Consider the following 54,000-nt stretch of genomic DNA (forward strand, 5'->3'; position numbering starts at 1 on the left):
CCGGGCGAAGGACATCATGATCACGGCCGGAGGCAAGAACATCGGTCCGGCCGGCATCGAGAACGAGCTCAAGGCCTCCCCGTACGTCAAGGAGGCGGTGCTGGTCGGCGACCGCCGCCCCCACCTGGGCGCGCTGATCGGCATCGAGATGGACACGGTGGGCCAGTGGGCGCGCCAGCGGCGCCTGGCGTACACCACCTACCGCGACCTGTGCGCGAAGCCCGAGGTGGTCGCCCTGATCCGGTCGGTGGTGGACGAGGTGAACGGCCGGCACCCGCCGGTCGAGCAGGTCCGGCGCTTCCGGCTGCTGCCCCGGGAGCTGGACGAGGACGACGGGGAGCTGACCGCCACGCAGAAGGTCCGCCGGGAGGCGGTCACCCGACGCTTCGCCGACCTCGTCGACGAGCTGTACGCCCCGGGCGGTGACCGGTGAGCGAACTGATCGAGAGCCTGCTGCGCGGGCTCGGCACCGGCAGCGTCTACGCCCTGCTCGCGCTCGGTTTCGTCATCATCTACAAGGCCACCCGCGTGATCAGCTTCGCCCAACCGGCCTTCATGCTGGCCGGCGTCGTCGGGGTCACCTACCTCAGCCCGGCGATCGGCTTCTGGGCGGCGGTGCCGGCCGCCGCGCTCGGCACCGGCCTCCTCGCGCTCGGCGTGGAACGCGTGGCGGTGCGGCCGATGGTCGGCCGCCCGGCGTTCGTCGTCGCCATCATCACCCTCGGCGTGGACGTCGCCGTCCGGGTGGTGGTCAACGCGTTCATCGGGCTGGACGTGCGGCACGTCGGCGACCCGTGGGGGCTGCGGACGCTCGCCGTCGGTCCGGTCGAGGTGCAGCAGCGCCACCTGGCCGCGCTGCTCGCCACCGCGCTGCTCGTGGCCGGGCTCTTCGCCTTCTTCCGGTTCAGCCGCACCGGTCTGGCCATGCGTGCCGCCGCGCTGGACCAGGAGGCGGCGCTGGCCAACGGAGTCTCCGTCGGCGCGGTCTTCGCGATCAGCTGGGCCCTCGCGGGCGGGCTCGCCTCGGTCGCCGGCACGTTCGCCGCCGCGGGCGGCAGCGTCGACGGCGCACTGTGGTTGATCGCGCTCACCGCGCTGCCGGTGATCATCCTCGGCGGGCTGGACTCGCTGCCCGGCGCGGTGGTCGGCGGGCTCGCCGTGGGTGTGCTCCAGGAACTCACCGCCACCTACGCCAACGACATCGGCTGGCTGGGCGGCAACGTCTCGGTGATCACCCCGTACCTGCTGATGCTGGTCGTGCTGCTGGTCCGCCCGTACGGGCTGTTCGGCACCCGGGAGGTGGAACGGGTGTGAGGAACCGGCCGCTGTTGCGTACCTCGTACGCCCAGGACCTGGCGCTGCTGGACACCCCGGCCAAGCGGGCATGGACGTCGGCGCTGCTGGTGCTGGCCCTCGCGCTGCCCTTCCTGCTCGCCGACGACCTGCTGCAACTGCTCGCGGTCGGCTGCGTGGCGGCGATCGGCGCGATCGGGTTGGGCCTGGTCACCGGGTACGCCGGCCAGGTCTCGCTGGGGCACGCGTTCTTCCTGGGCGTCGGCGCGTACACCGCGGCGGTGCTCAGCGGCGACCCGGACGGGCGGGTGCTCGGCTTCGGTGTCACGGACATCGCCCTGTGGCTGCCGGCCGCCGGCGCGGTCGCCGCGCTCGCCGGCGTGCTGGTCGCGCCGCTGGCCACTCGGCTGCGCGGGCTGTACCTGGCCATCGTCACCCTCGGCCTGGTCTTCATCGGTCAGCACATCTTCAACGAGTGGTCGGCGGTCACCGGCGGCGCGGGCGTCGGCCGCCCGGCGGCCACCCTGGAGTTCCTCGGTCACCCCCTCGCCGTCACCGACGCGCTGGCCACCCGGGACCAGAAGCTGTACTGGCTGATGCTGGCCCTGCTGGTGGTGTTCGCGCTGGCCGCCCGGAACCTGGCCCGGTCCCGGGTCGGGCGGGCGTTCACCGCGATCCGGGACCGGGACATCGCGGCCGGCGTGATCGGGGTGAACCTGGTCCGCTACAAGACCGTCGCGTTCGCGGTCTCGTCCGCGTACGCCGGCTGTGCCGGCGCGCTGCTCTACACCATCACCGGCTTCTTCGACCCGGGCACGTTCAGCCTGCTGCTGTCGGTGCAGTACATCGCCATGGTGCTGATCGGCGGCGCGGGCACCATCTCCGGCGCCATCGCCGGGGCGTTCTTCATCACCCTGCTGCCCCGGCTGACCCGGGAGGTGCAGGTGTGGGTGCCGTTCATCAGCACCCAGCCGAACGAGGTGCCGAACGTCTTCCAGGTGGAGACGGTCCTCTACGGCGTACTCATCATCGTCTTCCTCATCTTCGAGCCGCGCGGGCTCTTCGGCATCTGGGTCCGCGCCCGCAGCTACTGGAAGGCGTGGCCGTTCTCCTACTGACCGATGCGAGGAAGCCATGAGAAGACCGAGGCCGTCCGCCGCCGTCGCGCTCACCGCCGTCCTGCTGGCCGGCGCCCTGACCGGGTGCCGCGGCGGCGACACCACCACCGACGCCTCCGGGCTCAAGACCGACGTGGGGGTCACCTCCGAGCCGTGCCCGGAGGCGGTGGACCGGAACAAGGGCTGCATCTACCTGGGCATCATCTCCGACCTCACCGAGGGCCCGTTCCGGGCACTGGCGGTGCCGATCACCGACGCGCAGAAGGCGTTCTGGAAGCGGGTGAACGCCGCCGGCGGGATCGGCGACCACGAGGTGGACGTGACCCGGTACGTGCGGGACAACAAGTACAACCCGCAGACCCACAACCAGGTGTACCAGGAGATCAAGCCGAACGTGCTGGCGCTGGCGCAGAGCCTCGGCTCACCGACCACCGGCGCGATCCTCGCCGACATGAAGGCCAACAATGTCATCGCCGCGCCGGCGGCCTGGACCTCCGGCTACGCGTTCGAGGACGTCATCGTCGAGTCCGGCGCCAACTACTGCATCGAGTCGATGAACGCGCTGGACTACGCCAAGGAGGCGTACGCCGCGAAGTCGGTCATGGCCGTGCACCTGGCCGGTGACTACGGCGACGACGCCGCGGCCGGCGCGAAACTCGGCGCGCAGACCCTCGGGCTCCGCTTCAACGCCGTGAAGACCGACTCGGGTGCCGACAAGCAGGCTGGCGCGATCCAGGCCATCCTGGCCGGCAAGCCGGACGTGGTGGTGCTGACCATGGGCCCCGCCGACGCGGCCACCATCGTCGGGCAGGCCGTGGCGCGCGGCTTCACCGGCCGCTTCATCGGCACCAGCCCCACCTGGAATCCGGCGCTGTTGCAGAGCCCGGCCGCCCCGGCGCTGCTGGCCCGATACGAGCAGACCGCGCCGTGGAACACCTGGAGCAGTGACACCCCGGGGCACCGGGCGTTGCGGGAGGCGCTGCCCGGGGTCACGCCGAACGACGGCTACACCTCCGGCTGGGTCTGGTCGTACCCGATGAAGGCGGCGCTCACGAAGGCCGCCGCCAACGGTGACCTGACCCGCTCGGGGCTGCTCAAGGCCGTCAAGTCGCTCGGCTCGGTGGACTACGAGGGGATGCTGCCGACCACCGCCGGCAACTACGCGGCCGGTGCGAACGACGGCGCGCTGCGGGTGACCGCGGTGTACAAGCCGGACAAGGCGTCACCGACCGGCGTCAGCCAGGTCCGGGACCTGTTCACCGGCCCGACCGCGAAGGCGTACAACCTGGACCGCCCCTGCTACGAGAAGCTCTGAGGTGGGAAAGGGCCCCTGCCAACGCTCGGCGTTGACGGGGGCCCTTCTCCAACGTCAATGCCGGCACGGCATTGCGAATAGCGCGGGCAATTGTCGGAAGTCATTGCCGGAACGACGGTGAAACGCACAGTGGATCCTTCCGCCGTGGCGCCCCCGACCGTTTGTGATCATGCTGGATGTGCTCGTCGTCGGGGCGGTCGCTCCCGCGCGGAAGGTGGGCGGCCCGTCGCCCCGGCGAGCATTGTGGACGGTCGGCGAACGTCGCCAAAGTCAATAGCGACCGGGGCGTAACAGGCATATCGGTCAGCAGGCTAACGGAAAGTAATCGTCGCTGGTCATTATGGCTAGCTCGTGATCATGGGGCATCCGGCCTTGACAGCGGTGTCCGCGCGCTGCGATCGTACGGCGGCACATTGATGAGTAGCAGCACACGGGGGTGTGAAGCTGTGACCGCTGACCTGTTGGCATTCTGCCCTGGCCGAGCGTTACCGGGTTCCGTGGACGGCCCATTCAGATGGGGGCCGCGTCCACCCGAACTGACTCTTCGCAGTTCCTGAAATCCCGCGTCGACCCTGTGGGTCAGCTCCCTTCCTGCCGCCGCCCGAACGGCCCGACGGCATCCTCAACGGCTTCTCGCGACCGCGCGCCGGCGCGCGCCGACGTCGCGTGTCCTCTCTGCTCTCCAGCCCGTCCTCGATCCGGGGGTTGACCATGTCCTTCAGCATTCGGCGTCTGCCCGACCCACGCGGTCGGCTGACCGATCTGCGTGGTCGGCTACCCAGGCGACGCTCACTGGTGCGGTCCGCCACCGCGCGCTCCGTCCTGGCGGCGGCGATGGCCGGCGTGCTGATGCTCAACCTGGGCGGCAGCGGTGTGACGGCGCTGCCGGCAGGTGGCGCCCGGGACCGGGACGGCGCCACCTCCGCCGGTCAGCGTGGCGGTGGCCCGAAGCCGAGTCAGGCCTGGGGCTCGGCGGCGGGTGGACCGCACGTCACGCCCGGGCGGACCAACCGGGACGTGCCCACGTCCCTGCGCGGGCAGTACCCGCTGCACAAGCTCGCCGACAAGCCGGCCGCCGGCCGAAACAAGGCGTCGGTCGCCACTCCGCCCGCCGACGACGCCCGTGGCTTCGACAAGCGGACGAGTCGCGAACGGCCAGCCGACCGAGGCCCCAACCAGCGGGTGTTCGACAACGCGGACGGCACCCAGACCACCGAGTTCTCCTCCGCGCCGGTCAACTACCGCAAGCCCGACGGCAGTTGGGCGCCCATCGACCACACCCTGACGCCCGCCGCCGACGGGTGGGGGACCACTGCCGACTCGGTCGGTCTGCGCCTCGCCGGGCGCGGCGCCGCAGGCGAGTTGGCCCGCCTGAGCTTCGACGGTGGCGCCGAGTTCGGCTTCGGGCTGTCCGGGGCCACCGACGCACCGGGTCGGCTCGACGGGAAGGCGGTCACCTACCCCGGCGTACGCCCCGGGGTCGACCTGCGACTGGAGCCCCGACCCGGCGGCGTCAAGGAGACGCTGGTCCTGCACTCGGCCCAGGCGCCCACCTCGTACGTGTTCCCGCTGAGCCTGCGCAACCTCACCGCGAAGCTCGTCGACGGGCAGGTCGTCCTGACCGACCGGGACGGGCATCAACGCGGGATCATCCCGCCGGGCTACATGATGGACGCCGGCTCCGGTGCCACCGGCCCGGCCACCTCCACGAAGGTGGTCTACGAGCTGCTCACCACGGGTGGCCAGCAGGCGCTGAAGGTCACCCTCGACCGGGCCTGGCTGACCGATCCGGCCCGGACGTACCCGGTCGAGGTCGACCCGACCGTCGGCCCACCGGTCGACGCGGTGAAGGCCGACAGCAGCATGTACGTGCACGGCAGCAGCTCCACCTCCGGCAGCAGCGAGCTGCTGGTAGGCCGCTCCGGTGGGTCCAACGCGGCGGCCTACCTCAAGTTCGGCGACCTGGTCAGCCGGCTCCAGAACCACACGATCCACGGCGCGGCGCTCTCCGCGGTCAACTTCGACGCCGCCTCCTGCAAGGCCCGGGCGGTCACCGTCCACCCGGTCACCGAGTCGTGGTCGGCCGGCACCGGCCACTCGTACCCGGGGCCGTCGGTGGGCGGCTCGCTGGTCAGCCGCTCGTTCGCCCACGGGTACGTCGCTCTCGGTCAGTCCCAGTCCGCGTGCCCGGCGGCGGGGGAGATGTTCGACCTCGGCGCGGCCGGGCGCAACCTGGTGCAGCGCTGGGTCAACGGCCAGCAGGCCAACAACGGCCTCTCCCTGCGCGCGTCGACCACCGACACCTCCGCGTGGAAGAAGTTCGCCGGCACCGGCACCGCCAACCCGCCGGCGCTCTACATCACCCACAGCCCGTACAACGCCGGGTACGCGATCCCGAAGCCCACCCCGGAGCCGCCCGTCCTGCGCAACCAGGACGGCAAGGTGAAGGTGACCGTCACCAACCTCGGCGCCGAGGCCTGGACGCCGGCCAACTACTACCTGGCGTACCGGGTCTACAACGCGCAGACCGGCGCCGCGGTGACCCAGCAGCGGGCGGCCAACCTCAGCAGCACCCTGGCCCGTGGCGCGAAGGTCACCCTCGACGCGACGATCAAGCGGCTGGAGCCGGGCTCCTACTTCCTCGACTTCACCATGGTGCGCACCGGCGGCGCGGTCTTCACCGACCACCAGGTGCCGCCCGGCCGGATCGTGCTCCAGGTCTTCGACGTGCCGCCGGTCGTGCAGGAGCTCTACCCGGAGAACGGCTACCAGGCCCCGACGCTCACCCCGTTGCTCTGGGCCCGGGCCGTGGACACCGACGCGGCGCCCGGCGCCACGCTGTCGTTCAAGTTCGAGATCTGCGACCGGACCGACGCCGGCGCGGCGACCAACTGCGTCAACTCCGGCTACCAGGCCAAGCAGTCCTGGGTGGTGCCCGCCGGCCGGATGTCCTGGGGCAAGAGCTACCTGTGGCGTTCCTACGTGAAGGACAGCGCCAACGAGGTCATCTCGCCGTACTCGACGATGCTCAGCGCGGTGCCGCAGCCCGACCTGCTGTCCCGGATCGCCACCTCACCGGACGCGGAGCAGGGCCGCGAGTTCGACGCCCAGGTCGGCAACTTCGCCACCTCCGCGGTAGACGCCACGGTGGTGACCGTCGGGCCCGAGCTGAACCTGGTCCGCACCTACAACAGCCTCGACCCCCGGACGTCCGGGGTCTTCGGCGCCGGCTGGTCCAGCCGGTACGACATGACGCTGGTCCCGGACAACGACGGCTCCGGCAACGTCGTGGTCCGTTACCCGGACGGGCAGGAGGTCCGGTTCGGCAAGAACCCGGACGGCACGTACGCCGCGCCGCCGGGACGGGTCGCGAAGCTCACCGTCGACAGCAGCTCCTGGAAGCTGCTCGACCGCTCCGGGAAGACGTACACGTTCTCCCTGCTCAACAAGCTGACGAAGATCACCGACAACTCGTCGCACCACGTGAACCTGACCTACGACATGAGCGGCAAGCTGGCCCGCGCCCAGGTCGCCAACAGCCAGACGAACACCGCCGGCCGCTCGTTGCGCTTCACCTGGACCGGCAACCACATCACCACGGTCACGACCGACCCGGTCGACGGCGCGGCCCTGACCTGGAACTACACCTACAACGGTGACCTGCTCACCAAGGTCTGCGGCCCGGACTCCGCGTGCACCAGCTACGACTACGCGGCCGGCTCGCACTACCGCACCGCCGTTCTCGACGCGAAGCCCGACTCGTACTACCACCTGGGCGAGGCCGAGGGCACCGGCGCGGCCAGCGACGTGGCGATCAACCTCGGCAAGGACGCCGGCACGTACCGGAACAACGTCACCCTGGGTCAGCCCGGCGTGGTGGAGGGGACCAGCGGCACCGCCGCCGGATTCAACGGCACCTCGGCGTACCTCGAACTGCCCAAGGGGCTGGTCAAGAAGAGCCGGGACGCCTCCGTCGAGCTCTGGTTCAAGATCGGTCTGACCCAGACCGGCGGCCCGCTCCTCGGTTACCAGGACAAGGCCGTCGGCACCGCCGCCACCAGTGGGGTCCCGCTGCTCTACACCGGCACCGACGGCAAGCTCCGCGGCCAGTTCGCCACCGGCACCATCGCGCCGATCACCTCGGCCCTCACGGTCAACGACAACAAGTGGCACCACGTGGTGCTCTCCGCGATGGCCAACACCCAGACGATGTACCTCGACGGGGTCAAGGTCGGCGACCTGACCGGGCAGACCATCGAGCACTCGCTGCTGACCTTCAACCAGGTCGGTGCCGCCTCGGCGACCACGCCGGCGTCCTGGCCCGGCTGGGGCGCCACCGCCCAGCGCTACTTCGCCGGCACCATCGACGAGGTCGCCGTCTACTCCCACCCGATCGGCCCGGCCACCGCGACGGCGCACTTCCGGTACGCCAAGCCGGCCGCCCAACAGCTGACCCGGGTCACCCTGCCCAGCGGCCGGGTGGCCACCGAGGTCGAGTACGACACCGCCACCGACCGGGTCAAGGAGTACACCGACGACGACGGTGGCACCTGGAAGGTCGGCCAGCCCACCATCTACGGCGGCGACACGGACCTGCGGCGCAGCGTCCAGGTCCTCGACCCGGCCAACCGCCCGTACCTGTACGAGTACGACGCGCTCGCCGGCCGTCTGCTGCGCTCGGGCACCCCGCTGGGTCTGGAGATCCGCGAGGAGGACCGGCCCGGGCAGCCCACTCCGACACCGAGCCCGAGCCCGACCCCGATCTGCACCCAGCCCGACCCGAACGACCCCGCCTTCTGCACCATCATCCCGGGCGACGCCGGTGGGCCGATCTTCGTTCGGCACCCGCTGGACGGCATGGCCATCCGCTCGTTCTCCTACAACGCGGACGGCTTCCAGAACAAGGTCACCAACGAGAACGGTGACTCGGTGGAGATGACCTACGACAGCAAGGGTCGCCTCGCCAGCCGCAAGAGCTGCCGGACCTCCACGCAGTGCTTCACGAACTACTACACCTACTCGACCACGTTCACCGATCCGTTCGACCCCAGGACGGACCTGGCTGTCGAGCAGCGTGACGGGCGTTCCAGCGGCCCGACCGACAACACCTACCGGACCACGTTCTCGTACCACTACACCGGTCAGCTCTCCAGCCAGACGAACCCCGACGGCAGCACGGTCGGCCACACGTACACCACCGGCGCGGAGGCCGGCATCAACGGCATCCCCCCGTCCGGGCTGCTGGCCAGCAGCACCGACGCGCGCTCCAAGGTGACCCGGTACGCGTACTACACCAACGGTGACCTGTACAAGGTGACCGAACCGTCCGGGCTGGTGACCGAGTACACCTACGACGCGCTGGGCCGCCGGATCACCGAGAAGGTCATCTCCGACGCGTACCCCGCGGGCGTCACCACGACGATCACCTACGACGTGCACTCGCGGGTCGCGACGATCACCGGACCGGTCACCACCGACGCGGTCTCCGGCAAGCAGCACCAGAGCAAGACGGTCAACGAGTACGACGCCGACGGCAACCCGACCAAGGTCACCGTGTCCGACCTGCTCGGTGGTGACCCCGAGCGGGTCACCAGCACCGAGTACGACGACCAGGGCCGCCCGGTGCTGGTCGTCGACGCCGAGGGCAACGAGACCAGCTACGGCTACGACCGGTTCGGCAACAAGACGACCATGACCGACGCCAACGGCAACCGCTACGACTGGGCGTACACGGCGCAGAACAAGGTGGCCGAGGTGCGTCTGCGGGACTGGCGCAGCGACCCGGCCGGTTCCCCCGGCACCGGCACCGGCGACTACCTGGTGCTGCACTCCTACTCGTACGACTTCGCCGGCCGGCTGGCCAGTGACACCGACGCGATGGGTCGGCGGCTGGAGTACCAGTACTACCGCGACGACCTGCTCCAGAAGATCACCCTGAAGGGCTTCCGCAACCCCGACGGCACCAAGCGCGACTACGTCGTCGAGGAGAACACCTACGACGGCGCCGGAAACGTGACCCGCAAGGTCGCGGCCAACGGCACCCAGATCACCGACCACGTCCCGGACAAGACCGGCAAGGTGAAGAGCACGGTGGTGGACCCGACCGGGGTACGCCGGAGCAACAGCTTCACCTACGACCTGAACGGCAACGTCACCCAGACCGTCCGTTCCGGCAACCCGTCGAACCTGAACTGGTCGGTGCTGGCGGCCTCCGAGGTCGTCGGCTACACCTACGACGACTCCGGCAACGTCCTCACCGAGAAGGTCACCGCCGGCGCCGAGACCCGGGTGACCAGCTACACGTACGACAAGCGGGGCCTGCGTACCTCGGTCACCGACCCGCGCGGCAACGTCGCGGGTGCCGACAAGGCCACGTTCACCAGCACGTTCCGGTACGACGAGCTCGGCCGCCAGGTCGGGGAGACCGGCCCGGCCGTCCTCGCGGAGAGCGACGGCAACCCTGCCGTCCCCACCAACCCGACCAGCACCGTCGGCTACAACACCTTCGGGGAGCAGGTCGCGGTCAAGGACCCCCTCGGACGGGTCTCCACCTCCGAGTACGACAAGCTCGGCCGCCCGGTCCGCAGCCTCGCGCCGACCTATCAGGCGCCGGGAGTGAGCCAGCCGGTCACCCCGGAGACCCGGCGCGGCTACGACCCGCTGGGCAACGTCGTCGAGGAAATCGACCCGGCGGGCACCACCCGGTACACGTACGACCAGCTCAATCGGCTGACCGTCCGGGACGAGCCGGCGAAGACCAACGACGACCGGGCGCTCACCCGCTACACCTACACCCGTACCGGGGAGGTCCTTTCCGTCACCGGGCCGACCGGCGCCCGGGTCGAGTCGACCTACGACGACCTCGACCGGCAGATCACCCAGACCGTGGTTGAGCGCCGCCCGACCACCCGCAACCTGGTCAGCAACCTCAGCTACGACGACGCGGGCAACCTGACCTCGACGGTGTCCCCGACGGGCGCCACCACCGTCAACACCTTCAACTCGGTCGGCGACATCATCCGCAGCACCGCGCCGACCGGCGAGGCCATGATCTTCGGGTACGACTTCGCGGGCCGCCAGGTCCGCACCTCCGACGGTCTCGGCCGCACCACCCGCATCGGCTACGACCTGTTCGGCAACCGGATCAGCACCCTGAATCTCACGGCCGACGAATCCGTCCTGCGCACCCAGACGTACGGCTACGACGTGGCCGGCAACATGACCTCGTCGAAGGACCCCTACAACACCGTCACCAGCTACGAGTACGACGCGGCGAACCAGCTCGTCAAGCAGGTCGAGCCGACCACCGACACGGAGTCGATCACCACCACGTTCGGCTACGACGCCGCCGGCAACCGCACCCGCTACACCGACGGCCGGGGCAACTCCACCATCTACACGTACAACACGATGGGCCTGCCGGAGTCGGCGATCGAGCCGTCGACGGCGAGCCACCCGGCCGCCGCGGACCGCACCTGGACCGTCGCATACGACGCCGACGGCAACGCCGTGCGGCTCAGCGCCCCGGGCGGGGTCAGCCGCCAGCGCACCTTCGACGCGGCCGGGCGACTCACCACGGAGACCGGCTCCGGGGGCGAGACCGCCACCGCCACCCGGACGCTGGACTACGACCAGGCCGGCCAGCTGACCAGCGTCAGCGCCCCCGGCGGCAACAACACCTACAGCTGGAACGACCGGGGTGGGCTGCTCTCCACGGCCGGCCCGTCCGGCACGGCCAGCTTCGGGTACGACGACGACGGCCGACTGACCACCCGCACCGACCTCACCGGGACGGCCACCTTCGGCTACGTCAAGGGTCGCCTCGACACGCTCACCGACAGCATCACCGGCCAGCAGCAGAAGCTGGGCTACGACGCCGCCGGTGACGTGAAGACCGTCGACTACGGCGCCGGCCGGGTCCGCACCTTCGGCTACGACGACTACGGCCGGGTCAACAGCGACGTGCTGCGCAACTCGGCCGGCCAGACGGTGGCGTCGGTCAGCTACGGCTTCGACCTGAACGGCCACGTCACCAGCAAGAACACCACCGGCACCGCCGGTGGCGGCAACAACACCTACGACTACGACAAGGCCGGCCGGCTGATCTCCTGGACCAGCCCGGCCGGGACCGTCACCTACGCCTGGGACGCCAGCGGCAACCGGGTTCGGGCGGGGTCCAAGACCGCGACCTTCGACGAGCGCAACCGGCTGCTGTCCGACGGCGACTACACCTACGCATACACCCCGCGTGGCACGTTGCGTACCCGCACCAGCTCCGGCCTGGCCGAGGAGTTCTCGTTCGACGCCTTCGACCGGCTCACCGGGGCGAAGGATCAGACCTACGGCTACGACGGCCTGGACCGGCTGGTGTCCCGCACCGGAAACACCTTCGTCTACGCCGGCCTCGGCGACGAGGTGGTGCACGACGGGGTCGAGTACTTCGGCCGGGGCCCGAACGACGAGTTGCTCGCCACCGCCCACGGTGCCGACAAGCGGCTGTCGCTGACCGACGCACACGGCGACGTGGTGGCGGCGATCAACCCGGCCGACACCCAACTGTCCACGCTGAACGACTCCACCACGTACGACCCCTTCGGCGAGAAGGTGAGCAGCACCGGGAACACCGGACGCCTCGGCTTCCAGGGGGACTGGACCGACCCGGACACCGGGCAGGTCGACATGGGGGCCCGCTGGTACCAGCCGGGCACCGGCACGTTCACCTCGCGGGACAGCGTCAACTACACCTCCGGCGACTCGATCCTGGCCAACCGGTACACCTACGGCGCCGGCGCCCCGCTGGACTTCGACGACCCGGACGGCCACTGGCCGCGCTGGATGAAGCGGGCCGCGAGCGCGGTGAGCAACACCGTCTCCAACGTCACCAGCACGGTCAGCAGCTACGCGTCGACGGCATGGAACTACACCAAGAGCTACGCCTCCACCGCCTGGAATTACGCCGTGTCCGGCATCAAGGCCGTCGGTCGGGCCATCTCCAACGGGGCGAAGTGGCTCGCCGACAAGGCGGTCAGCGCGGTCAGGTACGTCGGCAACGTGGTCCGCTCCGGCATCAATCAACTGGCACGCGCCGCCGACTGGGCGAAACAACAGGCGAAGGTCGTCGCCCAACGGATCTATCAGGCCAAGGTCGCGGTGACCGCCGCTGCCAAGGGAGCGATCAAGAAGGCGGTCCAGTTCACCAAGCTGCCGGTGATCCAGGCCCTGACAAAGCCGCTGATCGCACTCGGCAAGGTGGTCTCCACCGGGTTCAAGATGGCGGCGAGCGTCGTCGCGGTCACCACGATGGCCATTCAGGACCCGCAGAAGTTCAAACAGAAGCTCTGGGCGGAGGCGGCGCAGAAGCTGGCGCCGCTCGTCGAGGGCGCCGAGAAGATGTGGGACAAGGCGACCCAGTTCGTCGAGGACCACGCCGCGCAGATCGCCGGCATCGTCGTCGGTGCCGTCGTCGGCCTCGGCTGCGGCGCGGCGATCGGCTGGACCGGCGTCGGAGCGGTGGCCTGCGGGGCGCTGGCAGGGGCGGTCGGCTCGGCGGTCACCGGCTACATGGAGGGCAAGCGCGGCTGGGACCTGGCCGGCGCCACTGCCATGGGCGGTCTGCTCGGCGCGGCGGGCGGAGCACTCGGTGCGGTTGCCGGCCAAGCCGTCGGAGCTGCCGTACGCGGTCTGTCCGGTGTAGCGACGAGAGGTGCCAGCGCTGCGGCTTCAGCTGCGGCCAGCACGGGCCGCGCCGCAGTTGGTTCCGCAGGTGCTTCTGGGCGGATGGTCCTGATGGATTCAGCCGACGTCTTCGCTCAGAACGTGACGCGTACGGCGCAGAAGCCGGGTTGGTTCGACGTAGTTGCGCATGGCTCGAGGAAAACGGTCCAATTGGCGGACAAGACCAAGATTGACCACCGCACACTTGCGCGGCTCATTCAGAATCATCCCGACTATGAAGGCCAGGGGGTCCGCCTGCTCAGTTGCAGTACCGGGGCCGGCCCGAGTTGCTTTGCCCAGAACCTCGCCAATCGGATGGGGGTTGACGTAATGGCCCCCGACGACACGCTCTGGGCCGGAGCGGCGGGCACCCTCCGTGTCGGTAAAACATGGAAAACTGGTAGGATCTCGAATTTGTTCAGCGTGTTTTCGCCGGGGCGAGGGTGACTGTTATGAGAGATGTCGGCTACTTCAAAGAACTGCCCCACGGGTACGAGGACGGGCCGAGCCTGCATCGAGTTCGGGGCGAACTGGCGGAGAATCTCGTGAGTTCGACGGCTCGTTACTTGAAGGATGGACCGGTGGTCGCGGCGGCGGCGGGATATGCGTTCGACGAGCTGGATCCGAACCGACCTGCAATCGCGCCGCTCTCGATTCAGACCGACGGCGAATGGTCTTGGCCGAGCGATCTTTCATATTATGTCGAGAAGTACAGAGTGGGGCTGCCGGAGGAGTTCCTTCAGCATGCGGCGGCCCGCGGTTGGCGACCGCCAAATTTGACCCTGGAGCGGCTTGAGGAAATTTCCGAGGACATCTAAGGGTAGTGATGCACGGCCCGTTCCGGATTTCCGGGCGAACGAGACCTGACGGATGACTTATGTCTAGGAGTGGCGTTGTTGAATCCTTTGCTTCGAGCTTTTCTGGGAAGGCGTGGCGTTGCCCTCCTGGCATCACTGGCGCTTGTCGTCGCGATACCGTTCCCGTCGGCGCCGGGTGCCAGCGCCGACGCCGCCGGCAAGGGCGGTGACTACGTACCGATCGACAGCGTGACCCTGCTCGACACCCGCTCGGGTACGGGCGGAACCACCGGGCTCCGCGGTGCCAAGTCGGTCACGACGTTCACCGCCGTCGGCATCGGCGCCATCCCGGCCACCGGTGTCAGCGCGGTGATGGTGGACGTGACGGCGATCAGCCCGACCGCCAACACGTTCCTGTCCGTCTACCCGGACCAGACGACGCGGGGCGCCTCGGCCATGAACGCGTCGATCGGTGAGGTCATCACCAACTCGGCGACGATCAAGCCCGGCGCGAACGGCAAGATCGCCGTGTACAACGCGGCCGGCAACGTGCACATCAAGGTGGACGTGGCGGGCTACTTCACGACCGCCACCGGCAGCACCGGCTCCGGTTTCGTGCCGGTGAACCACACCCGGGTGGTCGACAGCCGCTCCGGGTTGGGGATCACCTCGGGCACCCTGCCGGGTGGGGTGCTGCGCACCGCCAACATCGGGGGTGGCGGCCTGGTGCCCAGCACCGCGACGGCGGTCATGCTCGACGTGTTGGTGATCGACGCGACCAGCAACGGCTGGGTGACCGTCGGGTCGAGCACGCTCGCGAAGACCGCCGTCGACTACGTCAAGGGCGTCACCTCGATGGGGATGACCGTCAAGCTGAACGCCGACGGCAGCCGCAACGTGACGCTGGAGAATCGCGGCCCGGCCGTGCACGTCGCCATCACGGTCCAGGGTTACTGGACCGGCAGCCCGACCACCGGCGCCGGCCTCCGGCCGGTTCCGGCGACCACGCTGTACGACAGTCGGGTCCCCACCGGTGCCCCGCCGATCCCGGCGAACGGCAGCATCGACGTCGCCGTCGGTGGCACCAACGGCCTGCCGACCCGCGGCATCGCTGCCGCCGTCCTCAACGTCACCGCCGTCAGCCCCACGGTCGCCGGATTTTTCACCGTCACGCCGCTGGACGGCACCCCGGTCACCGCCTCGGTGACCAACTTCCCCGCCGCGCACATCGCCCGGTCCAGCCTCGTGGTGACCAAGGTGGGTACCGAGGGAAAGGTGCGGATCAAGAACAACAGCAGCGGTACGGTGCACCTGCTGGTCGACCTGCAGGGCTGGTTCGCCGACCCGCAGTCGTTCCTGCCCATCCAGTCCTTCTCGCGGTCGACGGCGTTGCAGGGCGAGCCGGCCGACGGTAGCTCGCTCGGAGTCATCGTCTACGCCCACACCGACAACACCGGCCAGGTGCGGGTCGTCCACCAGCAGAGCCCCGACGACTTCAACAGCTTCCAGCACGTGCCGTTGTTCGGCCTGGAGGCGTTCGCCGGGGAACCCACCCTCAACGTGCTGAGCGGCAGCAAGCAGATGCAGATCAGTGCGCTGCACACCACCGGCGGCGTGTCGACTGCCGCCCAGACGGCGGCCAACCTGCCCACCTGGAGCACCACCGGCAACCTTGGTGGCTCCATGACCGGCTCGCCGGTCGCGGTCACCCTCGCCAGCGGCATCAGCGTGATCTTCGCGGTGGATGCCGACGGCCGTCTCTGGCACTACCGCCAGTCCGGAGCTGGCGCGTCGTGGAAGAGCCTGGGCCTCGCCGGCATCGCCGGTGGACTGACGGCGGTCAAGCTCGACGACCTCACCGGCGTCCGGCTTGTGGCCACCAGCACCACCGGCACGGTCAAGACCGCCGTCTACTCCACCGACGGCGCCCTGACCGCGTGGACCGACCTGGGCGGGAACGTGACCGGGGCGCCGGCGACCTTCGTCGGCCAAGGCTGGCGTACCGGGGTGGTGGCCCGCGCGGCCGACGGCTCCCTGGTCATGAAGCGGCAGAACCTGGACTCGTCCTGGCCGTCGGTGTGGGCGACGGTGGGCACGTTCACCGCTGTCGGTTCGCCGGCCGCGATCCTCGACCCGGCGCTGGGCCGGATCGTCGTTGTCGCCCGTGCCGCCGACAACGAGATGTACCGGGTGTACGAGACCGAGCAGGGCTCGGGCACCTGGGGTGAGTGGCTGCGCCTGTACGTCAACCCGAGCGACCCGACCGCCGCCACAGCCGCCACCGACCCGACGATCGCGCCGATCCAGAACACCGGCGGGCCCGGCTTCGTGGTGGTCTACCGCAACCGGAACAACTCCACCATCGCCCTCGACCGACAGTTCGCCACTCCCGCAGGAGCGGCAGCGGCGAAGGTTGCCCCGTCAGCGGTCAGTTTCAAAGCCCACATCCTGCCGGCCCCGCCGGCCTGATCCTCGGCCCCACCGGCCCGGGGGCCTCCGTCCACACGACGGAGGCCCCCGGTCTCTGTTTCCCGACTACATCAGCGGTAGAAGCGCAGGTAGTCGAACTCGGCGGTGACCGGCGGCTCGGCGCCGCCGTGTGCGACCAGTCCGATCCGCGGGGTGGTGCCGGCCGGCGGTCGGGTCCGTCTGGTGGGTCAGGGGCCTCAGTTGCTGCCCCCACCACCATCGCCGCCCCCGCCATCGCCGCCGCCGTACAACTCGCCGCCGCCCGCACCGCCGCCGCCCGCACCGCCGGCGTAGCCGTGGCGGCCGTCGTTGAAGGGCAGATCGCCGCGAATGCCGGGTGGCTTGGGCCGCTTGCCCGGCCCTCCGAGGTGTTGCAGGCAGACCCGGTTGGAAACCGGGAAGCATTCGCCACGCCCTCCGCAGTCGGCCAGGTAGCGGTTGCCGTCCTGGACGCGGAGCTCCTGGTCCACCCGGAACAGCAGGGGAAGACCGGTTGGGCCACAACCCTCGTCCCGGCGGCCGTAGCTCAAGGTGGCCAGCAGCAGAGGGGTGCGACTGGTGGTGACCGAGTCAGCGCTCGTCGCGGACCTCGCCTGGTGGTGCAGAAGACTCCCGAACGCGGCGTCGCAGAAGGCGGCGTAATCCCGCGCCTGCAAGGTCATTTCCTGCCACAGATTGTCCACGATCACCGACGGCATCGTGAGCTTCGCACTGGAATGGCGGACGACGAGCCGGAACCACTGTCGGGTCGCGGTTTCGACCAGGCGGATGTCGTCGTCGCTGAGATGGGGATACTGATCGCGTAGACGCTGACGCCCGCTGGCAGGAAACTGCAGGTCGTCAACGGCGCGAAGCCGGGGAGGGGTGCGGTCGTTTCTGAGCCTCGTCCAGATCATGCGGCTACTTCTATCCGCCCGCAGTGCGAGCGCTAGGGCCCCGACTCGCCACAATGGCGTCGCGGCCCCTTCAGAGTACGTCCGCAGGCAAGCACGGCACTCAACCGAAGAGGTGCATCGGCCCTGATGTGAGAAGCTTCGCCGGAACGGAGTGCCCCCTGGACAATCCTGGGGGCACTCCGTCAGCTCAGCGATAGAAGCGCAGGTAGTCGAACGCGGCGGTGACCGGCGGCTCGGCGCCGCCGTGTGCGACCAACCCGATCCGCGGGGTGGTGTCGGCCGGGAAGGTCCACACCGCACCCCACGTCCAGCTCCGCCCGTCCCGGCTGGAGCCGGCCCGGAACTCGTGCTCCCCGGTGGCCGGGTCGACGTGGTGCGCCAGCCGCAGCCAGGTTGTGGTGGCCGGGGTGCCGACGATGCTGCCGCCGTACACCGGCTGGCCGGCGAAGGGCAGCTCGTAGCCGTACTCCACCTGCCGGGTGTTCCAGATCGCCACCTGAGCCAGCCGGGCGAACCGGTCGTCGTCCACGTAGGCGACCAGTCCGGCCTGCTGGTAGTTGCGGACCGTCTCCTCGCCCAGGTCCAGCGTCACCTTCGTCTCCACCACGTAGTCGCCGCCCGGTGCGTCGCGCAGCAGCACGCCCGCCGTGTTGCCCGTGCCGGTCAGGTCGGCGGCCTGCACCGGCCAGCGCAGCGCGCCGCCGGCGACCGTCGCCGCCAGGTCCTCGCGGACCCACCGCCAGTCGCCGTCCAGCCCGTCGCCGAACTCGTCGGAGTACGCCCGCAGCGGGGCACCGACCCGGGGCTCGGGCGCCGCCCGCTTCGCCGGCTGGTACAGCGGGGCCACGCTCACGTTGTCGAACACGGCCGGACCGCCGGTGGCGACCAGGCCCGGCCGGCCGGCGACCGGGCGTTCCAGCCGCAGCGACACCACGGCGAGCTGGTCACCGAGGCGGGCGGGGCTCAGCTCGGCGACGAGCTGCCGGCCGCGTACCTCGATGGCCAGGTTGTGCCGGTCGGCCAGGTTGAGCCCGGCGGGCAGCGGGGCGGTGGCGCGGCGGTCGCCGTCGCGGGCCACCAGCCGGCCGCCGGCCGCGTCCACCCGGACCTCGACCCGGTCGGCGAGGGTGATCCCGGCGGTGGTCGCGCCGGCCAGCCGCAGGTCGGCCTCCGCCCGCACGTCCCCGCCGACGGTGGTACGGCTGGTCAGCGCGCCGCTGCCGGTGAGCTGGCCGTCGGCGACCCGCCACTCGCCGGCGGTACGTCGCCAGCCGGCCAGGCCGGCGGTGTCGAACCGGTCGTCGACCCGTCCGGTGGTCACCGGAGCGGGCCGGGTGCCGTCGGACGGGCCGGCGCCGGCGTTAACGGTCGGCCAGCCGTCGATCCAGTCGAGCCGGTCCAGCAGCATCGGGCGCTCGTTGATGCCGAACGGCTCGTCCAGGTACGGGTCGGCGCGGTCGATGGCGTGGTAGACGATCCAGTCCTGCCCGGACAGGTCGGTGAGGAAACCGTTGTGCCCGGTGCCGATCCACCGGTTGCCGTTCTGGGTGAGCACCGGCGTGCCGCCGGCCCGGGACGCGGTCAGCGCGATGCCGTCGCGGTCGGTGAACGGGCCGCGCGGGCTGCGTGCGCGTCCGACCTGGACGGAGTAGCCGGTGGCCGGGCCGGCGCAGCAGTTCGCGGTGGAGGCGAACAGGTAGTACCAGCCGTCGTGGCGCAGCACGTAGCTGCCCTCGAACTTGTTGTCGACGGCCACCAGGGTCGGCGTGCCGACCGCGGTCAGCCCGTCCGGGCTGAGCTCGGTGACCGAGATGCCGCCGTAGTAGCTGCCGTAGTAGAGGTAGCTGCGGCCGTCGACGTCGGTGAACTGGCTGGGGTCGATGGTCCACAGGTAGCCGCCGCCACCGCCGGGACGCGGGGCGACAACCGGCTGTGCGGCGAAGGTCCACGGCCCGGCCGGGGTGGGGGCGGTGGCCGCGCCGATGGCGTAGTCGCTGCCCTCGGCGGAGACCGTGGTGTCGGTGACCGTCACGTACATGACCCACCGGTCGCCGACGCGGCGCACGTCCGGCGCCCAGAACCCCGCCCCGGCCGCCGCGTACGGCGGGCGCTGGTCGGGGCCGAACGCGTCGCCCACGTACGTCCAGTCGACCAGGTCGGTCGAGCGGGCGGTGGGCACCCGGTGGAACTCGTGCTCGCCCTCCTGCAGCGGGTCGGTGGTGCCGTAGGCGTACCAGAATCCGTCGTCGCCGCGGACGATGACCGGGTCGGCGAAGGTGTCGCCGACGGCGGTGGAGATTGGATTGCGGTATCGGGACGGGCCGTCGGAGCCGGCGGCGGGAGCGGGCGCGGTCGCGGTCAGGATCAGACCGAGCGCGGCGGCGAGCGCGCCGCCGCGGCGGAGATGTCGCATGTGGACCTGCCTCGGGGAGTTGGCGGTGCATCGACAGGGGCGGTGTGTGCATCCGTTTCTACAACGATGGATACAACGTTGTAAAGAGTCGGGCCATCGGCAACGGGCCCGGTTGGCGGATACTCCGCCGATTGGTGCTGCGCTGGCTGGGGCGATGATGGGGCCATGAGCGTTGGCACCGAAGGCCGGGGGATGGCCGAGCTTGCCGCCCTGCTGGCCGACGGCACCCGGGCCGGCATCTGCCTCGCGCTGCTCGACGGCCGCGCCTGGACGGCAGGGGAGCTGGCCCGGCGGGCCGGAGTGGCGCCGTCGACCGCGAGCGACCACCTCAGCCGGCTGGTCCGGGGTGGGCTGCTGGTCGAGGAGCGGCAGGGCCGGCACCGCTACGTGCGCCTGGCCGGGCCGTCGGTGGCCCAGCTGATCGAGAGCCTGGCCGGGTACGCCCCGGCCCCACCCGCGCCGACCGGTTCGCTGCGGGCGTCCACCGCGGGAGCCGCGATGGCGTACGCCCGGACCTGCTACGACCACCTCGCCGGGCGGCTGGGTGTGCTGGTGTACGACGCGCTGCTGGCCGACGGGCGGCTGGACCGGGCCAGCGGGCTGACCCTGACGCCCGACGGGTGGGCGTGGGCGGCCGGGCTCGGCGTACCCGTTGACGCGCTGCGCGCCGCGCGGCGCCCGGTGGTGCGCGACTGCCTGGACTGGACCGAGCGCCGACCGCACCTGGCCGGGGCACTCGGCGCGGCGCTCCGCCGGCGCTTCCTCGAGTTGGGCTGGACGACCCAGGGCGCCGGTCGCGCGGTCCGCCTCACCCCGGGCGGCCGAGCCGCCCTGGCCGCGACCCTGGCCATCCCCGAGGACACCCTCAGCCCCACGCCCCCTCCGCGCCCCGCCAGCGGTCGCGCCTGACCCTCGGCGCTCGCGCGTCAGACGGCCGGGCGGCGTGGTGCGGTGGAACGGTTCGGTGCGGGGCGAACGGTCCGGGCCCTACGGTCAGGCGGTGACCGACGACGGTCGAGACCGGCTGCGCGGTCCGACGATCCTGGAGGTGACCGTCCGATGACCGACCGCCGTGCGGCGTTCCGCGCCCTGCACCACGCCGGCCGCCCCCTGCTGCTGCCGAACGCCTGGGACCACGCCTCGGCGGCGGCGCTCGCCCGGCGCGGCCATCCGGCGATCGGCACCACCAGTCTCGGGGTCGCCGCGGCCGCCGGCCGCCCCGACGGCCTGGCGGCCACCGGCGCGGAGACCCTGGCCCTGACCCGCCGGCTGGCCCGGCTGCCGGTGCTGCTCACGGTCGACGTGGAGGCCGGGTTCTCCGACGATCCGGGGGCGGTCGCCGGGTACGTGGCCGAGCTGGCCGGGCTCGGCGCGGTCGGGATCAACCTGGAGGACGGGCGCTCAGACGGCACCCTGGCCGATCCCGGGTGCACCGCCGACAAGATCGCGGCGGTGAAGGCGGCGGTGCCGGACCTGTTCGTCAACGCCCGCACCGACGCGTGGTGGCTCGGGGTGGCCGACCCGCTGCCGCAGGCCCTCGCCCGTGCCCGTGCCTACCGGGCCGCCGGCGCCGACGGGATCTTCGTGCCCGGCACCGTCGACCCGGCGACGCTGCGGGTGCTCACCGAGCGTCTCGACGCGCCGCTGAACGTGCTGTACCAGCCGGGCGGGCCGGGGCTGGACGAGCTCGGGCGGGCCGGGGTCGCCCGGGTCAGCACCGGCTCCCTGCTGTTCCGGGCCGCGCTGGGCGCCGCGGTCGCCGCCGCCGACGCCGTGCGCGCCGGCGGGCTCACCGTGCCGGCGGGACTGCCGTCGTACGCCGAGGTGCAGCACCTGGTGCCGGCGGGCCGCGACTGACGGTGCCGGCCGGCGCTCGACGGTGGATGGGTCGTCGCGCTCCCTTCGGGGGCAGATAGGAGGATTGTTCGGTCCGCTCCGGTCCCGATGATTACGGTGTGTTTAGGGCGAACCACCCACGGTCGTGACCGGAGAAAGGGACCCGTCATGCGAGTGCCCAGCCGTAGTCCGGGGCAGCAACCCGGTCCGCCCGCGTCGCCCACCGCCCCGGCTCGCCGCCGGCCCTCCGGCACCACCCCTCGCCGTCTTCCCTCCACCGCGCCGGACCTCGCCGCCTACCGGGCGGCCGTCGCCGACCTGCTGGTCGAGGTGGGCGCCCTCGCCGACGCGACCAGCACCCGGGCCCGTCAGGTGCTCATCGACGAGCGGCTGCGCGAACCGGCGCTCGCCGCGGTGCTCGACGCCACCCCGCAGGGGCTGATCGGCGCGCGCGAGACGTTGTTGCTGGAGATGGCGCGCTACCAGCCCAACGAGCGCACCTCGGCGCGTGACCTCACCGCGCTGGTGCGGATCTACCTGCTCTCCCGGATCGACGTGCTCTGGTGGCAGGACGCCCCCACCTTCGTCACCGACGACCAGGTCAACGGCAGTGCCGAGCTGGTCGACCTGGAGTGGCTGCGTCGCCGCGACCTGCTGCGTTTCCGCTACCAGGAGCAACCCGCCACCATGCTCGGCCGGGCCGCGCGGGGGCTGCGTCGCCGGCTGCGGCCGGACGCCACCCCGCGCACCGCCGGGCTGCTGTTCCGGCGCGCCCGGCGGGAGGTGGTGGCTCTGCTGAACGACGTCGGACGCGAGTTCGCCGCGGCCGCGCCGCCGGTCACCCCGCCACTCTGGGTGACCAGTCTGGTCCGCAGTACGGAGCACCAGTACCGGCTGCGACGCCTGGGCTACGCGGCCATGCTGCCCAGCGGGCACTGCCTCGGCTACTCGATGGACGTCGAGCTGGCCTGGTACGAGCGCTTCGGCGCGCGGGACACGCTGGCGCAGCTGCTGCTGGCCCGACAGGAGGCCGGCGAGCTCAACGTCATCGACGAGGGACAGGCCTGGCATCTCTGTCTCGCGCCCAGCGCGCGTCGCCGGCTGCGCCGCGCGTACGAAGCCGAGATGGGGGTCTGAGCCGGTGTGCGGCATCGCGTTGAGCATCGGCCCCGAGGCCGACCCGGCGACCTTCCGGCGGATGCTCAGCGTCCTCGCCCCCCGTGGCGAGGTCACCGAGACCCGCTTGGAGAGCGGGTTGCTGGCCGGCACCCGCCGACTGCGGGTGGTGGACCGGGACCGGGCCGTGCAGCCGTGGACCTCGGTCGACGAGCACTGGCTGCTCTGCTTCAACGGTGAGATCTTCAACCACCGGGAGCTGCGCGCGCAGCTGACCCGGCTCGGGCACCTGTTCCGCACCGAGAGCGACACCGAGGTGCTGCTCGCCGCGTTCGAGCAGTGGGGCGAGGCGGCGGTGACCCGGCTGCGCGGCGAGTACGCCTTCGCGGTCGTCGAACGCGGCACCGGGCGGGCGTACCTGGCCCGTGACCCGCTCGGGGTGAAGCCGCTGTACTGGTCCCGGCAGCCCGGCTGCCTGCACCTCGCCTCGGAGGTCAAGGCGCTGGTCGGGCACGGCGCCCCGATCGCCGAGGTGCCGCCCGGGCACCACGGCTGGGTGGCACCGGACGGCCACGTGCGGCTGCGACCGTACGTCGACCTGCTCACCCTCGGCGACGGACTGCCGGTCATCAACGACCCGGACGAGGCCGCCCTGCTCGTCCGCGCCGCGCTGACCGACGCGATCCGGATGCGGGTGGACACCGACCTCACCGTCGGGGTGGTGCTCTCCGGCGGGCTGGACAGCTCGTTGACGCTGCGGCAGGTGCGGGACATCCACCCGGACTGTGTGGCGGTGACGATCGGCGTGCCGGACAGCCCGGACGTGGCGTGCGCGCGGCGGCTCGCCGCCGACCTCGGCGTGCCGCACGAGGTGATCGAGCTGCGCCCGCGTGACATCCGGCTGGCCGACGTGCGCGAGGCGATCCGGATTTCCGAGCTCACCGAGTACGGCGACATCATCAACGCGGTGGTCTCGGTGCCGATCTTCCGGCGGCTGCGTGCCCTGGGCGTCAAGGTGGTGCTCACCGGCGACGGGTCCGACGAGCTGTTCGGTGGGTACCCGATGTACCACCGGGTCGACCCCGTCACGTCCCGTCGGCTGTTCCTGCACAAGATCCGCAACCTCTGCCGGACCGAGTTGCAGCGGGTCGACCGGGCCGCCATGGGGCACGGCGTCGAGGCGCGGGTGCCGTTCCTCGACCTGAGCGTGGTGGAGCTGGCGATGCGCCTGCCGCTGGGGCTGAAGCTGCGCGATGGGCAGGAGAAGTGGATCGTCCGGCGTGCGTTCGACGACGTGCTGCCCGACTACATCCAGCGCCGGCCGAAGAACCCGATGTCCTACTCCACCGGGCTGCACGAGCGGGTCCGGTTGTACAAGCCGCTCTTCGCCCGGATGCACCGCTCGTTCGGCTACGACCTGCTGGAGCCGGTCCGGCGGGACTTCGACACCGTGCTGAGCCGGTGCGGCAACGACCTGGACCGGGCCATCGCCGACGGGCTGACCCGGCCCGACTACACGGTGCTGGAGCACGCACGCGACCTCGTCGGTGCGGCGAAGTGGAACGCCGCGCCGATGGTCCGCCGGCTGGTCGGCCCCCGGCCGTCGCGCCGGTCGACGGTCGGCTGACCGGTTGCCGCCGCGCCGGTCGCGGTGGCGCCGTCGGCCGAGCGGCAACGCGTGACCGGCGCTCAGCTCACCAGCAGCAGCGCGCCGACGGTGGCGAGCGTGCCGGTGACCGCGAGCACGGTGCTGGTCACCACGAACCGGGTCACCCGCACCGCCACCCCGGCCGCCCGGCACCGCTCGAACCACAGCAGCGTGGCCAGCGACGCCCAGGGGGCTGCCAACGGCCCGATGTTGGTGCCGATCAGCAGCGCCAGCAGGCGCGTCCCGTCGCCGTCGGGTAGCGCCGACTCGCCGGCCAGGTAGGCCGGCAGGTTGTTCACGGCGTTGGCCAGCAGCGCGCCGGTGCCGCCGGCGCGGACCGCGCCGAGCGCTCCGCCGTCGGTGCCGAGCAGGCCGGCGACCAGGTCGTCCAGCCCGTACCGCCCGAGCGTCTGCACCACCAGGAACAACCCGGTGACGAAGAGCAGGAGCCGCAGAGGCACCAGCCCCGGGCGCAGCGTGGCGGGGGAGCGGACGACGAACCCGAGCAGCACCAGCGCGGTCGCCACGGTGGAGGCGAGGCCGATCTCCACGCCGGCGAGGATGCCGGCGACGAAGAGCAGGCAGCCGGCGAGCGCGGTACGGTGCAGCACCGGGTCGGCCGGTACGTGGCGGGGCGGTGCTGCGAAGCGTCCGCCGGCTGGTCGCTCCCGCCGCCACCAGGCGTACCAGAGCAGCGCCATGGTGACCACCAGCGCGGCGACCTGCGGCAGCGCCATCCGGGCGTGGTGGACAACCGTCGATCGGTCCCATAGCGTCCAACGGATATGCGCAGGACCCTGCCGGCCGTCTCGACGGCCCTGCTGCTCGCCCTCACCGCCTGCTCCACGCCGAAGTCAGGAGGGCCCCTGCTCACCGGGCCACCGCCAGCGGCCGCGGGTACGCCGACCGCCTCCCGGCAGGACGCCGCACAGGCCGAGCAGACCATGGCCAGCCTGCGTCGGTTGGACGACCTGCCGCTGTACGAGATGACCTACGTCGGGGCGTACGACGCGACGGTCGGCACCGACGCGGCCCCGCCGAGCCCGTTCGGCTGCTCGCTGTTCGTCGCCGCCGGCGACCCGACCCGGCCGTTGTTCGCCCGCAACTTCGACTGGGACGCCAACCCGGCGCTGGTGCTGCGGACCGATCCACCGGACGGTTACGCGGCCGTCTCGCTGGTCGACATCTCCTACCTCGGTGTCGGCGCGGATCCGGCCGGGGACCGGCGGCTGCTCAACGCGCCGCTGCTGCCCTTCGACGGGATGAACGAGCGGGGCCTCGCCGTGGGGCTGGCCGCGGACGACGCGGCGACCGTCCGCCCCGACCCGGGCAAGCCCACCGTCGGCTCGGTACGGATCCTGCGGCTGGTGCTGGACCGGGCCGCCACGGTCGACGAGGCGATCGCCGTCTTCACCCGGCACAACCTCGACTTCGACGGCGGGCCGGCGCTGCACTACCTGCTGGCCGACGCGACCGGCGCGTCGGCGGTGATCGAGTTCGTCGACGGTGCGCTGCGGGTGGAGCGGGGCACCGGCGGCTGGCAGGCGCTGACCAACGTGCCGGTGGCCGGGGTTCCCGAAGAGCGTCGCCGCGAGGACCGCCGGTACGGGCAGATCGCCGCCGCGCTGACCGAGGCCGGCGGCGTGCTGGACGCCACGGCCGCGCACCGGGTGCTCGCCGCCGTCCGTCAGGGGCACACCCGCTGGTCGGTGACGTACGGACTGCGCAGCGGCGAGGTCCGTCTGGTCACCGCGGCCGGCGGCGGCGAGCGGCGCTATCAGGTGCCGATGAGCTGATTCCCCGCCTGCCCCTGACATGGCCGGGCCCGGCCCTCCGAGATCGGGGGACCGGGCCCGGCGTGGTGCTCGGTGCCTACCAGCCCAGGTAGCTGGGCTGGCTCTGCACGTTGAGCTCCTTGTACTTGACGAACTTGGCCGTCCAGGTGCGCCAGTCGTTCAGCTCCAGGACGTCCAGGCCCTTCACCATGTCGTTGGAGTAGATGTGTCCGTTGTAGTAGTACGCGGACCAGGTGCCACCGCCGACGAACTGGTCGGCCGACAGCGGCCCGCGCTCCCAGAAGGCGATCTCCTTCGGGTTGGCCGAGTCGGTGAAGTCCCAGACCGAGATGCCGCCCTGGTACCACGCCTGGACCATGATGTCCCGCCCGAGCACCGGGATCAGCGAGCCGTTGTGCGCCACGCAGTTCTCGGTGTCCGCGTTGGTGCGCGGGATCTTGTAGTAGCTGCGGAAGTTCATCGTCCGGGCGTCGCCGCGACCGGTGATGTCGTAGATGGCGTCCGCGCCCCGGTTCGGCCCGATGGCCTCGTTGCAGGTCGCCGCGCCGCCGCCACCCAGCTCGTCGGTGAAGATCACCTTGGTGCCGGCGTTGTTGAATGTGGCCGAGTGCCAGAACGCGAAGTTGACCGTGTCCCGCACGCGGTTGATCACCCGGGGCGCCTCCCGGTCGCGGATGTCGAGCAGGAGGCCGTCACCCATGCACGCGCCGGCGGCCAGGTCCTTGGCCGGGTAGACGGTGATGTCGTGGCAACCGCTGGTCGCCGTCTTCTCCCGCGGGATGCCCGGGTAGCCGCCGTCCGGGAAGAGGTTCGGCATGGCGACCACGGCCGCCTCGGTCGGCTTCTTCAGCGGCACCCTGACGATGGAGATGGAGTCGTGCGGCGGCGGGCACCCGACGTAGGTCTCCGAGGGCCCGTACGAGGAGACGTACAGGTAGACAGACTTCTTATCCTTGGCGGGCACCAGGGTGTGGGTGTGCGAGCCGCAGGCCGTCTGCACCGACTTGAGGTAGCGCGGGTTGGCCTTGTCCTTGATGTCGAAGACCTTGATGCCCTCCCACTTCGTGTCCGCCGGCAGCACCCCCGTGCTGGCGCAGGAGTCGTCGCTACGCGGCGAGTCCGTGGAGAGGAACAACAGGTCACCATGGACGGAGACGTCATTCTGCGACCCCGGGCAGAGCACCCGGGACACGACCGTCGGCGCGCTGGGCCGCGAGATGTCGTAGATGACGAAGCCGTTGTAGTTGCCGGCGAACGCGTACCTGCCCTGGAACGCGATGTCGCTGTTGGTCGCGTCCACGGGCGCGACCTTGGGCACGTTGGCGATCTGGCGCAGGTTGGGGCTGCTCACGATCTCGTCGACACCGGGAATGGTGTTCGCGGCGGCGGCGGCCGGAGCCGACTGCGTCGCGACCTGAGCGCTGCTTGCCGGAGCGACGAGGACGCTGGCGACGAGCAGCCCGGTCGCGGCGAGGCCAACGATCCGCAGTTGTCGTAACCGTGGCATGTGGAGTCTGATCATCGGCGAGGCCCTTCGCAAGGGGGAGACGATGGTCGACACCTTACCGCCGGAAGAAGAGCATCGATGTGAGCTGGGTCACATCGAATCGTTCTCCTCAATGGATAACATCGCGATGACCTCGACCCCAGGGAGTGGCCCATGACCAGCCGGCGCGCACGGACCCTGGCCGTCGTCACACTGGCGCTCGTGTCGACGCTGGTGGCGTTCGTTCTGATCCGCGCGGGCGGAGACACCGCGACGGGCACCGCCCAGCCGGTCTCCGCGCCCGCCACCTCGACACCGGCGGCCAGCCCTGTTCCCACCGACCTGACCGTCATCGTGCCCGGCCGCCCGGGCGAGTCCGCCGCCACCCGTCCGGCCCACGAGGTCCGCGACGCGGGCCCGGCCCCGCACAACTCGTTGGACGTCATGTTCGTTCGGATGATGATCCCGCACCACGCGCAGGCCCTGGAGATGGCGCAGCTCGCCCCCGACCGGGCCGCCGACCCGGACATCCGCGCTTTCGCCGACCGGATCCGGGCCAGTCAGGGGCCGGAGATGGGGATGATGCGCGGCTGGCTGCAGACCCGTGGCCTCGCGGCCGAGGTCCAGGGGCACGACCACGGCACCATGCGGGGCATGCAGTCGCCGGAGGCGATGCGGCAGCTGGCCGCCGCCCGCGGCGCCGACTTCGACCGGCTCTTCGTCCGGATGATGACCGAGCACCACCAGGGCGCCATCGCGTTGGCCACCGACCTGCTCACGGTCGGCTCCGACCTGACGCTCAGTGAGTTCGCCAACTCGGTCGCCACCGAGCAGGCCGTCGAGATCGACCGCATGCGCGAGGTCCTCGCCAACTGAGCCGGTCCGCCCCGGCCCGCCGGGCCCCGGGGGACGGGGCGGCTCGACCGGGACGGCGGACGGCATCCGACACCCGGCACGTACGCTGGGTGACCGTGAGACGCACGATGTTCGGTCGCCCGCTTCGCGGCGTCGCCTTCGACGTGGCCGTCTCCGGCCTGGTGGTCCTCTTCGGCCTGGCCGGCGCGGCGAACCAGCCGGGCGGCTGGGCCGCCACCCTGGTCGGCGCCGGGATGGCCGTGGCCCTGCTGTTCCGCCGCTCGCATCCGGCCGCGGTGACCGTGGTGGTCGCGGTGCTCGCCCTGGTCCAGGTGGCCGCCCAGTGGGGGCCGCTTCCGTACGACGTCGCCGTCCTGATCGCGCTCTACAGCGTGGTGAAGTACGGCGAGCGGCTGCGCGATGGCGTACTCGCCGGTGGCGTCGCCGCCGTGGGCGTGGTGCTCGCCGCCGTGCAGACCCGGGGCGTCATCAGCTGGTGGGTGAGCGCGCTGTGGTACGCGCTGGTCACCGGCGCGGTCTGGCTGGTCGCGCTGAACGTGCGGACCCGCCGCCTCTACGTGCTCACCCTGGAGGAGCGGGCCACCACGCTGGAACGCGAGCGGGAGGCCGAGTCCCGGGCGGCGGTCGCCGAGGAGCGCACCCGGATCGCCCGCGAGCTGCACGACGTGGTGGCGCACAGCATGGCGGTGATGATCGTCCAGGCGGACGGCGCGCGGTTCATGCTGGACCGCGACCCCGAGCAGGCCCGCACGGCCGTCAAGGTCGTCGCCGACACCGGCCGGCAGGCGCTGGAGGAGATGCGCCGGCTCGTCGGCGTCCTGCGCGACGCCGGCCCGACCGGCCCGCTCGGGCCGGACGGTCCCGTGGTGGCCGCCGACCCGGAACACCGCCGGCTCGCGCTGGCCGAGCTGCCCGACCTGCTGGCCCGGTTCGGCGACGCCGGGCTGCGCATTCGGCACACCGTCGACGGCGAGCCACCGGCACTCCCGCCCGGGCTGGAGCTGACCATCTACCGCGTGGTGCAGGAGGCGCTGACCAACGCGCTCAAGCACGCCGGCGTCGGCGCCGAGGTCGAGCTGACCCTGACGTACACCGCGGACGCCGTCGTGGTCCGGGTGGTCGACGACGGTCGCGGCCGGCCGGTGGTCAGCCCGGCGCCGTCCGGCGGTCACGGTCTGCTCGGCATGCGCGAGCGCGTGACGGTGTACGACGGCAGCCTCACCGCCGGCGCCCGGCTGGCCGGGGGCTGGCAGCTCGAGGCCCGGCTACCGCTACCGTCGGAGCCCGCAACGGAGGTGATCGCGGCATGACGGTCCGGGTGGTGATCGTGGACGACCAGGCGCTGGTGCGCGCCGGGTTCCGGATGGTGCTGGACTCCCAGCCGGACCTGGAGGTGGTCGGGGAGGCCATCGACGGCGCGGACGCGCTGCGGGTGCTCGCCCGCACCGAGGCCGACGTGGTGGTGATGGACATCCGGATGCCGACCATGGACGGGGTGGAGGCGACCCGGCGGCTCTGCGCGGACCGGCCCGCCGGCCCTCCGCGCGTGCTGGTGCTGACCACGTTCGACACCGAGGCGGACGCGTTCGCCGCGTTGCAGGCCGGGGCGAGCGGCTTCCTGCTCAAGAACGTCCCGCCGGAGGAGCTGCTGGCCGCGATCCGGGTGGTCGCCGCAGGTGATTCGGTGGTCGCGCCGTCGATCACCCGGCGGCTGCTGGACCGGTTCGCCGGCCAGCTCGGCGTCGGCCCGACCGCGGACCCCCGGCTGGCGCAGCTCACCGAGCGGGAGCGGGAGGTGCTGCTACTGGTCGCGCAGGGGCTGTCCAACGCGGAGATCGCCGCCCGGGTGCACGTGGCCGAGGCGACCGTGAAGACCCACGTCGGGCGGATCCTCGCCAAGCTCCAGCTGCGCGACCGGGTCCAGGCGGTGGTGCTGGCGTACGAGAGCGGGCTGGTCACACCCGGCGGATGACCCGGCGTACGACCTGGGTCGTACCGCGCGGCGGGCGCACCGCGACCCGGGACGCACCCAGGTCGAGCGCGCAGGTGGAGATCGACCGACCCGCGCCGGCCATAGCGTCGGAGGGGTCCGATCCGCACCCTGACCGGGGAGCCCACATGTCCCTCGCACCTCCCGCCCACGCCGGCAACGGCGTTGCGGTCACCGCCCGTGGCCTGGAAAAACGGTACGGACGTGGTCCCGCCGCGGTCGTCGCGCTCGACGGGGTCGACCTGGACGTCGCCGCCGGGCGGTTCACGGCCATCATGGGTCCGTCCGGCTCCGGCAAGTCGACGCTGATGCACTGCCTGGCCGGCTTGGACCGGCCGAGCGCCGGCTCGGTCGCGATCGGTGCGGCCGACCTCGGCCGGCTCGACGACCGGCGGCTCACCCTGCTGCGCCGCGACCGGGTCGGTTTCGTCTTCCAGAAGTTCAACCTGCTGCCGGCCCTGACCGCCGAGGAGAACATCGTGCTGCCGCTGGCCATCGCCGGCCGGCGACCCGATCCGGCCTGGCTGCGTCAGGTCGTGGCGGCGGTGGGGCTGGCCGACCGGCTGCGGCACCGACCCGCGGAGCTCTCCGGTGGCCAGCAGCAGCGGGTCGCGGTGGCCCGCGCCCTGATCACCAAGCCGTGGGTGATCTTCGCGGACGAACCGACCGGGAACCTGGACTCCCGCTCCGGCGCGGAGGTGCTGCGGCTGCTGCGGGAGGCCGTCGACACCCTGTGCCAGACCGTGATCATGGTGACCCACGACCCGGTGGCCGCCGGGCACGCCGACCGGGCGGTCTTCCTGGCCGACGGCCGGCTGGTCGGCGACCTCGCCGCACCCACCGCCGAACAGGTGCTCGACACCCTGGCCAACCTCGACCCGGCCCGACCCGTGCTGGTCCGGGGGCGGTGACCGGGATGATCCGTCTGACCCTGCGCTCACTGCGCGCCGAAGCGCTGCGCATGCTGCTCTCCGCGCTGGCCGTCGTGCTCGGTGTCGCGTTCATCGCCGGAACCCTGATCCTCGTCGACGGGATGCGTGCCGGCGCGTACGACCGGGCCGGCACCTTCGACCGGCACACCGACCTGGGCGTCTACGCCACCGGGGACGAGCCGCTGCCCGCCAGCCTGATCGACCGGGTCCGGGCGGTCGACGGGGTGGCAGCCGCCGCCGGTGAGTTGACGAACACCGGCGGGATCGTCGGCACCGACGGCCGGCCGGTACTCGGCTTCACCGTGCTCGCCGCCATCCCCACCGAGGACGCCCTGCGCTCGTACGACGTGGTCGCCGGCCGGTTGCCCGACCGTGCCGGGGAGGTGGTGCTCGACGCGCCGACGGTCGCCGAGGAGGGCTTCACCCTCGGCAGCCCGGTCCGGATCGGCGGCACCGGCGGCGCTGCCCGCCCGTACACCCTGGTCGGCACCGTCGACGTGGCCGGCACCGCACGCGACATCGGTGGTCCGTTCATCGGCCTGGTCGGGCCGGACGCGCTCGCGGTCACCGGCGAGCGCGGGTACGGCCGGATCATGGTGGCCACGGAGCCGGGAGTCTCCGCCACGGCGGTGGCCGGCCGGGTGCGCGCCGTCGCGGGCGCCGACAGCAGTGTCAAGGGCCGACAGCAGATCCTCGACGAGGCCGTCGACGACGCGGTCCGCGACCTGGACCAGTTCACCATGCTGCTGCTGATCTTCGTGGGCGTCGCCGTGGTGGTGGCCGGCTTCGTCATCGCCAACACCTTCGCGATCGTGCTGGCCCAGCGCACCCGGCGGACCGCGCTGCTCCGGCTGGTCGGCGCCACCCGGGGTCAGGTCTTCCGATCCGCCCTGCTGGAGTCGGCGGTGGTCGGGGTGGTGGCCTCCGCCCTCGGTGTGCTGTTCGGGGTGGCCCTGGCCGCCGGGATGCGCCTGCTGTTGTCCCGGCTGGACGCGCCCGTCACCGGCGGGTTGACCGTGGCCGCTTCGACCGTGCTGACCAGCCTGCTGCTGGGCACCGTGCTCACCGTCGGCGCCGCGCTGCTGCCGGCCTGGCGGGGCACCCGGGTCGCCCCGGTCGCCGCGCTCACCGACGCCGCGGTACAGCCCAGCCGGGGCGCCGGACGACTCCGGCTGGCGTTCGGCGCGGTGGTGCTGGCCGGCGGCGTCGCCGCGTTGGCCGGCGCCGCCAGCGCCGGTCAGGTGCTGCTGGTGGCTGTCGGCGGGGTGCTGGCGTTCTTCGGGATCGTGCTGTTCGGGCCGGTGCTCGTGCCCGCGCTGGTCCGGGTCCTCGGCTGGCCGACCCGCCGTCTGGCCGGGGCGACCGCCGGGCTGGCGGTGGCCAACGCGGTCCGCAACCCGCGCAGGGTCGCCGCGACCGCCACCGCCCTGGTGATCGGGATCGGACTGGTGTCGGCGTTCGTGGTCGGCGCGCACAGCACCAAGGACGGCATCGAGCGCAGCGTGGACGCGCAGATCGGGACCGACTTCGTGGTCACCGGCATCGGCCAGGACCTGCCCGCCCCGCTCGCCGGGGAGTTGGCGGCCCGCCCCGAGCTGGCCGTCGTGCACGAGCAGCGCAGCGCGGTCACCGCCGGCGTCGAGGTCCGCGCCGCCCACCCGGCGCTGGTCGGCCGGACGCTGACCGACGTGCTCGCGGGTGACGTCGGCCGACTCGGGCCGGGGCAGGTGCTGGCGCACCGGGAGTTGGCGCAGGAGCGCGGCTGGCAGGTCGGCTCCCCGGTCACCGTCCGGGGGCGGCCCTTCCGGGTGGCCGCGGTCGTCGCCGACGACACGCCCACCAGCGACGCGCCCGCGGGTCACGTCATCGACATGGCCGACGCGGACTTCAGCGCCCTCTTCCCCGATCAGCGGGGCTACCTGGCCGAGATCGACCCCGCCGCCGGGGTGGGCGCCGAGCGGGCCCGGGACGCGATCGAGACGGTGCTCGGCCGCTACCCGACGGTGAACCTGATGGATCAGGGCGCGTACAAGAAGATGCTCACCGGCACGGTGGACATGCTGCTGGCCCTCGTCACCGCGCTGCTCGGCCTGGCCGTGGTGATCGCCCTGGTCGGGGTGGCGAACACGCTCAGTCTCTCCGTGGTGGAGCGCACCCGGGAGAACGCGGTGCTGCGGGCGGTCGGACTCACCCGGGGCCGGATGCGGGCCATGCTCGCCGTGGAGGCCGTGCTGATGGCGCTGGTCGGCGCGGTGCTCGGGGTCGGGTTGGGCACCGGGGTCAGCGCCGCCGCGATGGCCCTGCTGGCCCGCCTCGACGACGAGTTCCACCTGGTGCTTCCGCTCGGTCAGCTCGGGCTGATCCTCGGCGTCGCGGTGCTGGCGGCCCTGGTCGCCTCGGTGCTGCCGGCCCGCCGGGCGCTGTCCCGGCCGGTCGTCGAGGCGCTCGGCGATCAGTGACCCGGACGGACATCCGCCGGCCGGCCCCGCCATCTTCCTCCGCGGCGGGACCGGCCAGCGGTGCCGGGTCTACAGGCGCTCGACCATCGGGCCGACGCACCGGTTACGGGTGTCGAAGACGTAGCGGGCGTGCCGCGCCACCAGGTCGTAGTCGAAGCTGTCGTGGTCGGTGACCACCACCACCGCGTCCGCCGCCCGCACCTCGCGCTCGGTCAGACCGACCACGGTCACCCCGGCGGGGATCTGGTGCGCCTCGGCGTACGGCTCGACCGCGTGGACCTCGGCGCCGAGCGCCTGCAACCGGCGGGCCACGTCGACCGCGGGGGAGTCCCGCATGTCGCCGGTGTTCTTCTTGTACGCCAACCCGAGCAGCAGCAGCCGGGCGCCGGTGACCGCCCGGCCGGTGCGGTTCAGCCCCGCCATGATCCGCTGCGCGACGTGCTCCGGCATCTCGTGGTTGACGTCGTTGGCCAGCTCGATGAACCGGAACTGCCGACCGAGACGGCGCTTGACCTGCCAGGACAGGTAGCACGGGTCGATCGGCAGGCAGTGCCCCCCGACGCCGGGGCCGGGGCGGAACGGCAGGAAGCCGAACGGCTTGGTCTCCGCCGCGTCGATCGCCTGCCACACGTCGATGTCCAGGTGGTGCGAGAGCATCGTCAGCTCGTTGATCAACGCGATGTTGACCTGGCGGAACGTGTTCTCGATCAGCTTGGTCAGCTCGGCGACCCGGGTGGAGTCCACCGGTACGGTGCGCTCCACGAGTCGCTGGTAGAACCCGTCCACCCGGGCCAGTGACGCCGGGTCCACACCGGAGACCACCTTGGGGGTGTTCTCCAGCCGCCAGGTCGGGTTGCCCGGGTCGATCCGCTCCGGGCTGTAGCCGAGGTGGAAGTCGCCGGGGCTGTGCAGCCCGCTGGCCGACTCCAGCAGCGGGCGCAGCAGCTCCTCGGTGGTGCCGGGGTAGGTGGTCGACTCCAGGATCACGGTGCAGCCCGGCCGCACGTACGGGCCGATGCCGATGCCGGCCTGCTCGACGAAGCTCAGGTCGGGCGTGCCGTCGCGCAGCGGGGTGGGCACGGTGATGACGCAGATGTCGAAGCCCTCGGCGTCGGTGTACTCGGTGCTCGGGTGGTACCGGCCGCTGCCCAGCGCCCGGCCCAGCCGGTCGGTCGGGATGTCCTCGACGAACGACTCGCCGGAGGCGAGCCGCTTCACCCTGTCGGCGTCGACGTCGAGGCCGACCACGTCCAGCCCCGCCTCGACGGCGCGCATGGCCAACGGCAGTCCGACGTACCCCTGGCCGATCACGACCAGCTTCTCAGCGCTCACCCGGGCTCCCGCGGCAGATGATGGAAATGACCTGCTGAGAGCCTAGAGAGGTCTTCGGTGCCGTAAGTCCGTTTTGGGGATATCGGTGCTGGTGGGGTTCGCCGAGCGCCGGTCGGCTCAGTTGCCCGCCGGCACCTCCGGCTCGGTGGGCGGGCTCGTGGTGGTCGGCGGCGGGTCACTCGGCGGGGGGTCGCTTGGTGGCGGATCGCTGGCCGGCGGGTCGCTGGGTGGCGGCGCGGTGGTGGCGGTCGGCGACGGCGTCGACGGGCTGGCCGTCTCGCTGGGCCGGGCGCTCGGCGTCGCGCTGACCGTCGCCGACGGGGTGTTGGCCGGGGCGTTGGGTCGGTTGGGCCGGACCGGATCCTCGGTGGGCTGCTCGTTCGTCACCGGCAGGTCGAGCTCATCGGTCGGTGCCACCGCCGGCACGGTCGTCGGCACGGTGACCGCCGGGGCGTCCGCGCTCCCGGCCGCGCCCAGGGCCGCCGCCAGGCCGGTCAGGGCCACGAGCACGGCCGCCGCCGCGCCCACCAGCGCACCCCGTCGGCTGCGCCGCCCGGTGCCCGTCGCCACCGCCGCGCCGAGCGGCACGTCGGTGCGGGTGCCCGGCCCGGCGTCGCGCAGCGGGGTCGCCGCCGTCACCATCGCCGTGGGTGGCTCGCCGCCGGTCACCGCCGTCCGGGCCGCCTCGGCCATCGCCGCGCCGCTGCTGAACCGTTCGAGCGGATCCTTGGCCAGGGCCTGGGAGACCAGGGCCCGGACCGCCTCCGGGATGTCGTGCGGCAGCTCGGGCGGCTCGTCGTCCAGGTGCCGGACGGCGACCTGGAGTGGGTTGTCGCCGGTGAACGGCGGCCCGCCGGTGAGGCAGCAGTAAGCGACCGCGCCCAGGGCGTAGATGTCGGTGGCGCCGCTGACCGGCCGGCCGGCGGCCTGCTCAGGCGCCATGTAGAGGGCGGTGCCCGGCACCGCGTTGGTGCTGGTGATGCTGGTGACGTTGGTCGAACGGGCCACGCCGAAGTCCACCAGGACGACCGTGCCGTCCTCCTGCACCAGCAGGTTGCTGGGCTTGACGTCGCGGTGCACGATGCCGCCGCGGTGCGCCGCGTTCAGCGCCTGGGCCGCCTGGGCCACGATCGACATCGTCTCGGCCACGTCGAGCCGGCCGGCCGCCTCGATCCGCTTGGACAGCGGCTCGCCGTCGACGAACTCCATGACCAGGTAGTCAGCCCGGCTGCCGTCGGGCAGGTCGTCCTCGCCGCAGTCGTAGACCTGCACGATGCCCGGGTGGCGCAGGGCCGCCATGATCCGCGCCTCGGCCCGGAACCGGGCGATGAAGTCGGGGTCGGAGACCAGCGCCGGCAGCAGGACCTTGACCGCGACCTGCCGGCCGAGGACCAGGTCGGAGGCACGCCAGACGTCGCCCATGCCGCCAGTGGCGACACGTTCGTCCAGGCGGTACCGACCGCTGAGCACGACCTCCGATGACAACACGGCATTACCGTACCCAGAGAGGCGCGCAACGGCGCGCTGCGGCTGGTCGGCCGGGTGGTTCGTACCCACCGGTCCATCCGGTCCGACCTCTGTGGACGTGCTCTTTCTGTGACGCGGCAGCGACGCGCGGTGACGAAACCCGACACATGGCGGCGTACACTCGGCCGACTACGGCGGAGAACCACCTCCGGGCGCGCAAAGCGTCCGATGGTCACCGCACGTTACGGCGACGCGCCGACTTGCGGACTTGATAATTGTCACTCTTCCGTGACGTGGTGCCGACTTGTCGCCCCCTTCGGTCCCCTCCTAGCGTTAGCCCGGCTCGGGCCCACCGGGCGGGCAGCGCGTCGACAACCGACCGCCATGGCGCTGGTCCAGACATCCCGCCCCGACAACCAGGGGCGCGGGAGCGATCACGTTCGGCGGAGGGGCGGTGCGGTGCGGGGACTGGTCGGGCCGACGGTTCGCGCCGCGCGGAGTGCTCCGGTGCGGTGGATCAGGCCGGGGCGTCCCGGACGATCCGTGGCCTGCGGATGACCGGCGAGCTGTCGGAGGCGGTCACCGCGGCGCAGGACGGGGACGAGGACGCCTTCCGCTTCCTGTACCGCAGCCTCCAACCGGGCCTGCTGCGCTATCTGACGGCCCTGGTCGGCGCGGACGCCGAGGACGTCGCGTCGGAGACCTGGTTGCAGATATCCCGCGACCTGCCGAGCTTCACCGGTGGTGAGTTCCGCGCCTGGACCGTCACCATCGCGCGCAACCGGGCGATGGACCACCTGCGCCGCCTTCGGCGCCGACCGTCGCTGCCGGTCCCGGTGCAGGCACTCGCCGACCTGGCCGGCGACGCGGACACCGCCGAGCGGGCCGGCGAGACGATCGGCACCGAGGCCGCCCTCGCCCTGATCGCCACCCTGCCACCCCGCGAGGCCGAGGCGGTCCTGTTGCGGGCCGTGATCGGCTTGGACGCGGAGTCCGCCGGCCGCGTGCTGGGCCGCCGGGCCGGCGCCGTCCGTACCGCCGCACACCGTGGCCTGCGGCGACTCGCCGCCCTGATGGAACGGCAGGAACCGGTCCGGCCGCCGGTCACCGCCGAGGGCGTCGTGCCGCCGGTGGGCGCCGAGAGCGTGCCGCCGCCTCTTCCGCGCACCGGCCGATCCGGGCGGACGTCGCACGCTGAGCCGGCGGACGGCTGACGTGAGGGGATTCCGGATGAACCCGAACCGGCCGGACCGGCGGGCCGAGCGAGCCGAGACCGAACGACTGCTCGACGCGGCCCGCGCCGGCGCTCCCGCCACGCCCGGCTCCACGCCGGACGGGGTCCGCCCGGCTGTCCCGGACCCGCAGGCCGCAGCGACCCGGGACCGCGCGGGCACCCCCGCCGACCCGGACGTGACCGGGGCCGACCCGCTGGCCCGGCTGCTCGCCGCGGCCGCCGGCCCGGTCCGGCCGGGTGAGCTGGCCGGGGAGGAGGCCGCGCTGGCCGGGTTCCGGGTCGCTCGGGCCAACCCGGCGCCCACCGTGGCCCGCCGGCCGCACCGCCGCCGGTTGACCACCGGCGCGGTGGCGTGGATGGGCGCGCTGGCCGCCACCGCCACCGCGGGCGCGGCGTTCGCCGCGGTGAGACTGGACCGGGCGCCGGATCCGGCCCCGGTGACACCCAGCAGCCCGTCGCCGGCCCCCAGCGACGTCGAGGCGACCCCCTCCGCCGGTCACACCGCCACGCCCAGCCGGTCGACAGCGGGCACGCCGTCCGCCACGAGCACGCCGTCCGCCATCGGCACCCCGTCCGCGGGCGCGGCACCCCCGGGGCAGTTGAGGGGCCTGTGCCGCGCCTGGCAGGCCAAGAAGCCCGAGCAGCGGGAGAAGGCGCTGCGGACGCCCGCCTTCGAGAGGCTGGTGACCGCGGCCGGAAGCGCCGGAGAGGTCGAGGCGTACTGCCAGCGGTTGGTGCCCGAAGAGACGGAGTCGTCCCCGTCGGCGAAGGTCAAACCGTCCCGCACTCCGGCGACCCGCCGGCCCGCCCCGGAGTGAGCGTCCGGCGGCAGTGGCCCTTCGTTCCGCCCCGCACCGCGAAATTCGTCTGATAGACAGAGTTTGGTGGCGCCGTCGACGGCCCCCGACGGTGTCGGTGGGCGGGGCTACGGTGGCACAGTGTCCCGGAGCCGGCGCACGGAGAGGGGGCCCGACCGGTGGTGACGTCGCCCGAGCTGGACCGCGGCGCGATCCTGCGTGAGTCCGCCGCCGCAGGCGGGCACCTCGCCCGGATCTGCTTCAAGACCGGCCCTCCCACGCACACCGGCGTCGAACTGGAATGGACTGTGCACGACGCCGCCCACCCCGCCCGACCCGTCGATCCGGCGCGGCTGCGGGCGGCCCTGGGGCGGCACAGTCCCGTCACGCTGGACGTCACCAGCCCGGCCGAGCCGCTGCGACACGGCGGCACGGTGACTCTGGAGCCGGGCGGCCAGCTGGAGATATCCACCCCGCCGCGCTCCTCAGTCGCCGCGTTGATCCAGGCCACTGAGGCCGACATCGCCCAGGTCACCGACCTGCTGGCCGCCGCCGGGCTGATCCTCGGCCGCAGCGGCATCGACCCGCACCGCCGGCCCCGCCCGGTGCTGGAAACTCCCCGCTACCGCGCCATGCGTGGCGCCTTCGACCGGCATGGCCCCGCCGGCCGGACCATGATGTACAGCACCGCCGGCCTGCAGGTCTGCCTCGACGCCGGTGAGCCGGACCAGGTCGCCGCGCGGTGGTCGGCGGCGCACGCCGTCGGCCCGCCGCTGCTCGCGGCGTTCGCCTCCGCGAGTCGGCACGCCGGGCGGCGCACCGGCTGGGCCTCTGCCCGGATGGCCGCCTGGCTGGCGATCGACCCGGCCCGCACCCGCCCGGTCTGGGCGCCGGACCGCGCCGACGAGGACCCGACCGCCACCTGGATCCGGTACGTGCTCGCCGCGCCGCTGCTCTGCCTGCGCCGGCACGGCCCGGACTGGACCGCACCACCCGGCGTGACCTTCGCCGACTGGCTCGACGGCGCGCTGCCCCGGCCGCCCACCACCGACGACCTCGACTACCACGTCAGCACCCTCTTTCCGCCGGTGCGTCCACGCGGCTACCTGGAGCTGCGGTATCTGGACGCCCAGCCCGGCCGGGACTGGCGGCTCCCGACGGCGGTGCTGGCCGCCCTGTTCGCCGACCCGGGCACCGTGCGCGCGGCGTACGCGATCGGCGCGCCGGTGGCGCACCGCTGGTCGGCCGCCGCCCGGCGTGGCATCGCCGACCCGGCCCTGGCCGCCGCCGCGGCGGCACTGCTCGACCTGGCCCTGACCACGCTGCCCCGGCTCGACCTGCCGGCCGGCACCCATGACGAGATCCAGCGCGACGTACGGCGGCGGCTGGCCGCCGCGGAGAGGGGAGACCGGTGAGCGCGAGGAGTGAGCCGGGGTTGCGAGCCCCGCAGTCGGGAACGACGGGCGGCTCGGTGAGCGCGAGGAGTGAGCCGGGGTTGCGAGCCCCGCAGTCGGGAACGGGAGGCGGCTCGGTGAGCGCGAGCACGACGGGACACGCCGACGGGGAGCAACTGCGCGGCCGGATCGCGGCGGAGCTGGCGCGGGCCCGGTCCCGCACCGCGCTGCTGACCGAGGTGGTCGACGACGCCGACCTGATGCGCCAGCACTCACCGCTGATGTCACCGCTGGTCTGGGACCTGGCACACGTCGGCAACCAGGAGGAGCTCTGGCTGGTCCGCGACGTCGGGGGCCGCGAGCCGGTCCGGTGCGACATCGACGAGCTGTACGACGCGTTCAAGCAACCCCGCCGGGACCGCCCCACGCTGCCCCTGCTCCCACCCGCCGAGGCGCGCGCCTACCTGGGCACGGTCCGGGACAAGGTGCACGACCTGCTCGACGCGGTGACCTTCACCGAGCGGCCGCTGGTCGCCGACGGGTTCGCCTTCGGCATGATCGTCCAGCACGAGCAGCAGCACGACGAGACGATGCTCGCCACGCACCAGCTGCGCTCGGGGCCGGCGGTGCTGCACGCCCCACCGCCGCCGGAGCCGCCCACCGCTGTCGGTGGGGAGGTGCTGGTGCCGGCCGGCCCGTTCACCATGGGCACCGACACCGACCCGTGGGCGCTGGACAACGAGCGTCCCGCGCACCGCGTCGACCTGCCCGCGTACGTCATCGACGCCGTCCCGGTCACCAACGGCCAGTACGAGGCGTTCATCGCCGACGGCGGCTACACCGACCCGCGCTGGTGGAGCCCGGCCGGCTGGGCGCACCGGCTGCGGGAGGAGCTCGGCGCGCCGATGCACTGGCGCCGGGACGGCGACGGCTGGTCGTACCGGCGCTTCGGCCGGTGGGACCGGGTCCGCGCCGACGAGCCGGTGGTGCACGTGTGCTGGTACGAGGCGCAGGCGTACGCGGCGTGGGCCGGCAAGCGGCTGCCGACCGAGGCGGAGTGGGAGAAGGCGGCCCGGTGGGACCCGGCGACCGGCCGGTCCCGCCGCTACCCGTGGGGCGACGACGACCCGACCGACGCGCAAGCGAACCTCGGCCAACGCCACCTGCGGCCGGCCCCGGTGGGCGCGTATCCGGCCGGCGCCTCACCACTGGGCGTGCACCAGCTCATCGGTGACGTCTGGGAGTGGACGTCGACCACCTTCCGCGGGCATCCCGGCTTCACCGCGTTCCCGTACCGCGAATACTCCGAGGTCTTCTTCGGCGACGACTACCGGGTGCTGCGCGGCGGCTCGTTCGGCACCGACCGGTCCGCCTGCCGGGGCACCTTCCGCAACTGGGACTACCCGATCCGGCGGCAGATCTTCAGCGGCTTCCGCTGCGCCCGCGACGCGCGGCCGGACGAGTCGCACCGGTGAACCGCCACGCGACCGGCGGGGTGGGCTGATGTGTCGCCACCTGGCCTACCTCGGGCCGCCGGTCACCCTGGCCGAGTTGCTGTTCGATCCCCCGTACTCGCTGGTCCGGCAGTCCTGGGCGCCCCGCGACATGCGCGGCGGCGGCACGATCAACGCCGACGGGTTCGGCGTCGGCTGGTACCCGGGTGACGGCGACCCGGTGCGCTACCGGCGGGCCCAGCCGATCTGGAGCGATCCGACGATCGCCCAGCTCGCCGCGGTGACCCGCGTCGGTGCGGTGCTCGCCGCGGTCCGCTCCGCCACCGTCGGGATGGCGGTGGTCGACGGGGCCGCCGCGCCGTTCGCCGAGGGGCGGTGGCTGTTCAGCCACAACGGCGTGGTGCGTGGCTGGCCGGACGCCGTGGTGCCGCTCGCCGCCGGCCTGCCGGTGCGCGACCTGCTCACGCTGGACGCCACGACCGACTCGGCGCTGCTCTGGGCGCTGGTCCGGCATCGGCTGCGCGCCGGCGCCGACCCGGTCGAGGCGGTCGGGCAGACGGTGGCGGACGTCGCCGCGGCGGCCCCCGGGTCGCGGCTCAACGTGCTGCTCACCGACGGGCACCGGGCGGTGGCCAGCGTGGCCGGGCACGCGCTGTCGGTGCGCGCGAGGGCCGGCTCGGTGCTGCTCGCCTCCGAGCCGCACGACGATGATCCCGGCTGGCGCCCGGTGCCGGAGGGGCATCTGGTCACCGCTACGGCGGGCGAGGTGCGGGTAAGCGCACTGCCGACCCGGTGAGCCGCACCGGTGGGGGCAGGCAACGGTTGACCGAGCAGAGAGGCGATGTGATGACGGCGGAACCGCTGGAGATCTACCTCGAGGAGCAGGACCTGGAGCGTGGGCTGCGCGAGGACGTCCGGGCCGGGCTGAGCGCCGACCCGAAGTGGCTGCCGCCGAAGTGGTTCTACGACGCTCGGGGCAGCGAGCTGTTCGAGGAGATCACGCGGTTGCCCGAGTACTATCCGACCCGCGCCGAGCGGGCGGTGCTGGCCGAGCGGGCCCCCGAGATCGCCGCGCTGACCGGGGCCAAGACCCTGATCGAGCTGGGCTCGGGCTCGTCGGTGAAGACCCGGCTGCTGCTGGACGCCTTCACCCGCCAGGGCGGGCTGGGCACCTTCGTCCCGCTCGACGTGTCGGTCAGCGCGCTGCGCGCGTCCACCGCAGAGGTCGCCGCCGACTATCCGGGGCTGCGGGTCCGCGGCATCGTGGGGGACTTCACCCGGCAGTTGGACCGGCTGCCCACCGGCGGCCGGCGGTTGGTGGTGTTCCTCGGCGGCACCATCGGCAACCTCCTGCCGGCGGAGCGGGCCGAGTTCCTGGCCGCGATGCGCGCCGCGCTGGAGGTCGGCGACTGGCTGCTGCTCGGCACCGACCTGGTGAAGGATCCCTCGGTGATCGTGCCCGCGTACGACGACGCGGCCGGGGTGACGGCCGAGTTCAACCGGAACGTGCTGCATGTGATCAACCGGGAACTGGGTGCCGACTTCGACCCGGCGGCGTTCGAGCACGTCGCCCGCTGGGATCCGACGCACGAGTGGATCGAGATGCGGCTGCGGGCGACCCGACCGATGCGGGTCCGGGTGCTGGACCTCACCGTGGAGTTCGGCGCGGGGGAGGAGCTGCGCACGGAGGTGTCGGCGAAGTTCCGCCCGACGGGGGTGGCCGCTGAGCTGGCCGCGGCCGGGTTTGTCGCGGCGGAGTTCTGGACCGATCCGGAGGGGCTCTTCGGGGTCACCCTGGCGCAGGCGCGGTGAGCCTGGCCACCCGCCGCGGCAGGGCCGGACGCTGATCGGCTAGGCTGGTCGCGCGAAGGGGAGTAGCCCCCAATGTCGTGGTCGACATACTGGTGCGTTCCGCATCCGGCCACGCGGCCCCGGTCTCCGGGGCGGGCGAGACCTTCGACTCAGGCTGTTGCAGCCGGGTCGAGGGCGCCCCGTACCTCCTCCCGGCATGATCGGGAAGGGTGTCATGGAAGGATTCTTCGCCGCGCTGGTCATCAGCTTCGGCGTCATCTTCGTCGCCGAGCTGGGAGACAAGTCCCAGCTGATGGCGCTGACGTTCGCCACACGGTTCCGGCCGGTGCCGGTGCTGATCGGCATCACCGTCGCCACGGCGGTGGTGCACCTGGCGTCGGTCGCCATCGGTTCGGGTCTCGGCGCGGTCCTGCCCACCGAGTGGATCACTCTGGTGGCCGGCGTGGCGTTCCTCGCCTTCGGCGCGTGGACCCTGCGCGGAGACAGCCTGACCGACGAGGAGAAGCGCAAGGCCGAGAAGACCAGCAAGTCCGCGATCGTCGCCGTGTCGGTGGCGTTCTTCCTGGCCGAACTGGGCGACAAGACGATGCTCGCCACGATCACGCTGGCCACCAAGTACGGCTGGTTCGGCACCTGGCTCGGCTCCACCATCGGCATGGTGGCGGCGGACGCGTTGGCCATCCTGGTCGGCCGGATGCTCGGCCGTCGACTGCCGGAGAAGGCGATCAAGTACGGCGCCGCGGTGCTCTTCGCCATCTGCGGCCTCTGGCTGATCCTGGAGGCGGTGAACCAGCTGACCTGAGCGCCGACTACCCGCCCCGGTGACGGGTAACGGCCCCGGGTGGACGCGGCGGAGCTACTGCGCCAGGGCGACGAGGTGCTGGTGGCCGTGGTGGAGGTCGCGGGCGCTCTGGTGATTTTCGTCGGCGCTGTCTGGGCGGCGGTGCGGTTCGTGGTCGAGGGGCTGCGACACCGCACCGCCGCTGTCTTCACTCCCATCCGGCTCTCCCTGGGCCGGTTTCTGACCCTCGGCCTGGAGTTTCAGCTGGCGGCCGACGTGCTGCGCACCGCGGTGTCCCCGTCGTTCACCCAGATCGGCCAGCTGGCGGCGATCGCCACGATCCGGACGGCGCTGAACTACTTCCTCGGCCGGGAGATCCGTCAGGAGCAGCGGCAGGTGGCCGAGGGTGAGCGCCCGACGTGATCGGCGCGCTGGTCATGGTGGTGACCGCGCTGGCCCTGGTCGCCGGTGTGGTCACGGTGCTCAGCACCGGGGCCGGCCGGACCGCCGTCCGGGTGGTGCTGGACCTGCTGATCGCGGCCGGACTGCTCCGGCTCGTCGGCGATCCGGGCTGGAGCGGCCTGGCCAGCTCGGCCGCGATCGTCGCGCTGCGCCAGCTGCTCGCGGCGGCGCTGGCCACCGTGCCGCCGTGGTCGCGCCGACAATCCCGGCCGCCCTGCGCCGCGGACGATCACCACCTAGCGTAGGCGGTACGAGACGAAACCGGCGCGAGCGGGAGGACGACCACATGAGCAGGCACGACGAACCGAACGAGTACGGCTTCGCCGGCGATGCCACCGCTCCCGAGCCGCCGCCCGGTGGGAAGCCCGACGAGCAGGACCTGGCCGAGGAGGTGGCGGTGCCCGGTGACGACCTCACCGAACCGGCGGCTGAGGCGCTCTCCGAGGAGACCGAGGAGCGCCGGCCCGCCGAACGCGGCCGCTGATCCGTCGGGCTCTCGTCCGGGCTCACCGGCGCCGTCGGGGCCGGACTCCCCGGCGTCCCCCTCAGCTGTCGGAGGACCTCTGGTAGACGTCGGGCACGCCGTCGCCGTCGGCGTCCAGTCGCTCCCGTTCCGCCACCCGGCGGTACACCGCGTTGCGGCGGGCCAGCACGGTGGCGGCCAGCCCAGCGGAGATCACCGACCCGGCCAGCACGGCGGTCTTGACCCGATCGTCGGCCGTGCTGCCCACGCCGAAGGCCAGGTCGCCGATGAGCAGGGACACCGTGAACCCGACGCCGGCCAGGAGCGCGATCCCGAGCAGGTCGGCCCAGGTGATGTCCTCGTCCAGCTCGGCGCGGGTGAACCGGGCCAGCAGGAAGGTCGACCCGAAGATGCCGATGCTCTTGCCGAGCACCAGGCCGGCGACGATGGCGATCACCACCGGGTCGGACAGCAGGGCGGCCAGGTCGGTGCCGCGCAGAGTGACGCCCGCGGCGAACAGGGCGAAGACCGGCACCGCGACGCCGGCCGAGACGGGCCGCCAGCGGTGTTCCAGGTGGGCGGCGAGCCCTCCGTCGTCCCCGCTCGCACCGCCGGCAGCCGGCGCGCCACCCGCCCGCCGTCGGGCGGCCAGCACCGGCACGGTGAAGCCGAGCAGGACGCCGGCCACCGTGGCGTGTACGCCGGAGGCGTGCACCAGCGCCCAGGCGGCGACCGCGAGCGGGATCAGCGCCCACCACCAGATGCGTCCGCGCTGCACCAGCAGGGCGAAGAGCCCGATCGGAGCCAGGGCCGCGAGCAGCGGCACGGGATGGAAATCGGCGGTGTAGAAGATCGCGATGATGGTGATCGCGAAGAGGTCGTCGACCACCGCGAGGGTGAGCAGGAAGGCGCGCAGGCCCTGGGGCAGGTGTGAGCTGACCACGGCGAGTACGGCCAGTGCGAAGGCGATGTCGGTGGCGGTGGGGATCGCCCAGCCGCGCAGCCCCTCCCCGCCCGCGGTCAGGATGACCGTCACGTAGATCAGCGCGGGCAGCAGCATCCCGCCGAGGGCGGCCACCACCGGTAGGGCGGCGCGCCGGGGGTCACGCAGTTCACCGGTGACGAACTCGCGCTTGAGTTCGAGGCCGACCACGAAGAAGAAGATGGCCAGCAGGCCGTCCGCGGCCCAGGAGGCCAGGTCCAGGTCGAGATGCCAGCGCGTGCCACCGGCCCAGGGCACCCAGCCACCCAGCCGCGCGTACGCGTCGGACCAGGGAGAGTTCGCCCAGATCAGCGCGATGACGGCGCCGAGCAGTAGCAGGGCGCCGCCGACGGTCTCGGTACGCAGCACGTCGGCCAGGTGCCGGGCCTCGGGCCAGGATGATCGCGAGAACAGCCGTGCCGGCCGGGACGGGCCGGACGGTGGGGTGCGGGCGGTCATCTGTGGCGCTCACCTCGGGTGGTCGGGACGGCACGAATCCAATCGCCGACCAGGCTTCCCGGCACACCGCTGCTGACCCTATCCGGGCTCGCCCGTCGCGGCGACCGCAGGGGCGATCCGGACGCCGGCCGATCGGCTGTCGACTTTTCCCCGATGTCACCGCTGCCGAATGGACGTTTGTCGGGTTGGTCATGCGGGCGCACGTGTTGTCGCCATCGAAAACCGATAACTCCGGACATAAGCCGTATGAGCGGCTTTAATGGTTTCACGAGTTTACAGACGACCTTGGGGGTTTTCGTGAAGTTCTTTGGCGTAACCGGACCGGCACGGAGGCGCGCCTGATGGACCTGCTCCGCCAACTGCGCCACGTGCGTCGGCACTGGTGGGTCGTGCTGGTCACCGTCATGGTGGCCCTGGGCGTCTCGGCGTTTCTGACCGTCCGGGCCCAACCCCGGTACGTCGCCTCGGTGACGTTCTTCGTCACCACCCCCAACCAGGGCGTCACCGACGCCTACCAGGGTGGGCTCTTCCTTCAGCAGCGCGTCAAGTCGTACGCCGACCTGCTCAGCAGCGACCGGCTGGCGCAGAGCGTGGTGGCCGAGACCCCGGTCGGGCTCACCGCGGACGAGGTGCAGCGCCGGGTGAGCACCTCCACCGAGGCCGGCACCGTCCTGCTGCGCGCGTCGATCACCGACACCGACCAGAGCCGCGCACTGCGGGTGACCGAGACCCTCGCGGCGAAGTTCGTCGAGCTCGTGCAGAGGGTCGAGACGCCACCCGAGGGCAAGGCGCCCGTGAAGATCGAGGTGGTCAGCGGCCCACGGGTGAGCGCCAGCCCCGTCTCACCTCAACCGGCACGCAACCTGACCCTCGGCGGCCTGGTGGGTCTGATGCTCGGCGTCGGCCTGGCGATTCTGCGCGGCGTGGCCGACGTCCGGTTGCGCGACGCCGCCGGTCTGCAACGTGCCACCGGCAGCCCGCTGCTCGGCGAGATCCCGTTCGAGGGCAGCGCCCGCTCCGCGCCGCTGATCGTCGGCGACGCCGCGACCTCGGCGCGGGCCGAGGCGGTCCGCAAGCTGCGTACCAACCTGCGTTTCGTGGACGTGCACGAGCCGGCCCGCGTCATCGCCGTGACGAGCGCTCTGCAGGGCGAGGGCAAGACCACGCTCTCCTGCAACCTGGCCATCGCGTTGGCCGAGGCGGGCTGGCGGGTGCTGCTGGTCGACGCGGACCTGCGCCGTCCCAAGGTCGACGAATACCTGGGCCTGGACGCCGGTGTCGGCCTCACCGACGTGCTGGTCGGTGACGTCCAGGTCGGCGACGTGGTGCAGCGCTGGGGCGACAAGTCCCTGCTCGTGCTTCCCAGCGGTTCCGCCCCGCCGAACCCGAGCGAGCTGCTCGGCTCCAAGGCGATGGCGGACCTGCTGCTGGCCCTGCGTGAGTCGGCGGACATCGTCATCATCGACACCGCGCCGCTGCTCGCGGTGACCGACGGTGTGGTGGTGGCCGTGCAGGCCGACGGCGCACTGCTGGTGACCCAGCAGGGCCGGACCTCCCGGACCCAGGTGGCCGCGGCGGCCCGTTCGCTGCACTCGGTCTCGGTCCGGCTGCTCGGCTGCGTGCTGAACATGGCCAAGGTCGCCAAGGCCGAGGCGTACCAGTACGAGGCCTACCGGGTCGTCGCCAAAACGGCGACGCCGTCGGTGCCGGCCGACCGGGCGACGTCCGCCCGGCACAGCGAGGGCACCGGGGTCAACGGCGTCAGCGACCGCACCCAGGAACTCACCCGGTTGCCCCGATGAGCGCGGCGAGGGGTCGTAGCGATCGTTCGATCTCCTCGGCGCAGCGTCGGAAGTCGGCGGCGGTGCCGCCGATCGGGTCCCGTAGGTCGTCCGCGTCCGGGGCGGCGGGTTGCAGCCGCCCCCGGGCGTGGGCGGCGGCGGCGATCGCGGCCCGCAGCGAGTCGTCGCCCGGCTCGGTCTGCGGCTCCGCCGCCGCGGCCAACCGGCCGAACTGGCGCAGAGTGAACGTCCGGTGCAGCGCGGCCGGCGCCAGCGCGGTGCAGACCGAGCGCTGGCGCCGGGTGGCGGTCAGCACCAGCGTCGCGTCGGCCAGAAACTCCGGGCGCAGCCCGCGGCTGCGGAAGGCCGCCGGGTCCGCTCCGCCCTCGGCCGCGATCTCCATGGCGTACGGGTGCATGGTCAGGCCGTCCATCGCGTCGGTGCCGGCGCTGGCCACGGTGACCGGGCGGTCGGCCAGCAGCCGGCGGGCCAGGTACTCCGCCATCGGCGACCGGCACAGGTTGGCGTGGCAGACGAACAGCACTCGGTCGACCATTGGTGCCCCTCTCATCGGTGCGGACGCGGGCGACCACACCACTGGCGCGGTGCGTCGCCGCCGGTGGCCGCGCGGGGAGGGGTTGTCGGCATCGTACGCGGGCGGGGCACCCACCGGTCGCGGTGCCGCGCCGACCGGGGCGGATCCGTGGCGGACGGCGGTGGTCCGGTGAAAATCGGCATCCTGTCGTACCACTTTCCGCCGGAGCCCGCGTTCATCCCCGGCAGTCTCGCCGAGGAGTTGGCCGCACGTGGGCATGAGGTCCGGGTGCTCACCGGGTTCCCGGACTACCCCGGTGGGCACGTCTATCCCGGCTGGCGCCAGCGCTGGCACCACGAGACGCACAGCGAACGCCTGGCCGTGAAGCGGGTGCCGCGGTACGCCAACAACGCCGCGTCGACCCGCGCCAGGATGGCCAGTTACCTCTCCTTCGCCGGCAGCGCGACCCTGGCCGCGCGCCGGTTCCTCGGCGGCGTGGACGCGCTCTACGTCTTCCAGTTGCCGGCCACCACGTTCGCCGCTGCCGGAGTGCTCCGGCTGCTCGGGCGGGTGCCGGCGGTGCTGCACGTGCAGGACGTCTGGGCGCGCGACGGCGCCGACGAGCCGGGCGACGGCCGCTGGTCCGCGCGGTTGGGCGCCGCGATGGCCCGGATCTACCGGAGCGCCGCGCGGGTCGCCGTGGCCGCGCCGTCGATGCGGGACCTGGTGGTCGCCGCCGGCGCCGACCCGGCCCGGGTCCGACTGGTGCTGAACTGGACCGACGAGAGGATCTTCCACCCGGCGACGCCGGGTCCGGCGGCCCGCCAGCTGGTCGGCCGCGACGGGCGGTGCGTGGTGATGCACGCCGGCACCATCGGTGCCCGGCAGGGGTTGGAGACCGCGGTACGTGCCGCCGCGGCGCTGGACCGGACGATGGAACTGGTCCTGGTCGGCTCGGGCGCCGACGAGCGGCGGGTGCGGGGGCTCGCCGCTGAGCTGGGCGCGGAGAACGTGCGCTTTCTGGAGCGACGGTCCCCGCTCGACATGCCCGAGCTGTACGCCGCTGCCGACTACCAGCTCGTCATGCTGCGTGACCTACCGGAGCTGCGGGGCATGGTGCCCGCCAAGCTCCAGGCCGCGCTCTCCTGCGCCACGCCCGTGGTGGCCTCGGCCGGCGGCGACACCGCCGAACTGGTCGAACGCGCCCGGGCGGGGTTGTCCTGCCCGCCCGAGGACTGGGCCGCGCTGGCCGACCGGTTCTGGCTGGCCGCCACCATCCCCCCGGCGGCACGCGCGGAGATGGGTCGCCGGGGCCGGGAGGCGTACCTGCGGGAGATGTCGTTGCCGGCCGGGGTGGACCGGATCGAGCGGCTGCTGCACGAGGCGGCCGGCCGGGTTCCCGAGCGCGTCGATCCGCGAGGGAACCTCGCGTAACGGACGAGGAATGCAATAACGGTACGAAGTTCCTCACCGCATGCTAAGAACGTCAGGGATATCTGACCTTCTGTCCGGTTCCACGAACGGGAGTGTGGTGTGACGGAGAGCGAACGACCGCGCCGGCGGCGAAGCCGGTCCCGGCGCCGCCGGCGGGCGCGACTGCGACGGGCACTCCTCGGCGCCCTGGTGGTCGGCTCGCTGCTGCTGGCCAGCGGCGGGTGGATCGGTTTCCGCGGCTGGCAGGCGCGCGCCCATCTGCTCAACGCCGCCGGCCTGGCCCGCGAGTTGAGCGCGCAGGTGGTCGGCGGGGACACCGACCGCGCCCTGCGGACCCTCGCCGCCCTCCAGGAGCAGGCCGGCGCGGCCCGGGCCGCGACCACGGACCCGGGCTGGCAGCTCGGTCGGCGTACTCCCATCGCCGGTGACGACCTCGACGCGGTCCAGCAGATCGCCGTCGCCATCGACGACCTGGCCCGGCAGGCGTTCCCGACCCTGCTCCGGATGGACCTGACCAGCCTGGTGCCGACCGAGGGCCGGCTGGACCTGGTCCGGCTCACCGCGGCCTCCGCCGAGCTGTCCCGGGTGGACGGCGCGGTGCAGCGCACCCGCCGCGACCTGGCGGCGGTGCCCGGCGACCAGCTGGTCAGCCAGATCCGGCAGGCGCTGACCGACCTGCGTGGCGAGATCGACCGGCTGGCCGGCCTCACCACGGCCGCCGACCAGGGCGCCCGGCTACTGCCGCCGCTCCTCGGCGCGAGCGGCCAGCGCCGGTACCTGCTGGTCTCGCAGAACCTGGCCGAGTTGCGCGCCACCGGCGGCATGTTCGGCGCGTACGCGATGATCGAGGCCGAGAAGGGCCAGGTGCGGATGGGCCAGCAGGGCAGCAGCGCCTCCCTGGGCCGGTTCACCCCCGCGGTGAAGCTGCCCACCGAGATCAGGGCACTCTGGACCGATCTGCCCGGCATCTATCCCGCCGACGTCAACCTGACTCCGCACTTCCCGACCGCCGCGGCGCTGTACCGGGAGATGTTCCGCCGCAAGACCGGCACCACGGTCGACGGGGTGCTCGCCGTCGACCCGGTGGTGCTGTCCTACCTGCTCAAGGCGACCGGCCCGGTGATGGTGCCCGGCGGTGTCCCGCTGGCCAGCGAGAAGGTCGTGCAGACGCTGCTCAATGAGACGTACCAGCGGCTGGACATCCGGGAGCAGGACGAGTTCTTCACGGCGTCCGCCGCCGCGGTGTTCGACGCCTTCTTTAAGAAGAATGTCAACCCTAGGGTGTTGTTGTCCGTATTCGACCGTGCTATCACCGAACGCCGGATATTGTTCTGGAGTGCCCGACCGGAGGAACAGCGGACATTCGGCGACAGCCGGATGGCCGGGACGCTTCCGGAACAGGACACCGTGCCGACGGTCGGCGTGTTCCTCAACGACGGCAGCGGCGCGAAGCTCGGCTACTACCTGCGGCCGACGGCGAACCTGACGGTCAGCGAATGCCGGCCCGACGGCCGCCGCGAGCTCCGGCTGCGGGTGACCCTGCGCTCGACGGCGCCGAAGTCCGGACTCAGCGAGTCCGTCCTCGGCCTCGGCCTGGCAGGGGACCCGTACACCATCCGCACGCTGGTGTCGATCTTCAGTCCGGCGGGCGGAAGCGTGCTCGAGGCGCGCCTCGACGGCACGGAGATCGCACTCGGCAGCGGCACCGAGCGACGCCGGCAGGTCGCCACGGCCAACGTCGAGGCGAGCCCCGGTGCCGAACGGGTCTTGGAGGTCACCGTGTTGACCGCGAAGACCGGCGTCGGGCAGGCCGAGCTGTGGCTGACCCCCACCGCCAGCCCTTGGACCACCCAAGTTCATTCCGCACCAAGCTGTGACCAGTAGGAGGGAACCAATCATGCGGCTTTCCCGCATCATCATGGCGCTCACGGTCGGCCTGGCCGTAGCGGCCGTGCCGACCGCGGCGGGGGCGGCACAGCCGCAGCCACAGCCGTCGCCGTCCATCACGGACACGCCACAGCCACCGGTGTACGTGCCCGCGCCGCCGCTGCTGACCGTCAACCGGCCGACGATCCTGCTCGGCGAGACGGTCGTACTGACCGGTACCGGCTTCGGTCGGTTCGAGATCGTCGACATCGCCGTGACGGTCACGCCGCTGGCCGCTCCGGCTGCCGGTCAGGCGCCGGCCCGCCGCAGCGACGGCAGTACCGTGGCGATGGCTCCGGTGGCGTACCAGGCGAGCGCACCGCTGCACTTCACGGCGCATACCGACAGGGACGGCAAGTTCACCCGGAGCTACAAGCCGTCGGTGACGGGTCTGCTGACCTTCACCGCCACCGGCCGCTCCTCCGACCGGAGCGCCAGCACCGAGCTTCGGGTGCTGCACAAGAAGCAGCCGCTGCCCGTCACCGGTAGCAGCCTCGGCACGCCCATGAAGCTCGGCGGCGGCCTGGTCGGCGCCGGCGCGGTCATGCTGCTGCTGACTCTCGCGTGGCGTCGTCGCCAGCGCCTCGGTGGGGCCGCGCACTGATCCGCACCCCCGACCGGGCAGGGCCCGGACAGCACCTCAGGCTGGCGCCCGTCGGAATGTCCGACGGGCGCCAGCCTGTCCGTGCCTCTTGTGTGCGGTCCCTTGTTCGTTGTGCGTTGTCGGTGGGGTGGGGCCTGCCGTGTCCGGCTGCGGGCGGTCAGGCAGCCCACCCTCCCGCCGGTGGCCGGCCGTCCGTTTGGTCTGCGGGGATGCGGTGGGCTGGGTCTGCGCGATCGGCTGCGCCAAACTCGCTGCGGGCGAGGTTGTTGTCGTTGGCGATATACCTGTGAGTCATGAATATGCCTGTGAGGTATGGCGCTCACCGTCTACCTCGCCCTCGGACGGCTTGGTCAGGGTGATCGACTCGGTGTCGCGGTGTCCCGATGTCGGCGATGCGGAGTCGATCAACCGCTGATCGGCCGGTCTGACGCCCGGGACGTCCGGTGTTCTGGCACCGGATGTCCGGTATCGGGGGTTCTGGCGTGTGGCCGGCTGCACTCGCTGGGGTGGAATCGGGGCGGGCCGGGGGTCGTTACATACCCTGACGATCGCAGGACCACGGCCCACCACCCCCGGGGCCCGCCCGGGATGGAATGCCGGCCAGGCCGCGGTCGTTGCACACCCCCCGAACGACCGCACCAGCACCCTCCACGAGAGTGCCGATGGACGGGCCGAACCCGGAATGCCCCCGGCCCGGCGGTCGTTACACAGGGACCCGGCGCCACGAGGCCCCCGCCCGTAGGCCGCCAACCCCCGAAGACTTTCCCCCCGTGTATGAGAGCGCCGGACGAGGTGCTTGCACCCTGCGTGCCGTTCCCCTGAGCGGCTGGTGGCTGTCTACCCCCTGAAGGAGCCCCCGATGAACACGATCCTTCGTAAGAGCGTGTTGTCTGTTGCTGGTCTGGCGTTCGCCGGTGGTGTGTTCGCCG

The 54,000-nt window shown here is 72.4% G+C and carries 39 protein-coding genes (1 of these 39 cut by a window edge); 31 read left to right on the forward strand and 8 right to left on the reverse strand.

The genetic code is table 11. The annotated features are described in order from the left end of the window. The 7 genes from AB0K07_RS26340 to AB0K07_RS26370 form a co-directional block, all read left to right on the forward strand. Window positions 1-433, forward strand: the 3' portion of a protein-coding gene (locus AB0K07_RS26340; RefSeq protein WP_363758712.1) for an AMP-binding protein. The gene continues 1,460 nt to the left of window position 1, outside the view; the window shows 433 of its 1,893 coding nt (coding positions 1,461-1,893); its start codon lies beyond the left edge, outside the window; the stop codon is at window positions 431-433. After that, window positions 430-1,314, forward strand: coding sequence for a branched-chain amino acid ABC transporter permease (locus tag AB0K07_RS26345; protein ID WP_363758715.1), 885 nt, complete (start codon window positions 430-432; stop codon window positions 1,312-1,314). Before AB0K07_RS26340 ends, AB0K07_RS26345 begins: the two co-directional genes overlap by 4 nt. Further along, window positions 1,311-2,411 (forward strand): branched-chain amino acid ABC transporter permease, encoded by a 1,101-nt coding sequence (locus tag AB0K07_RS26350; RefSeq protein WP_363758718.1) that lies wholly within the window; start codon window positions 1,311-1,313, stop codon window positions 2,409-2,411. The genes AB0K07_RS26345 and AB0K07_RS26350 overlap by 4 nt, the downstream gene beginning before the upstream one ends. A 16-nt stretch (window positions 2,412-2,427) precedes the next feature. Further along, a complete protein-coding gene (locus tag AB0K07_RS26355) occupies window positions 2,428-3,726 on the forward strand; it encodes an ABC transporter substrate-binding protein (RefSeq protein WP_363758721.1) in 1,299 nt (432 codons plus the stop codon). An 834-nt stretch (window positions 3,727-4,560) separates the two neighbouring features. Further along, window positions 4,561-13,887: a LamG-like jellyroll fold domain-containing protein gene (locus AB0K07_RS26360; RefSeq protein ID WP_363758841.1), complete on the forward strand. Its 9,327-nt coding sequence runs from the start codon at window positions 4,561-4,563 to the stop codon at window positions 13,885-13,887. A 5-nt stretch (window positions 13,888-13,892) separates the two neighbouring features. Then, window positions 13,893-14,258 (forward strand): hypothetical protein, encoded by a 366-nt coding sequence (locus AB0K07_RS26365; RefSeq protein WP_363758724.1) that lies wholly within the window; start codon window positions 13,893-13,895, stop codon window positions 14,256-14,258. Between the two features lie 228 nt (window positions 14,259-14,486). Continuing rightward, complete coding sequence (locus AB0K07_RS26370) at window positions 14,487-16,706, forward strand: hypothetical protein (protein WP_363758727.1); 2,220 nt, start codon at window positions 14,487-14,489, stop codon at window positions 16,704-16,706. A gap of 197 nt (window positions 16,707-16,903) precedes the next feature. Here the strand turns inward: AB0K07_RS26370 and AB0K07_RS26375 are convergent, their stop codons facing one another. Together AB0K07_RS26375 and AB0K07_RS26380 are read right to left on the reverse strand one after the other, a co-directional pair. Next, window positions 16,904-17,602, reverse strand: coding sequence for a hypothetical protein (locus tag AB0K07_RS26375; RefSeq protein ID WP_363758730.1), 699 nt, complete (start codon window positions 17,600-17,602; stop codon window positions 16,904-16,906). Between the two features lie 187 nt (window positions 17,603-17,789). Continuing rightward, window positions 17,790-20,015, reverse strand: a complete 2,226-nt coding sequence (locus AB0K07_RS26380) for a family 43 glycosylhydrolase (RefSeq protein ID WP_363758733.1) — start codon at window positions 20,013-20,015, stop codon at window positions 17,790-17,792. A gap of 165 nt (window positions 20,016-20,180) precedes the next feature. On the opposite strand from AB0K07_RS26380, the gene AB0K07_RS26385 reads away from it, so the two are divergent. The 4 genes from AB0K07_RS26385 to AB0K07_RS26400 all read left to right on the forward strand — a co-directional run bounded on the left by AB0K07_RS26385 (window position 20,181) and on the right by AB0K07_RS26400 (window position 24,594). Beyond that, window positions 20,181-20,924, forward strand: a complete 744-nt coding sequence (locus AB0K07_RS26385; RefSeq protein WP_363758736.1) for a winged helix-turn-helix domain-containing protein — start codon at window positions 20,181-20,183, stop codon at window positions 20,922-20,924. 150 nt (window positions 20,925-21,074) lie between these two features. Then, window positions 21,075-21,872, forward strand: coding sequence for an isocitrate lyase/phosphoenolpyruvate mutase family protein (locus AB0K07_RS26390; protein WP_363758739.1), 798 nt, complete (start codon window positions 21,075-21,077; stop codon window positions 21,870-21,872). Window positions 21,873-22,019: 147 nt separating this feature from the next. After that, the gene (locus AB0K07_RS26395) at window positions 22,020-22,988 is read left to right on the forward strand and encodes a DUF5715 family protein (RefSeq protein WP_363758742.1); all 969 of its coding nucleotides are present in this window, start codon (window positions 22,020-22,022) and stop codon (window positions 22,986-22,988) included. Window positions 22,989-22,992: 4 nt separating this feature from the next. Continuing rightward, the gene (locus AB0K07_RS26400; protein ID WP_363758745.1) at window positions 22,993-24,594 is read left to right on the forward strand and encodes an asparagine synthase-related protein; all 1,602 of its coding nucleotides are present in this window, start codon (window positions 22,993-22,995) and stop codon (window positions 24,592-24,594) included. 62 nt (window positions 24,595-24,656) lie between these two features. On the opposite strand, the gene AB0K07_RS26405 is transcribed toward AB0K07_RS26400, so the two are convergent. Next, the gene (locus tag AB0K07_RS26405; protein WP_363758748.1) at window positions 24,657-25,352 is read right to left on the reverse strand and encodes an ArsB/NhaD family transporter; all 696 of its coding nucleotides are present in this window, start codon (window positions 25,350-25,352) and stop codon (window positions 24,657-24,659) included. Window positions 25,353-25,400: 48 nt separating this feature from the next. Between AB0K07_RS26405 and AB0K07_RS26410 the strand changes: the two genes are divergently transcribed. Beyond that, window positions 25,401-26,411, forward strand: a complete 1,011-nt coding sequence (locus AB0K07_RS26410) for a linear amide C-N hydrolase (RefSeq protein ID WP_363758751.1) — start codon at window positions 25,401-25,403, stop codon at window positions 26,409-26,411. 76 nt (window positions 26,412-26,487) lie between these two features. Here AB0K07_RS26410 and AB0K07_RS26415 read toward each other — a convergent pair whose 3' ends face one another. Continuing rightward, complete coding sequence (locus AB0K07_RS26415; protein ID WP_363758754.1) at window positions 26,488-27,933, reverse strand: hypothetical protein; 1,446 nt, start codon at window positions 27,931-27,933, stop codon at window positions 26,488-26,490. 138 nt (window positions 27,934-28,071) lie between these two features. Here AB0K07_RS26415 and AB0K07_RS26420 point away from each other — a divergent pair, with 138 nt between their 5' ends. The 5 genes from AB0K07_RS26420 (at window position 28,072) to AB0K07_RS26440 (ending at window position 34,154) form a co-directional block, all read left to right on the forward strand. Further along, window positions 28,072-28,773 (forward strand): DUF305 domain-containing protein, encoded by a 702-nt coding sequence (locus AB0K07_RS26420; protein ID WP_363758757.1) that lies wholly within the window; start codon window positions 28,072-28,074, stop codon window positions 28,771-28,773. An 89-nt stretch (window positions 28,774-28,862) separates the two neighbouring features. Further along, on the forward strand, window positions 28,863-30,083 hold the full coding sequence (locus AB0K07_RS26425) for a histidine kinase (protein WP_363758760.1): 1,221 nt from the start codon (window positions 28,863-28,865) through the stop codon (window positions 30,081-30,083). Further along, window positions 30,080-30,745 carry a response regulator transcription factor gene (locus tag AB0K07_RS26430; RefSeq protein ID WP_363758763.1) on the forward strand — a complete coding sequence of 222 codons (666 nt, stop codon included), beginning with the start codon at window positions 30,080-30,082 and terminating at the stop codon, window positions 30,743-30,745. Before AB0K07_RS26425 ends, AB0K07_RS26430 begins: the two co-directional genes overlap by 4 nt. Before the next feature lie 146 nt (window positions 30,746-30,891). Beyond that, window positions 30,892-31,674 (forward strand): ABC transporter ATP-binding protein, encoded by a 783-nt coding sequence (locus AB0K07_RS26435; protein WP_363758766.1) that lies wholly within the window; start codon window positions 30,892-30,894, stop codon window positions 31,672-31,674. A gap of 5 nt (window positions 31,675-31,679) precedes the next feature. Then, complete coding sequence (locus tag AB0K07_RS26440) at window positions 31,680-34,154, forward strand: ABC transporter permease (protein ID WP_363758769.1); 2,475 nt, start codon at window positions 31,680-31,682, stop codon at window positions 34,152-34,154. 69 nt (window positions 34,155-34,223) lie between these two features. On the opposite strand, the gene AB0K07_RS26445 is transcribed toward AB0K07_RS26440, so the two are convergent. Then, window positions 34,224-35,486: a nucleotide sugar dehydrogenase gene (locus tag AB0K07_RS26445; protein WP_363758772.1), complete on the reverse strand. Its 1,263-nt coding sequence runs from the start codon at window positions 35,484-35,486 to the stop codon at window positions 34,224-34,226. Between the two features lie 117 nt (window positions 35,487-35,603). Continuing rightward, the gene (locus AB0K07_RS26450; protein WP_363758775.1) at window positions 35,604-36,974 is read right to left on the reverse strand and encodes a protein kinase; all 1,371 of its coding nucleotides are present in this window, start codon (window positions 36,972-36,974) and stop codon (window positions 35,604-35,606) included. 491 nt (window positions 36,975-37,465) lie between these two features. Here AB0K07_RS26450 and AB0K07_RS26455 point away from each other — a divergent pair, with 491 nt between their 5' ends. The 10 genes from AB0K07_RS26455 (at window position 37,466) to AB0K07_RS26500 (ending at window position 45,371) form a co-directional block, all read left to right on the forward strand. Continuing rightward, window positions 37,466-38,167: an RNA polymerase sigma factor gene (locus tag AB0K07_RS26455; protein ID WP_363758778.1), complete on the forward strand. Its 702-nt coding sequence runs from the start codon at window positions 37,466-37,468 to the stop codon at window positions 38,165-38,167. 16 nt (window positions 38,168-38,183) lie between these two features. Then, the gene (locus AB0K07_RS26460; RefSeq protein WP_363758781.1) at window positions 38,184-39,005 is read left to right on the forward strand and encodes a hypothetical protein; all 822 of its coding nucleotides are present in this window, start codon (window positions 38,184-38,186) and stop codon (window positions 39,003-39,005) included. Window positions 39,006-39,163: 158 nt separating this feature from the next. Further along, window positions 39,164-40,399, forward strand: a complete 1,236-nt coding sequence (gene egtA / locus AB0K07_RS26465) for an ergothioneine biosynthesis glutamate--cysteine ligase EgtA (protein WP_363758784.1) — start codon at window positions 39,164-39,166, stop codon at window positions 40,397-40,399. Window positions 40,400-40,515: 116 nt separating this feature from the next. Next, the gene (egtB, locus tag AB0K07_RS26470; protein ID WP_363758787.1) at window positions 40,516-41,853 is read left to right on the forward strand and encodes an ergothioneine biosynthesis protein EgtB; all 1,338 of its coding nucleotides are present in this window, start codon (window positions 40,516-40,518) and stop codon (window positions 41,851-41,853) included. Between the two features lie 28 nt (window positions 41,854-41,881). After that, window positions 41,882-42,628 (forward strand): ergothioneine biosynthesis protein EgtC, encoded by a 747-nt coding sequence (egtC, locus tag AB0K07_RS26475; RefSeq protein WP_363758790.1) that lies wholly within the window; start codon window positions 41,882-41,884, stop codon window positions 42,626-42,628. 50 nt (window positions 42,629-42,678) lie between these two features. Continuing rightward, window positions 42,679-43,644: an L-histidine N(alpha)-methyltransferase gene (egtD, locus tag AB0K07_RS26480; RefSeq protein WP_363758793.1), complete on the forward strand. Its 966-nt coding sequence runs from the start codon at window positions 42,679-42,681 to the stop codon at window positions 43,642-43,644. A gap of 214 nt (window positions 43,645-43,858) precedes the next feature. Further along, window positions 43,859-44,446: a TMEM165/GDT1 family protein gene (locus AB0K07_RS26485; protein ID WP_363758844.1), complete on the forward strand. Its 588-nt coding sequence runs from the start codon at window positions 43,859-43,861 to the stop codon at window positions 44,444-44,446. 39 nt (window positions 44,447-44,485) lie between these two features. Next, window positions 44,486-44,848, forward strand: a complete 363-nt coding sequence (locus AB0K07_RS26490) for a DUF1622 domain-containing protein (RefSeq protein ID WP_363758796.1) — start codon at window positions 44,486-44,488, stop codon at window positions 44,846-44,848. Then, the gene (locus AB0K07_RS26495; RefSeq protein WP_363758799.1) at window positions 44,845-45,132 is read left to right on the forward strand and encodes a hypothetical protein; all 288 of its coding nucleotides are present in this window, start codon (window positions 44,845-44,847) and stop codon (window positions 45,130-45,132) included. The genes AB0K07_RS26490 and AB0K07_RS26495 overlap by 4 nt, the downstream gene beginning before the upstream one ends. A 41-nt stretch (window positions 45,133-45,173) precedes the next feature. Then, window positions 45,174-45,371, forward strand: a complete 198-nt coding sequence (locus AB0K07_RS26500) for a hypothetical protein (RefSeq protein WP_354962179.1) — start codon at window positions 45,174-45,176, stop codon at window positions 45,369-45,371. 61 nt (window positions 45,372-45,432) lie between these two features. On the opposite strand, the gene nhaA is transcribed toward AB0K07_RS26500, so the two are convergent. After that, window positions 45,433-46,791, reverse strand: coding sequence for a Na+/H+ antiporter NhaA (gene nhaA / locus AB0K07_RS26505; RefSeq protein WP_363758802.1), 1,359 nt, complete (start codon window positions 46,789-46,791; stop codon window positions 45,433-45,435). 341 nt (window positions 46,792-47,132) lie between these two features. Between nhaA and AB0K07_RS26510 the strand changes: the two genes are divergently transcribed. Next, window positions 47,133-48,593 (forward strand): polysaccharide biosynthesis tyrosine autokinase, encoded by a 1,461-nt coding sequence (locus AB0K07_RS26510; RefSeq protein ID WP_363758805.1) that lies wholly within the window; start codon window positions 47,133-47,135, stop codon window positions 48,591-48,593. On the opposite strand, the gene AB0K07_RS26515 is transcribed toward AB0K07_RS26510, so the two are convergent. Further along, on the reverse strand, window positions 48,574-49,128 hold the full coding sequence (locus AB0K07_RS26515; protein WP_363758808.1) for a low molecular weight phosphatase family protein: 555 nt from the start codon (window positions 49,126-49,128) through the stop codon (window positions 48,574-48,576). The two genes, AB0K07_RS26510 and AB0K07_RS26515, sit on opposite strands and share 20 nt — an antisense overlap. Before the next feature lie 168 nt (window positions 49,129-49,296). On the opposite strand from AB0K07_RS26515, the gene AB0K07_RS26520 reads away from it, so the two are divergent. From AB0K07_RS26520 to AB0K07_RS26530, 3 genes are all read left to right on the forward strand, one after another. Further along, a complete protein-coding gene (locus tag AB0K07_RS26520; protein WP_363758811.1) occupies window positions 49,297-50,541 on the forward strand; it encodes a glycosyltransferase family 4 protein in 1,245 nt (414 codons plus the stop codon). 99 nt (window positions 50,542-50,640) lie between these two features. Then, window positions 50,641-52,425, forward strand: coding sequence for a DUF4012 domain-containing protein (locus tag AB0K07_RS26525; protein WP_363758814.1), 1,785 nt, complete (start codon window positions 50,641-50,643; stop codon window positions 52,423-52,425). Window positions 52,426-52,438: 13 nt separating this feature from the next. Then, the gene (locus AB0K07_RS26530) at window positions 52,439-53,071 is read left to right on the forward strand and encodes a hypothetical protein (protein WP_363758817.1); all 633 of its coding nucleotides are present in this window, start codon (window positions 52,439-52,441) and stop codon (window positions 53,069-53,071) included. Window positions 53,072-54,000 lie beyond the last annotated feature (929 nt).

The organism is Micromonospora sp. NPDC049301 (assembly GCF_040678715.1).
Classification (GTDB): domain Bacteria; phylum Actinomycetota; class Actinomycetes; order Mycobacteriales; family Micromonosporaceae; genus Micromonospora.

What these genes read in the sequence shown, in the direction of transcription:
- AB0K07_RS26355 (WP_363758721.1), top strand. Translation starts at nt 2,428, where the DNA reads ATGAGAAGACCGAGGCCGTCCGCCGCCGTCGCGCTCACCGCCGTCCTG.
- AB0K07_RS26360 (WP_363758841.1), top strand. Translation starts at nt 4,561, where the DNA reads ATGGCCGGCGTGCTGATGCTCAACCTGGGCGGCAGCGGTGTGACGGCG.
- AB0K07_RS26365 (WP_363758724.1), top strand. Translation starts at nt 13,893, where the DNA reads ATGAGAGATGTCGGCTACTTCAAAGAACTGCCCCACGGGTACGAGGAC.
- AB0K07_RS26375 (WP_363758730.1), bottom strand. Translation starts at nt 17,602, where the DNA reads ATGATCTGGACGAGGCTCAGAAACGACCGCACCCCTCCCCGGCTTCGC.
- AB0K07_RS26380 (WP_363758733.1), bottom strand. Translation starts at nt 20,015, where the DNA reads ATGCGACATCTCCGCCGCGGCGGCGCGCTCGCCGCCGCGCTCGGTCTG.
- AB0K07_RS26385 (WP_363758736.1), top strand. Translation starts at nt 20,181, where the DNA reads ATGAGCGTTGGCACCGAAGGCCGGGGGATGGCCGAGCTTGCCGCCCTG.
- AB0K07_RS26390 (WP_363758739.1), top strand. Translation starts at nt 21,075, where the DNA reads ATGACCGACCGCCGTGCGGCGTTCCGCGCCCTGCACCACGCCGGCCGC.
- AB0K07_RS26395 (WP_363758742.1), top strand. Translation starts at nt 22,020, where the DNA reads ATGCGAGTGCCCAGCCGTAGTCCGGGGCAGCAACCCGGTCCGCCCGCG.
- AB0K07_RS26405 (WP_363758748.1), bottom strand. Translation starts at nt 25,352, where the DNA reads ATGGCGCTGCCGCAGGTCGCCGCGCTGGTGGTCACCATGGCGCTGCTC.
- AB0K07_RS26410 (WP_363758751.1), top strand. Translation starts at nt 25,401, where the DNA reads ATGCGCAGGACCCTGCCGGCCGTCTCGACGGCCCTGCTGCTCGCCCTC.
- AB0K07_RS26415 (WP_363758754.1), bottom strand. Translation starts at nt 27,933, where the DNA reads ATGATCAGACTCCACATGCCACGGTTACGACAACTGCGGATCGTTGGC.
- AB0K07_RS26420 (WP_363758757.1), top strand. Translation starts at nt 28,072, where the DNA reads ATGACCAGCCGGCGCGCACGGACCCTGGCCGTCGTCACACTGGCGCTC.
- AB0K07_RS26430 (WP_363758763.1), top strand. Translation starts at nt 30,080, where the DNA reads ATGACGGTCCGGGTGGTGATCGTGGACGACCAGGCGCTGGTGCGCGCC.
- AB0K07_RS26435 (WP_363758766.1), top strand. Translation starts at nt 30,892, where the DNA reads ATGTCCCTCGCACCTCCCGCCCACGCCGGCAACGGCGTTGCGGTCACC.
- AB0K07_RS26440 (WP_363758769.1), top strand. Translation starts at nt 31,680, where the DNA reads ATGATCCGTCTGACCCTGCGCTCACTGCGCGCCGAAGCGCTGCGCATG.
- AB0K07_RS26460 (WP_363758781.1), top strand. Translation starts at nt 38,184, where the DNA reads ATGAACCCGAACCGGCCGGACCGGCGGGCCGAGCGAGCCGAGACCGAA.
- egtC (WP_363758790.1), top strand. Translation starts at nt 41,882, where the DNA reads ATGTGTCGCCACCTGGCCTACCTCGGGCCGCCGGTCACCCTGGCCGAG.
- egtD (WP_363758793.1), top strand. Translation starts at nt 42,679, where the DNA reads ATGACGGCGGAACCGCTGGAGATCTACCTCGAGGAGCAGGACCTGGAG.
- AB0K07_RS26485 (WP_363758844.1), top strand. Translation starts at nt 43,859, where the DNA reads ATGGAAGGATTCTTCGCCGCGCTGGTCATCAGCTTCGGCGTCATCTTC.
- AB0K07_RS26500 (WP_354962179.1), top strand. Translation starts at nt 45,174, where the DNA reads ATGAGCAGGCACGACGAACCGAACGAGTACGGCTTCGCCGGCGATGCC.
- nhaA (WP_363758802.1), bottom strand. Translation starts at nt 46,791, where the DNA reads ATGACCGCCCGCACCCCACCGTCCGGCCCGTCCCGGCCGGCACGGCTG.
- AB0K07_RS26510 (WP_363758805.1), top strand. Translation starts at nt 47,133, where the DNA reads ATGGACCTGCTCCGCCAACTGCGCCACGTGCGTCGGCACTGGTGGGTC.
- AB0K07_RS26515 (WP_363758808.1), bottom strand. Translation starts at nt 49,128, where the DNA reads ATGGTCGACCGAGTGCTGTTCGTCTGCCACGCCAACCTGTGCCGGTCG.
- AB0K07_RS26530 (WP_363758817.1), top strand. Translation starts at nt 52,439, where the DNA reads ATGCGGCTTTCCCGCATCATCATGGCGCTCACGGTCGGCCTGGCCGTA.